The following is a 57,470-nucleotide window of genomic DNA, read 5'->3' as shown; positions in this document are numbered from 1 at the left end:
GAAACACCTGCAGCATCGCCAACGGCAGCAACACCCCGAAGAAACCAAACATCAGTCGTTCCGGAAACATGGCGGCCAGCACCAGCGCGGCGACACCCAGTAATCGCGACATGGGCGATGGATCCTGCCACCCCCGCGCCACTAACAACCCCAACGCCAGCGTCGGCATCACGTTCAGCGTGTCGGGGTCGGGAATGTACAGTCGATAAGGAATCTCGCTCACCGCACTGAACAGCAACAACCAGCCCAGATAGCGCCATTCCGTCTTCCGCGATCCATCGCGCGCCAGATTCGCCGCCATCGCCAGACAAAACCATGGAAACGCCAGCCGCCCCGGCACGTACAGCCAATCGGCGGAGAACCCGACATATCGCAGGTGATCGAGCAACATGCTCAGCAGCGCCAGCCACTTGAGCAGATCCAGCGCGCCGTCGCGTTTTCTCAGGTGCATAATCGGCCTGCGTCCATGTAATGTTCTGACAGCGACATCCCGTGTGCTCCCCGGAAGATCTTCGGTAAAGTGCGCACCATCATTGACCACGAGCCTTCACAAGAGTCTCGACCACGGAAGCCGGCCATGACCGACAAGAGCCAACAATTCGCCAGCGACAACTATTCCGGTATCTGCCCTGAAGCCTGGGCTGCCATGGAACAGGCCAACCACGGCCACCAGCGCGCTTACGGCGACGATGAATGGACCGCTCGCGCGTCCGATCATTTCCGCAAACTGTTCGAAACCGACTGCGAAGTGTTCTTCGCCTTCAACGGCACCGCCGCCAACTCGCTGGCGCTGTCGTCGTTGTGCCAGAGTTACCACAGCGTGATCTGCTCGGAAACCGCCCACGTCGAAACCGACGAATGCGGCGCTCCGGAATTCTTCTCCAACGGTTCGAAACTGCTGATCGCCGGCACTGAAAACGGCAAGATCACCCCGCAGTCGATCCGCGAAGTCGCGCTCAAGCGTCAGGATATTCACTACCCGAAACCGCGCGTGGTCACCCTGACCCAGGCCACCGAAGTCGGCAGCGTCTACACCCCGGAAGAAGTCCGCGCCATCAGCGCCACCTGCAAAGAGCTGGGCCTGCACCTGCACATGGACGGCGCGCGTTTCTCCAACGCCTGCGCGTTCCTCGGTTGCTCGCCAGCAGATTTGACCTGGAAGGCTGGCGTCGACGTGCTGTGTTTCGGCGGCACCAAAAACGGCATGGCCGTGGGTGAGGCGATCCTGTTCTTCAACCACAAACTGGCGGAAGATTTCGACTATCGCTGCAAACAGGCCGGGCAACTGGCGTCGAAAATGCGCTTCCTCTCGGCACCCTGGGTCGGCATCCTCGAAAACGACGCCTGGCTCAAATACGCCCGCCACGCCAACCACTGCGCGCAATTGCTGGCAGAACTGGTCAGCGACATTCCCGGCGTCGAACTGATGTTCCCGGTACAGGCCAACGGCGTGTTCCTGCAACTCTCGGAACCGGCCATCGCTGCGTTGACCGCGAAGAACTGGCGTTTCTACACCTTCATCGGCAAGGGTGGCGCGCGCTTCATGTGCTCGTGGGACACCGAAGAAGAACGCGTCCGCGAACTGGCCCGCGACATCCGCGAAGTCATGTCCGCCTGACCTGACGCCTGCGCACTGATCGTTCCCACGCTCTGCGTGGGAACGATTTTCGGTCGGGAATGATTTTTCCCACCAGCACTTCAGACTTCTCTGCTAGCGCAATCACTTCGTCCGCCTCACCCTGATCGTTCCCACGCTCTGCGTGGTAACGCCTCCCGGGACGCTCCGCGTTCCATTCCCGTCGCACCGCAAGATTCAAGGAAGAATCCCATGGGCCGCAGCCGCTACACCATTACCGAAACCGACAAACCGCATTTTCTGACCTGCACGATCATGGAATGGTTACCGCTGTTCATCCGCCCATACATCGTCGACCACCTGCTCAACTGCTGGCGATATCAACAGGCCCACAATGACTTGAAGCTGTACGGCTACGTGATTCTGGAAAACCATCTTCACTTCGTCGCCCAAGCACCCGACCTGAACAAATGTCTCAGCCAGTTCAAATCATTCACTGCTCGACAGATTATTGATGACTTGCAAAGCAAAGGAGCTGACAAGGCTCTGCAACGGCTGCGCTTCAGCAAACGTGCACACAAGCAGGATCGCGTGTATCAGCTGTGGCAGGAAGGCTCCCACGCAGAGATGGTTTATAGCGAATCGGTCATGCGCCAGAAGCTTGAATACATCCACAACAACCCGGTGAAACGCGGGTATGTGGATTTGCCAGAACAATGGCGTTATTCGAGTGCCAGGAACTACGCGGGAATGCCGGGGCTGATCGAGGTTCAGTGCTGGTATGGAAATGGGACGCAGAGCGTCCCGGGCTGCATTCCCACGCTGAGCGTGGGAACGATCAATGGCGGAGAAAGTGCTACCTGATCTGCTTGGTCTACATTGTCTGTCGAGCCCTTCGCTCACATAACAATAAGCAGGAGCATCGGCATGTCGTTACAAGGCAAAACCCTGTTCATCACTGGCGCCAGCCGTGGCATTGGCCGTGAGATTGCGCTGCGTGCCGCGAGGGACGGGGCCAATATCGTGATTGCGGCGAAGAGCGCCGAACCCCACGCCAAACTGCCCGGCACCATTCATAGCGTCGCCGCTGAAGTCCAGGCGGCGGGCGGCAAGGCGTTGGCGTTGCAGGTGGATGTGCGTGATGAGGACGGCGTACGCCGGGCTCTCGCCCAAGCCAACGAACATTTCGGCGCTATCGATGCGCTGGTAAACAACGCCGGGGCGATCAAGTTGACCGGTGTGCAGCACATCGAACTCAAGCGCTTTGACCTGATGCACCAGATCAACACCCGTGCGGTGCTGCTGTGCAGTCAGGCCGCCCTGCCCTATCTGAAGAAATCCGCCGGGCATATTCTCAATCTGTCGCCGCCGCTGAATCTGGCGAGCAAGTGGTTTGCGCAGTTCAGCCCGTACACGGTGACCAAGTACGGCATGAGCATGCTGACGTTGGGGATGAGCGAGGAATTTGCCAGTTACGGGATCAGCGTCAACTCACTGTGGCCGCAAACGATGATTGCCACGGCGGCGATTGAGTTTCAGTTGGGTAATCGCGAGTCGTTCAAGCAGGCTCGCACGCCTTCGATCATGGCGGATGCGGCGCATGTGATTCTGGATAGCAGCAACCGGCAGATCACCGGGCGGTTGTTGATTGATGAGGAGATTTTGCGGGAGAGCGGCGTTGGCGAGTTTGAGCATTACCGGTTTGATCGGGAAAGCGAGGCGGCGTTGATGCCGGATTTGTTTGTTGACTGAAATAGCCCCTCACCCTAGCCCTCTCCCAGAGGGAGAGGGGACTGACCGTGGTGTTTATCAGAGTTACGCCGACGTGAAATACCGAGCCGAACCCACATTTTGAAAAGCCCAAAAATCGGCTCCCTCTCCCTCGGGAGAGGGCTGGGGTGAGGGGCAAGCCGTACGCAAAAATTCGAACCACTCAAAAATCGATACGCACATCCCCTTTAGGCACACTGCAACAAGACAAGATAAACCCTTCGGCCTCATCGTCCTCGGTAATCCCGCCGTTGTGCTCCATCTCCACTTCACCACCCAGCTTCAATACCTTGCACGTCCCGCAAATCCCCATGCCGCAGGCTTTCGGAATCATCAGCCCCAGCTTGGCCGCCGCCGCATGCACGGTCTCACCCGGTGCCACACGAATGCTCTTGCCGGACGAGGTGAATTCGACCTGATGCAGGTCGGCGATATCGATCTCCGGCGCATCCGCTGCCTGTTCGGCTTGCTCCACCGCATCGGCACGCGCTTCTGGTGGCGTCGCACCGAAGGATTCTTCGTGATAACGCGACATGTCGTAACCCGCCACTTCCAGCAGGCGCTTGACCGCGTTCATGTACGGCGTCGGACCGCAGCAGAACACTTCGCGCTCAAGGAAGTCCGGCACCATCAGTTCCAGCATTTTGTGATTCAGGTAACCGCGATACCCGGCCCACGGTTCACCCAAGCCATGCTTCTCGCAAATCAGATGCAGGCTGAAGTTGTCGATCCGCGACGCCATGTGCTCCAGCTCGCGGTGATAAATGATGTCTTTGGGCGAGCGTGCACTGTGGATAAAGGTCATGTCGACGTTGGCGTTGGTGTCGTAGAACCAGCGCGCCATCGACATGCACGGCGTGATACCGACGCCGCCGCTGAGATAGAGCACTTTCGGGCTCGGAAAGTCGATGGCATTGAACAGCCCCACCGGCCCGTGCACCGCCAGCTCTTGCCCCTCGTGAAGCGTGTCGTGCAGCCAGTTGGAAACCTTGCCCCCCGGCACGCGTTTGATCGTCACCGAAAAGCTGTACGGCACCGACGGCGAACTGGAGATCGTGTACGAGCGCATGATCGGCTGGCCTTCGATTTCCAGCTCCAGGGTCACGAACTGCCCGGGCTTGAAGAAGAACAGGATCGGCTGGTCGGCCATGAAACAGAAGGTGCGCACGTCCCAGGTTTCCTGGATGACTTTGACGCAACGGACGATGTGTCGGCCATTGGCCCAGGTCTGGGTGGTGACCGGATTCAGGAAGCTGTTGGACATGCTGTTCTCCACGGCCGACTGTCGGCCTCATGTCGGCGATTCTGCGTATAGCGCGAACCGCCCGTTTACCTATCCGCGACATCGGCATACTTATCGCGACCAGCCCCCAACCACCGGGGGTTGCGCGTCGGGAACAGATTGCACCATGTCGCCCATGGATAAGGTTGCGCCCTGCGCCGGGCCCACACTCGCCCCAACACCAAGACAGCTTCTTTACACCTTGCGTAGCAACCGTTAGCAGCACACCTGATCAGCCACTTTTCGCCGGCCACGCAGATGGCCATGAGGATCACATCGATGGACGTCACCGCAAAAATCAGCCTGGGCGATCCGCTGGAACCCGCACGCAAGGCCACCGCGCAAATGCTCCAGGAGCGCGAGCGCACCTTTTCGCTGCCGCAACCTTTTTATAGCGATGAGCGGCTGTTCGATATCGACATGCAGGAGATCTTCCAGAAAGAATGGTTGATCGCCGGCATGACCTGCGAAATCCCGGCCAAGGGCAACTACCTGACCCTGCAGATCGGCAAGAACCCGATCATCGTAATCCGGGGTGCCGAAGGCGTGGTGCATGCGTTCCACAACGTCTGCCGTCACCGTGGCTCGCGTCTGTGCACCAGTGAAAAAGGCAAGGTCGCCAAACTGGTCTGCCATTACCACCAGTGGACGTACGAGCTGGACGGTCGCCTGCTGTTCGCCGGCACCGAAATGGGCGCCGACTTCGACATGAAGCAGTACGGCCTGAAACCGGTGAACGTGAAGACCGCCGGCGGCTACATCTTTATCAGTCTGGCCGAGAATCCGCCGGCCATCGATGACTTCCTGTCGACGCTGAACCATTACATGGAACCGTACGACATGGAGAACACCAAGGTGGCAATCACCACCACCTTGATGGAAAAAGCCAACTGGAAACTGGTGCTGGAAAACAACCGCGAGTGCTACCACTGCAACGCGTCGCACCCGGAACTGCTGAAAACCCTGCTGGAATGGGACGACGTCACCGACCCGCGCGCCGATCAGGCGTTCAAGGACCACGTCGCCGCGTCCGCCGCTGCCTGGGAAGCCGAGAAGATTCCTTACGCCCACGCCAGTTTCGGCCTGCGCAACCGCATCGTGCGCATGCCGCTGCTCAAGGGAACCGTGTCGATGACCCTGGATGGCAAACAGGGCTGCGCGAAACTGATGGGCCGGATCAAGAACCCGGATCTGGGCTCGATGCGCATCCTGCACCTGCCGCATTCGTGGAACCACTGCATGGGCGACCACATCATCGTCTTCACCGTGTGGCCGATCAGCGCACAGGAAACCATGGTCACCACCAAGTGGATCGTGCACAAGGATGCGGTTGAAGGCGTGGATTACGATGTGGAACGCATGCGCCAGGTGTGGGATGCGACCAACGATCAGGACCGGCGTCTGGCGGAAGAGAACCAGCGCGGGATCAACTCCACGGCGTATCAGCCTGGGCCTTACTCGAAGACGTATGAGTTTGGTGTGGTCAACTTCGTTGATTGGTACAGCGAGCGCCTGTTGAGCAACCTCGGCGCCGAGCCTGCGCCGTACCTCAAAGGCGTGCCTGTGCAGGGCTGATCAAGATCAAAAGATCGCAGCCTTCGGCAGCTCCTACAGGTGGAATGCGTTCCCCTTGTAGGAGTGAGCCTGCTCGCGATAGCTATCTCACCTTCACCACATCCCTGAACCTTGATTGCACAATTTCTGATCAATCACCCCACACCCCATACCCACCAAGCCTCCCAGCCTTTCGCAAACAAGTTATCCACATAGCCACCCACAGCAAATGGGGGTAACTGTGGATGAACGAAAAAATAACTGACTGATTTATGAAGAAAAATCGTGACTTATCCAGAAGTACGGTTTGCAAGACGCATTGGTTGTTTTTTGATCATATTCCTGTAAGCCACGTTCTGCATGGTCTGTAGAGGATGACGAACACGTTATCCACAGAAGCGCCAACAGAGTTCGGGGGTAACTTTGCCTTATCTGTGGAAAAGCCTTGGAGGCTGTGTGAAATCGGGATTTGCGCGGGAGTTTTTCGTCGAAACAGATTAATTGATTGTTTTTTGATCAACTCTTCACAGGCCACGTTTTATAAGGGTCTCAGCGGATAGCGAACATCTTATCCACAGAAGCGCCAACAGAGATTGGGGGCAACTTGCTGAGTTATCCTGGCGAAAAAGCCCTGAAAATCCGTGACTTAGGCTGGCTGTTTTTTGATCGGATAGCTGCAGGGCTTGAATGACGTGGGGTGTAGAGAGGGGCGAACATGTTATCCACAGATCGACCAACAGGGACTGTGGGTAAACCGCTACCCTCATCGGAACGCCGCCCGCCCAGCCCTCTCCCGGAGGGAGAGGGAGCCGACCGAATCGCCTATTTGAACTCCATCGACCTGAACGAACATTGTGATCTCAGGCTTGGCCAAACCAACGTCACCGCGCAATCGCAGGTCGATGTAATTAGCCAATACCACTCGGTCGGTCCCCTCTCCCTCTGGGAGAGGGCTAGGGTGAGGGGCTTTTCAGCGAACAACACCTTCTTCAATCAGCAACTTGAGAATCGCTTCAGCACCGGCCTGCGCGGTAACTCCTTTGAGCACTTGTCCACCGCCGCCACTGGCTTTGGCGGTCGCGGCTTTCATGCGGTCGGCGCCGCTTTTGGCTTTGATCACTTTCAGGCGCTTGGGCCTTGGTTTGGCCGGTTGCAGGGTGGCGGCAGCGAGGAGTTCATCGTCGATAACTTCAACGTCGTCCGCCTCCAGCACCCCACGACGCGCCGGGCCGTAGGCACTCTGCCGAGGCTTCGGCGCAGCGTTATCCACAGTCGCCATAAACGGCAGCTTCACCTTCAACCGCCGCCGCTGCCCACGCGGCAACGCTTGCAGCACTAGCGCCGAACCGTCATTGATCGACTCCACCTGAGCCAGCCCCACTACCAGCGGCCAGCCCAGACCTTCCGCCAGCAGGAACGGCAACATCCCCGAACCTTCACCGGTTTCTGCCTGGCTGCCGGTCAGCACCACCTGCGCACCGGCATCGCGCAGATACGCGGTCAGCGCCGGCAGCGCATCGGCGCCAGCCGGTTGCTCCAGCACGTGCATCTGTTCCAGCCCCATGCCCAGGTAGGCGCGCAACGCCGGTTCCGCAACGTCGCCGGCATGCAGCACTTGCAGGTTATCCCCAGCCAGTTGCAGACCCAGTTCCACGGCGCGCGCGTCCTGATCAGCACGGCGTGGCCGCCCGGAAGTCGGGTGAGCGCCGATTGAAACCAGACTGATTACTTTCGTGTTCATAGCGTTTCCTTAAGCCGCATCGCGCTTGGCTTCGTTGCGGTAAGCCGCGACCGCTTCGATCAACGCCTGAAGAATCTCCGCGCTCTCGCCGATCACCGACAAATCGGCACGCTTGATCATGTCGCAACCCGGATCAAGGTTGATTGCCACGACCTTGTCGCAGGCACCAATGCCTTGCAGGTGCTGGATCGCGCCTGAGATACCCACAGCCACATACACCCGCGCGGTCACCCAGGTGCCGGACGCGCCGACCTGGCGATCACGGGCCATGAAGCCATCGTCCACGGCGACCCGCGAAGCGCCTTCGGTAGCGCCGAGCACTGCGGCCGTTTCGTGGAACAGCGCCCAGTCTTTGACGCCGTTGCCGCCGGAGAAAATGAACTCCGCTTCGGCCATCGGAATCGCCGCCGGGTCCACTGCCACCGCACCGAGATCCTCAATCCGCGACAGGCTGCGCGCGACACTTGTGGATAACTCCACCGGTAATACTTCATGACGGGTTTCACTGACTGGCTCGGCGCATTCGGCCGCCGCCAGAATCAACCGCGCGACCGGACGGGCAAGGTCTTGCAAGCCCGCACCTGCACGGCCGATGCACTCCTGATCCTTGACCTGCCAGACCCGCGTCGCCGGGCGCTCGCCCAATGCTGCAGCAAAACGCCGACCGAGTTCACCACCACCGCTGCGACTGTCCGGCAGCAGCCAATGCCGTGGATTGAACTGGTTATCCACAGTGCGCAAACCTTGCACGCGTTGCTCCGGTGCATAACCGCTGAACTGTTCGCCTTCGAGCACCAGCAGGCGATCGACGCCAGCAGTGGCGAAAGCGTTTTCCTTGTGCTCGCCAAAAACCACGGCCAACACCGCGCCGTCATTACCGGCAAGCTGATGGGCGAGACCGAGCAAGTCACGGTCGTGGCTGCTCAAGCGACCGCCGACCATGTCCGGCACCACGCTGATGTAGAACGCCGGGGCAGGCACTTGATGCAGCGGCAATTGCACTTCCACAGCCGCCGAACGTTTGACCGCCCCGCCCTGTTGCGCACCGCTGCGGTCGATCCGTTTGATGCCGTTGGGGCCGATAAAACCGATGCCGTGCAGGTTCTTGCGGATGACGCCGTTGGGCCCCATCCAGCTGTGTTGCGCCGGTTGCATCGCCGCGTGCAGCGGATGCAGGCGGTTACGCGCAATCCATTCGGCGCGTGGGTCGCGGCGGATAATGTCGCTCATCAGTGGGCCTCCGCTGGTTCACGTTTGGCCGGGGTCGCAGGCTTGCTCGGCGCGGCGTCTTCGAGCAGCGCGTCGGCCACCAGTTCAGCGATGTCTTTAATCAGGGGACGCGGTTCGACCACGCCTTCGAGCATCGCCGTGCACTGTGGACAACCCACCGCCACCAGTTCGGCGCCGGTCTCGCGGATGTCTTCCATGCGCATATCAGGAATCCGTTGCTTACCCGGAATGTCGGTGATCGGCGCCCCGCCACCGCCGCCGCAGCAGCGCGAACGGAAGCCGGAACGTTGCATCTCTTTGACTTCAATACCGAGCGCACGCAGCACTTCACGCGGCGCTTCGTACTCGCCGTTGTAGCGGCCGAGATAGCACGGATCGTGATAGGTCACGCTATTGCCTTTGTGCTGACCGAGGTTCAGCGCACCGGCCTGAATGATTTCTGCCATGTAGGTACTGTGGTGCTGCACAAGGTAATTGCCGTCGAACGCGCCGTACTCGTTTTTCAGCACATGGAAACTGTGCGGATCGCAGGTGACGATGCGGTTGAAGCCGTATTTGGCCAGGGTCTGGATGTTGCGTTTGGCGAGCAACTGGAAGGTCGCTTCATCGCCGAGACGCCGGGCGACGTCACCGCTGTCACGCTCTTCGAGGCCGAGTACGGCAAAATCGATTTTCGCCGCTTTCAGCACTTTGACGAACGCGCGCAAGGTGCGCTGGTTACGCATGTCGAAGGCACCGTCGCCAACCCAGAACAGCACGTCGGTGGTTTTCTTTTCGCTGAGCAGATTGAGGTTCAGATCCGCCGCCCAGTTCATCCGACCGCCCGGAGCAAAACCGCCGGGGTTGTCGGTGGCGATAAGGTTTTCGAGAACTTCGGCCCCCTTGTTCGGGGTCGCGCCTTTTTCCAGGGTCAGATGGCGGCGCATGTCGACGATGGCGTCGACGTGCTCGATCATCATCGGGCATTCCTCGACGCAGGCGCGGCAGGTGGTGCACGACCAGAGGGTTTCGGCGTCGACCAGACCGTTGACGATCGGTTGATGCGGATTGCCTGAGTGTTCGCCGATGGGTTTGCCGGGATAAGGACTGCCGGCGAACTTGGCATCGGTGCCGCCAGCGAGGCCGACGACCATGTCCTGAATCAGTTTTTTCGGGTTCAGCGGCTGGCCGGCGGCGAAGGCCGGGCAGGCTGCTTCGCACTTGCCGCACTGCACGCAGGCGTCAAAACCGAGCAACTGGTTCCAGGTGAAATCCTTGGGTTTTTCCACCCCCAGTGGTGCGTTCGGATCGTTCAGATCCAGCGGCTTCAAACCGGTGGAACGACCGCCGCCAAAGCGTTCGGCGCGACGGTGCCAAGCCAGATGTAGCGCACCGGCGAAGGCGTGTTTCATCGGCCCGCCCCAGGTCATGCCGAAGAACAACTCCGACACGCCCCACAGCACACCAATCCCCAGAATCGCCGCAAGCACCCAGCCGCCGAAGTTCTCCGGCAGGATTCCAGCCACTGGCAAGGTCAGCAGAAAGAACGACGCCGAGAACGCCAGCAGGCTTTTCGGCAGGCGCATCCACGGACCTTTCGACAGCCGCGCGGGCGGGTTGCGCCGACGCAGATAAACGAAGATCGCGCCGACGAACATCACTGCCGTCATCAGCAGCAAGGCGTAACCGAGAATGCGGTTATGCAGGCCGAAACCGTGCACCAGCAGCGCCAGCACAATCGACGCCACCGCGCCGCCGGCCGTGGCCACGTGGGTGTTGGCGATGTATTTGTCCCGCGCCACCACATGGTGCAAATCGACCATGTAACGCTTGGGCATGGCCAACAGGCCGCCGAGCAGATCGACCTTCGAGGCCCGGCCCCGACGCCACATGGCCACCCGCCGCAACGCACCGAGGACACCAAGGCCGATAGCTGCGAACAACAGGATTGGAAGAAGGGTGTTCAACATGGTGAAGCTCCCACCAGTACAACCTGGAGAAACACGGCGTTCAATGATCGTTCCCACGCTCTGCGTGGGAATGCATCCCGGGACGCTCCGCGTCCCAAAGCGGACGCGGAGCGTCCATTGCGGCATTCCCACGCGGAGCGTGGGAACGATCGTTCGCGAGGCTTAGAAATCCTTGCAGAGCCGCAGGGCGTCATAGATCGCAGCGTGGGTGTTGCGCTGCGCCACGCAGTCGCCGATGCGGAACAGCAAGTAGCCGTCGCCCGCCTCGCTCAGCGAAGGTTGTGGCTGGATCGCGAACAACGCTTCGACGTCGATCTGGCCCTTGTTGCGCGAACCCTCTTTGAGCGCGTAGTAGATTTCCTCATCCGGACGCACACCGTTTTCCACCACCACCTGATCGACCACCCGCTCCTCTTTGGCGCCGGTGTATTCGTTCTCCAGTACCGCGACCAGTTTGTCGCCTTCGCGGTAGACCTTTTCCAGCATCATGTCGCCGGTCATGATCACTTCTTTCGGGTACATGCTGCGGTAGTAGGTCGGGAACGACGTACCGCCGATGGCCACGCCCGGCTTGATGTCGTCGGTGACGATCTCGACCTGGCTGCCCTTGTCGGCGAGGAAGTCGGCAACCGACATGCCGGTGAACTCGCAAATGGTGTCGTAGACCAGCACGTTCTTGCCCGGCGCGACCTTGCCGTCGAGCACGTCCCAGCTGCTGACCACCAGCCCTTCGGCAGCGCCCCAGTGTTCGTTTTGTTCCAGGTACGGATGCCCGCCGACCGCCAGCACCACGACATCCGGACGCAAGTCCATGATGGTGTCGGCATCAGCCGCCGTGCCCAGGCGCAGATCGACTTTCAGCCGTGCCAGTTCCAGCTGGAACCAGCGGGTGATGCCGGCGATCTGGTCGCGCTGCGGCGCTTTCGAGGCGGTGGTGATTTGCCCACCGATGAATTCTTTCTTCTCGAACAGGGTCACGTCGTGGCCACGCTCGGCGGCAACGCGTGCCGCTTCCATCCCGGCCGGGCCGGCACCGACGATGACCACTTTGCGTTTGACGCCGGTGGATTTCTCGATGATGTGCGGCACGCCCATGTATTCACGGGACGTCGCGGCGTTCTGGATGCACAGCACGTCGAGGCCTTGATACTGGCGGTCGATGCAATAGTTGGCGCCGACGCACTGCTTGATCTGGTCGATCTGGCCCATCTTGATCTTGGCGATCAGGTGCGGGTCGGCGATGTGCGCGCGGGTCATGCCGACCATATCGACGTAACCGCCTTCAAGGATGCGCGTGGCCTGGTTCGGGTCCTTGATGTTCTGGGCGTGTAGCACCGGCACCTTGACCACTTCCTTGATCCCGGCGGCCAGGTGGAGGAATGGCTCCGGTGGATAACTCATGTTCGGAATCACGTTGGCCAGGGTGTTGTGGGTGTCACAACCCGAGCCGACGACGCCGATGAAATCGAGCATGCCGGTGTCGTCGTAATACTTGGCGATCTGCTTCATGTCCTCGTGGGACAAGCCGTCCGGGTGGAACTCGTCACCGCACAGACGCATGCCCACGCAGAAGTCGTCACCGACCTCGGCGCGCACGGCTTTCAGCACTTCCAGACCGAACTTCATCCGGCCTTCAAAGGTGCCGCCCCATTCGTCGGTACGCTTGTTGACGCGCGGGCTCCAGAACTGGTCGATCATGTGCTGGTGCACCGCCGATAGTTCAACGCCGTCGAGGCCACCGGCCTTGGCACGGCGCGCGGCCTGGGCGTAGTTGCCGATCACCCGCCAGATTTCTTCCGGCTCGATGGTTTTGCAGGTGGCGCGGTGCACCGGTTCACGGATGCCCGACGGCGACATCAGGGTCGGCCAGTTGAAGCCGTCCCAGCGCGAGCGCCGGCCCATGTGGGTAATCTGAATCATGATCTTGGCGCCGTGCTTGTGCATGGCGTCCGCCAGATTCTGGAAATGCGGAATGATCCGGTCGGTGGACAAGTTCACCGAGCTCCACCACTCCTGCGGGCTGTCGATGGCGACCACGGAGGAACCGCCACAGATCGCCAGGCCGATGCCGCCCTTGGCTTTCTCTTCGTAATACTTGACGTACCGGTCGGTGGTCATGCCACCGTCAGTCGCGTAGACCTCGGCGTGCGCAGTGCTGAGCACGCGGTTGCGGATGGTCAGTTTGCCGATCTGGATCGGCTGGAACATTGCTTCGAAAGCCATGGCGGGTTCCTCGACTTACAACGGCTTGACGGTGAACAGGCCGTCGTCGTGGCCTTCTTCAGAGCCACCGTAAACTTGCTCGGCAACCGTGCGAATCTTGCTGCCGCGCGCCTCAAGAATCTGATCCATGGCACCGGCAAACCAACCGGTGAACATGTAGTCGACTTTGCGCCCGACCTTGCCGTAGACGTAGACGAATGCCGAGTGTTCGAGCTTGACGCTGGCGGTGCCTTTGTCGAGGTCGATGTCCTGGATCTTGAACAGGCCCCAGCCGCGTTGCGACAGACGCTTCATGTAGTGCTCGAACACCGCGACGCCTTCCAGGCCGTGACATTCAGCTTCTTTTTCGCACCAGTGCCAGGCGGATTTGTAGCCGGCCTTGTAGAGGATCTCGGCGTAGGCTTCAGCGCCCAGGACCTCTTCAATGCCCATGTGGTTGTTGACGAAAAAGTGGCGCGGTACGTAGAGCATCGGCAGGGCGTCGGAAGTCCAGACACCGGTCTCGCTGTCGACTTCGATTGGCAATTGCGGGGCGATCTTGGCCATGGAAACTTAACTCCAGAAAAATAGTGGATTCAGTGGTGACCGCTGCCCTCACCCCAGCCCTCTCCCACAGGAGAGGGGGCAGATCGGCGGCGGTCTTGAGTCAGCGTTACTCGCCCCAGACGTCTTTGAGGACGTTGACCCAGTTTTCGCCCATGATCTTGCGCACCACGCGCTCGGAGTGGCCGCGTTTGAGCAGGGTTTCAGTGAGGTTCGGGAACTCGCCGACGGTGCGGATGCCCAGCGGGTTGATGATCTTGCCGAAGCTGGTCAGACGGCGGGCGTAGCCCTTGTCGTGGGTCAGGTATTCGAAGAAGTCCTGCCCGTGGCCCTGGGTGAAGTCGGTGCCGATGCCAATGGCGTCTTCGCCAACGATGTTCATGGTGTATTCGATCGCTTCGGCGTAGTCGTCGATGGTCGAATCGATGCCCTTGGCGAGGAACGGCGCAAACATGGTCACGCCGACAAAACCGCCATGGTCGGCGATGAACTTCAGTTCTGCATCGGACTTGTTGCGCGGGTGTTCTTTCAGACCCGACGGCAGGCAGTGGGAATAGCACACCGGTTTTTTCGATTCGAGGATGACTTCTTCGGACGTCTTCGAACCGACGTGGGACAGGTCGCACATCACGCCAACACGGTTCATCTCGGCAACGATTTCGCGACCGAAGCCCGACAGGCCGCCGTCACGCTCGTAGCAACCGGTGCCGACCAGATTCTGGGTGTTGTAGCACATCTGCACAATGCCGACGCCGAGCTGCTTGAACACCTCGACATAGCCGATCTGGTCTTCAAAGGCGTGGGCATTCTGGAAGCCGAAGAGGATGCCGGTCTTGCCTTGTTCTTTGGCGCGACGGATGTCGGCGGTGGTACGCACCGGCATCACCAGATCGCTGTTTTCGCGGATCAGCTTCTGGCTGGCGGCGATATTGTTTACGGTCGCCTGAAAGCCTTCCCACACCGACACAGTGCAGTTGGCCGCCGTCAGACCGCCCTTGCGCATGTCTTCGAACAGCTCGCGGTTCCATTTGGCAATGATCAGACCGTCGATAACGATGCTGTCGGCGTGTAATTCGGCTGGGCTCATCAGGCGTCCCCTTATTGGCGATTCATGCGCCGAATCGTCTGCCGGCGCTTTGGGGCCAGCATATGCCTCGGTGCCGGGGCGACCGGGTGCAAAAACGACAGGGGAATTGCCGAAAGCGTCAATCCGCGACAAAGGGTCGCCAGACGCTCCGATCAGCTACCTGTTCAAGCCCGCCAGCTTGAGCCAGAATCTGGCGCATCTTGGAAACACCACTGGATTAGAGCGGCGACAACAATGAAATCGATCTTCCTGGCTTTGGCTTTGATTGCGACCGGCGTACAAGCCGCCGAAGAATCCGACAACAACCCCTGCGACGCCGTCGAAAACGACGTCCAGACCCTGGAATGCTCGACCTACAGCCGCACCACCGCTGAAGACCTGCTCAAGGACAACTACGCCAGCCTGACCGAACGCATGCAGACCGCGTACGGCAAAAACGCCACGCAACTGGCGGATATCACCGCCAAGCTCAAGACCGCCCAGCAACAATGGCTGAAGACGCGGGATGCCGATTGCGCGGTGGAAGCGTTCCCGGCTACCGCTGGCAGCAAGGCGTTCACAATTGCGCAGAATGATTGCGTGGCGCGGATGAGTGATGAACGGTCGGAGTTTTTGGAGTCGATTGGGCAGGAATAGTCCTCAAAATTTGAAGGAAAATTGGCACTGCTTTCTGCAATTGCCTCGTGAATCTCTTCTTCTTACGGCACATGCCGACTTCGCCTACACCTATTGCGTGAAAGCCCCGATCTACGGGCGCTTCACGCAATATCCTGACAACTGTTCTTGATTGGCCACTTTAAAAATATAAGTAAATATTCGCGAATCTTATAAAAGACTTATATTCTTCCATGAACAGCATCCACTGGACACGAAAGGCCGTTAAGCAACTCTTGAAATTGCACTCTGTGCATCAGGTACAGGTTCGAGATGCCGTTACGGCGCTTGCCGACATGCCTGATGTGGGCAATGTCAAAGCACTGATTGGCCATGACTACGCCTACCGCCTGCGTGTCGGTAATTATCGAGTCATGTTCGACTGGGATGGCGCAATCAAAGTGGTCAGTATTCAAGAGGTCAAGAAACGCGATGAACGAACCTACTGACATCCAAATCATCAACGACGCCGAGGGCAAACCGGCCTTCGTGGTCATTCCCTATGCGCAATATGTCGCGCAGAAAATGCAGCCCGATCTGATTCCCCATGAAGTGGTCAGTCGGATGGTCGACGGAGCGACACCGATCCGTGCCTGGCGCGAATACCTAAACCTGACTCAGGAAGAAGTCGCCAAACGCATGGGCATTTCGCAACCGGCGTTTGCTCAACAGGAAACGGTGTCCAAGCCACGAAAAGCAACTCGCGAAAAGATTGCGGCGGCCTTTGGAATCAGCTCTGAGCAGCTTGAGCTCTAGCCGGTAACGGCGTGTTTGCCTGCTGCAAAAGCCAGACATTCACACCGCCACCCGCTGCCAGCATCAGTCGTGAAATGGAGAACGAGGTTTCACATGATCGAGGATCAGACGTGGCGCCTCATATTCATACCCCAGGTCAGCGATGTCGCTCACGTCCCGAGCAGTCTGAGCAAACGGTTCGAGCACATCATCATAGTTATGTCCTTTCGGACCATTAACCAGCGGCGCGTAATGCGGCGCCCAACGTTCGTTGCTCTGGAGCATCAGTGACTGCCAGTCTGCCCACACCTTGTCGACAAAGCAGTGATGCAGGAAGAACACCGGATCATCTGGAGAGGTCATCGGCAACATATTGCCGCCCACCCAAAGGTGAACGCGATTATGCAGTTGTGAACCCGCAGTGGTTACCTGCGGATCACCGCGCTGGGTGATCCAGCCTTCCAGACGATTTCGGAAGCCGCGCACAGTCGGGCCGGAATCATAAGGCGGGGTGTCGTAAAGACTTTCGCGCAAAGCCATTTGCAGATCTTCCGGGGTCGGCAATGAGTTTACAACCAGCCCGAACTGGCGCTTCAAACCAGGACCTGGCAAATCGTCATCCGGATAGGAGGGAACCGGCCATTGACCGTGTTTATAGGCAAACCGACCGGTTGCTACACGCCAGTCATCGCCTTCAACACCATTGCCGCCCATAAAATCCTCAGCCCACACTGGAGAGTTGTGCGGATCGGCTGCATCTTCGGTCCAGTTCCAGTACGGGATCGTGATGGAGGGGTTGATCGCCTGAAGGTCATTTTCGAACTTCAGCAAAAACGCGCGGTGCCAAGGCAGGAACGAAGGCCCACGGTGGGCACCATTGCGGTAGTTCGGATCGTTTGGTTCATGTGGCAGCACGGTGGGCTTCATGACCTGGTGATGCAGATGCACATACTCATCGTATTGGCCTGACTGTTTGAGCTGGAGGCAGGCATCGACGAAGTTGTCTTTTTCGATTGGGGTCAGCGAGCGAATGTTCTTGCGCTGCTTCATGTCTTCAATCCCTTGAGCGAGGTTAGGTGTAGAAAGGGCGACAATCGTCCCAATCCTCCGACAACCAAGCTAGGCGCCAGTCGGAAGGCCGTCTACTGTCAGAAATTACAGGTCAGCGACGATTTCTGACCAGCGGTATTGCACCGTTGGGGCGCCGACGCGAAGTGACTTGACCGCCCGACTGCGTCAACATGACCGCCATCCAATTCGCTCATAAGGTCACTCGCCCATGAACATCTGCGGCATCGAAATCAAAGGCAGCGAAGCAGTCATCGCCGTGGCCGCTCTCGACGGTTCGGCTTTGAGCCATGTCCCCCTTGCCACCAAGAAGATCGCCCTCGAAGACGATGACGAGGCGGCCAACGTGAAGCTGTTCGCGGCGCAGGTGGCGTCGTTTGTGCGCGAGAACTCGGTTGACCGGATTGCGATCAAGAAGCGCAGCAAGAAGGGTGAGTTTGCCGGTGGGCCGACGACGTTCAAGATTGAGGGGATTTTGCAGCTGCTCGATGGTTGCGAGGTGACGCTGTTGTCGCCGCAGACGATCAATGCGCAGGCGAAGAAGCATAATTTCGAGCTGCCGGGGACGCTGAACAAGTATCAGCATGAGGCTTACAAGGCGGCGTGTTCGGCGTTGGTGAAGAAGTAACCCGATCAAACTGTAGGAGCGAGCCTGCTCGCGATAGCGGTGTATCAGTCAACAAAGATGTTGCATGTGATGCCGCTATCGCGAGCAGGCTCACTCCTACAAGGGTTCTGTGTGTTTCAGGCTTGAGCGGTGCGGCGATCTTCGCGGGGGCAGCGGGCAAATTTTGCGCGGTAGCTGCGGGTGAAGTACGACGGTGATTCGAAGCCGCAGGCGATGCTGACTTCGAGCACGCTCATGTCGGTCTGGCGCAGCAGCTGCCGGGCCTTTTCCAGGCGCAGGCGCAGATAGAAATTGCTCGGCGTATCGTTCAAGTGCAGCCGAAACAAGCGCTCCAATTGCCGCCGCGTCACCTTGATCGAATCCGCCAATTGCAGCGTGGTCAGCGGCGGTTCGCTGTGTTGCTCCATCTCGCCGATCACTTGCACCAGTTTCTTGTTGTTGATGCCGTAACGCGTGGCGACTTCCATGCGCTGGTGATCCTTGCGCGGACGAATACGCCCCAGCACAAACTGCTCGCTGACCTGAATCGCCAGCTGCGGGCCGTGGGCCTGGGCGATCAGATCGAGCATTAAGTCGATGGAAGCCGTGCCTCCCGCCGAGGTGATGCGCCGGCGGTCGATCTCGAACAGCTCTTGGGTCACGCTGAGCTGTGGATAAGATTCCTTGAACGCGTCGATGGCTTCCCAGTGCAGGGTCAGGCGATGGCCATCGAGCAGGCCCGCCTCGGCAAGGATGAAGCTGCCGGTGTCGATGGCGCCGAGTGTCACGCCGTCGTTATCCAGCCGCCGCAACCAGTGCTCCAGCGCTGGCGTGGCGAATTTCAGCGGTTCAAACCCAGCCACCACCAACAACGTCGCGCCTTTCTTCAACGGCTCCAGTGCCGCATCGGCATTGACCGACATGCCATTGCTCGCCAGCACCGCCCCGCCATCAGCGCTCAACACGTGCCAGCGATACAACTCGCCACGAAAACGGTTGGCCACGCGCAGCGGTTCGATCGCGGAAATAAAGCCGATGGCGGAGAACCCCGGCATCAGCAAAAAGTAGAAATCCTGGGACATTTGCGCACTCGGTTGGCGGGTAGCGTGGGATGTTGATACGCCAGTTGTCTTCGGCATTCAAGACCGCAGGTCGCTACAGTGCAAATGCCAGTCGCCGCAGTGCGCTTTCATGGGCGTATAGCTGCGTAACTTTGCATCACCGGCACGACAGATGCCGGAACTCACAATAACGACCTGCCGAGGAACCCGACATGAAACGACTGATCAGCAGCTGTGTTCTTGCACTCAGCGGTACCGCTTTCTTGAGCGCCAGCGTCATGGCAGCGGAACCCGCCTCGTGCCAGAACGTGCGCATGGGCGTGGTCAACTGGACCGACGTGATCGCCACCAGTGCCATGACCCAGGTCCTGCTCGACGGCCTCGGCTACAACACCAAACAAACCAGCGCCTCCCAGCAAATCATCTTCGCCGGGATCCGCGATCAGCGCCTGGACCTGTTCCTCGGTTACTGGAACCCGCTGATGACCCAGACCATCACCCCTTTCGTCGATGCCAATCAGGTCAAAGTGCTTGAAGCGCCGAGCCTGAAAGACGCTCGCGCGACCCTCGCGGTGCCGACCTATCTGGCCGACAAGGGCCTGAAAACCTTCGCCGACATCGCCAAGTTCGAAAAAGAGCTGGGCGGCAAGATTTACGGCATCGAGCCAGGCTCGGGCGCCAACACGCAGATCAAGGCAATGATCGCGAAGAACCAGTTTGGCCTCGGCAAGTTCCAGTTGGTCGAGTCCAGCGAAGCCGGGATGCTCGCCGCCGTCGATCGCGCCGTGCGCCGCAAAGAGGCCGTGGTGTTCTTCGGCTGGGCGCCGCACCCGATGAACGTCAACGTGCAGATGACCTATCTGACCGGCAGTGAAGATGCCCTTGGCCCGAATGAAGGCATGGCCACCGTGTGGACCGTCACCTCGCCGAAATACGCCGAGCAGTGCCCGAACATCGGTCGCCTGCTGACCAACCTGACGTTCACCGCCGAGGACGAGAGCCGGATGATGCAGCCGCTGCTCGACCACAAGGACGCCTTCGAATCGGCCAGGCAATGGCTCAAGGATCACCCCGAAGACAAGCAGCGCTGGCTCGAAGGTGTGACTACTTTCGATGGCAAACCGGCCGCTGAAAATCTCCAGCTGACCAGCAAATAACTCACCCCGAATCAACGCTTCGCAGCCCCGAAAAGGGCTGCGGACAGACCCATCACGCCTGAAGGAAACCGCACCATGAACCACGACGTCATCATCACCTGCGCACTCACCGGTGCTGGCGACACGACCGCCAAGAGCCCGCACGTGCCGGTCACCCCGAAACAGATCGCAGCGGCAGCCGTTGAAGCGGCCAAGGCCGGCGCCACCGTCGTGCACTGCCATGTGCGCGATCCGCAGACCGGCAAGTTCAGCCGCGACGTGGCGCTGTACCGCGAAGTGATGGAGCGCATCCGCGAGGCGGACGTCGACATCATCGTCAACCTCACCGCCGGCATGGGCGGCGACCTGGAGATCGGTGCTGGCGAGAACCCGATGGAGTTCGGCCCGAACACTGATCTGGTTGGCCCGCTGACCCGTCTCGCTCACGTTGAAGAGTTGCTGCCGGAAATCTGCACCCTCGACTGCGGCACGCTGAACTTCGGCGATGGCGACACCATTTACGTCTCCACCCCGGCGCAACTGCGTGCTGGCGCCAAGCGCATCACCGAGCTGGGCGTGAAGGCCGAGCTGGAGATTTTTGACACCGGTCACCTGTGGTTTGCCAAGCAGATGATCAAGGAAGGTTTGCTCGATAACCCGTTGTTCCAGCTGTGTCTGGGCATCCCGTGGGGCGCGCCGGCGGATACCACGACGATGAAAGCCATGGTCGACAACCTGCCCGCCGATGCGGTGTGGGCCGGGTTCGGGATTGGCCGGATGCAGATGCCGATGGCGGCGCAAGCGGTGCTGCTCGGCGGCAACGTGCGGGTCGGGCTGGAAGACAACCTGTGGCTGGACAAGGGTGTGCTGGCGACCAATGGCCAATTGGTTGAGCGCGCCACCGAGATCCTCAGCCGCCTCGGTGCGCGCGTGCTGACCCCGGCGGAAGGTCGCAAAAAAATGGGCCTGACCCAGCGCGGCTAACGAACTCACCTCAAAACCCTGTGGGAGCGAGCCTGCTCGCGAAGAGGCCGGTACATCCGAAGCATCTTCAGCAGCAGAGCCAGCGCATTCGCGAGCAGGCTCGCTCCCACAGTTGATCGCCGAACTATTCAGGAATGTCGCTATGAGCTTTATCACCGAAATCAAGACCTTCGCCGCGCTGGGCAGCGGTGTCATCGGCAGCGGCTGGGTCGCGCGCGCCCTCGCCCATGGCCTGGATGTGATCGCTTGGGATCCGGCCCCCGGCGCCGAAGCAGCACTGCGCAAACGTGTGGCCAATGCCTGGGGCGCGCTGGAGAAAAACGGTCTGGCGCCGGGCGCTTCGCAGGATCGCCTGCGCTTTGTCGCGACCATCGAAGAGTGCGTGCGCGATGCCGATTTCATTCAGGAAAGCGCCCCGGAACGTCTGGAGCTGAAACTCGATCTGCACAGCAAGATCAGCGCCGCGGCCAAGCCGAATGCGTTGATTGGTTCAAGTACGTCCGGCCTGTTGCCGAGCGAGTTTTACGAGAGCTCGACAAACCCGGAACGCTGCGTGGTCGGCCACCCGTTCAACCCGGTTTATCTACTGCCGCTGGTGGAAGTGGTCGGTGGCAAGAACACCGCGCCGGAAGCTGTGCAAGCAGCGATGAAAGTCTACGAATCCCTCGGCATGCGTCCGTTGCACGTGCGCAAGGAAGTGCCGGGGTTTATTGCCGACCGCTTGCTCGAAGCGCTGTGGCGTGAAGCGCTGCACCTGGTCAATGACGGCGTGGCGACCACTGGCGAAATCGACGATGCGATCCGTTTTGGCGCCGGGTTGCGCTGGTCGTTCATGGGCACGTTCCTGACTTACACGCTGGCCGGTGGCGATGCGGGCATGCGTCACTTCATGTCGCAATTCGGCCCGGCGTTGCAGTTGCCGTGGACCTATCTGCCGGCGCCGGAGCTGACTGACAAGTTGATTGATGATGTGGTGGATGGCACCAGCGATCAGCTTGGTCGTCACAGTATTTCGGCGCTGGAGCGTTATCGTGATGATTGTTTGCTGGCGGTGCTGGAGGCGGTGAAGACCACCAAGCAGAAGCATGGGATGAGTTTCAGCGAATAGGCCGTTTAATGATCGTTCCCACGCTCTGCGTGGGAATGCAGCCCGGGACGCTCCGCGTCCCAGAAGCGTGACGCAGAGCGTCACAAGAGGCGTTCCCACGCAGAGCGTGGGAACGCTCGCGCCAGGAGAAAAAATGCCCACCCTCACCACCTACCAAACCAAAATCATCCCCGACTGGGTCGACTACAACGGCCACCTGCGCGATGCCTTCTACCTGCTGATTTTCAGCTACGCCACCGACGCCCTGATGGATCGTCTCGGCATGGACAGCAACAGCCGCGAAGCCAGCGGCCACTCGCTGTTCACCCTCGAACTGCACCTCAACTATCTGCACGAAGTGAAGCTCGATACCGAGGTTGAAGTGCACACACAGATCATCGGCCACGACAGCAAACGCCTGCACCTCTATCACAGCCTGCACAAGGTCGGTGACGAACAGGAACTGGCCGGCAACGAACAGATGCTGTTGCACGTCGACCTCGCCGGCCCGCGCTCGGCGCTGTTCAGCCCGGATACCTTGAACCGCCTGCAAGACATCGTCGCCGAGCAGAAAGACTTGCCTGCTCCCGCTTACATCGGCCGCGTCATCGCGCTGCCACCTGCAAGGTAAATCCATCCATAGCAAGGAGCCGCCATGAACACCGCTGCCGCTGTTGCCGATTTCCGTACTTATCCGTTGATCAGCGCGCTCGGTGGCGTGCAGACCCTGGCGGATCGCGTTGCCATCGCATGGGCTGACGGCCGTATAAGCCCGTTTCACCATGTCTGGCTGCGGGACAACTGCCCATGTCAGCAGTGTGTCTACAACGTCACCCGCGAACAGGTTTTCGAGATCGTCGACGCGGCTGATGACCTGAAACCAGCGGCCGCGCACATCGATACCGATGGCTGCCTGCGCGTCGACTGGCAGGACGGTCACCTCAGCCGTTTCGATCCGGGCTGGTTGCGCGCGCATGCCTACGATGATGAATCCCGCGCCGAACGCTTGGCCGCCAAACCCAAGCCCTTTCTATGGCGTAGCGATCTGCAACTCCCGGTGTTCGAATACGCGGCGCTGATGAACGACAACGCCGCTCTGCTGCAATGGTTGCTCGCCGTGCGCGACATCGGCCTGACGCAAGTGCGCGGCGTACCCACCGAACCCGGATCGCTGAAGCTCATCGCGCAACGTATTTCCTTCATTCGTGAAAGCAACTTCGGCGTGCTGTTCAACGTGCAGTCCAAGGCCGATGCCGACAGCAATGCCTACACCGCTTTCAATTTACCGTTGCACACCGATCTGCCCACCCGCGAGCTGCAACCGGGCCTGCAGTTTCTGCATTGCCTGGTGAATGACGCCGAGGGTGGCGAGAGTATTTTTGTCGACGGGTTTGCGATTGCCGATGCGTTGCGCCAGGAAGATCCCGAGTCATTCAAGGCCCTGTGTGAAATCCCCGTGGAGTTTCGCAACAAGGATCGGCACAGCGACTATCGCTGCCTGGCGCCGATCATTGCCCTGGATGCGTTGGGGCGTGTCGCTGAAATCCGCATGGCGAACTTTCTGCGCGGGGCGTTTGATACCTCGGTGGAGCAGATGCCACGGTTGTATCAGGCTTATCGACGTTTCATTGCGATGACCCGTGAGCCACGGTTTCGGCTGATGCAGCGGCTCGTTCCCGGTGAGCTGTGGTGCTTCGATAACCGCCGCACGCTGCATGCGCGCAATGCGTTTGACCCGGGCACGGGGGCGCGGCATTTTCAGGGCTGCTATATCGATCGGGATGAGTTGTTGTCGCGGATTCTCGTGTTGCAAAGATAGACCGTTAAAAGATCGCAGCCTTCGGCAGCTCCTACATTGGAATACGTTCCCTGTAGGAGCTGCCGAAGGCTGCGATCTTTCGCTTTGCAGCAGGCAAAAAAAAGCCCCAATACCAGCCGTGACAGGATCGGGGCGCAAGCTACTGTTGAGGAGCTGCCGTGCGAGGGTGACCAAACCTTCGTGTTGCAAGCTGAGTTCAGTGTGCCCACTCCCTTGAGCGGCGAGTTAGCCGAAAACGACCTGTTCATAGCCGTCGCAGCCACTGCGACAAATCGCCCTTGCCGTACCCCGGCATGGCTACCAGAATCGAGCCACGACCTCCGTTACCGAAGAAGGATGCGCGTCATGATGTATGCCGATTTGATCGATCAGGAAGATTTGCTGGGCCAGCTCAAGGCGTTGGGTATTCAAGTACCCAGTGGCACGACCGCCGATCAGGCGTGCGAGTGTGCAGTGCGCGGCCTGGATAATGTGCGCGCGTTTGAACTGCGCAAGATGGTCAAGGACATGTACACCAGCGGCGCCAGTATCCAGCCGGCGGTGCGGCAGGCGATCGACAAGCAGTTGTTGCCGGCACTCGCCGATTTCCAGCAAAGCCATAGCGCCTGACGTTGCTCACCTGATCGTTCCCACGCTCTGCGTGGGAATGCCTCAACGGACGCTCCGCGTTCGGCCATTTGGGACGCAGAGCGTCCCGGGCTGCGTTCCCACGCAGAGCGTGGGAACGATCCTTATCAGAGCCTTACGCTGGCAAACGTCGATTCATTGCGCGCCTGACTCAACGCCGACATCGGCCCCGACAGCGGCGACATCACGATCGCCTGCGGCAGCGGCAGCATCGCCACTTGCTGGGTGGTGTTGGAGCCTACGCGCTCGTCACGCGGCGGAATGCCGAAGTATTCGCGGTAGCACTTGGAGAAGTGCGGCGTCGAAACGAAACCGCACACCGACGCCACTTCGATGATCGACATCGGCGTCTGCTTGAGCAACTGCCGAGCGCGAATCAGGCGCAGCTTCAGGTAGTAACGCGACGGCGAGCAGTGCAGGTATTTCTGGAACAGCCGCTCCAGCTGTCGACGCGACACGGCGACGTACACCGCCAGCTCGTCGAGGTCGATCGGCTCTTCCAGATTGGCTTCCATCAACGCGACGATTTCCTGCAGCTTTGGCTGGTTGGTGCCGAGCATGTGCTTGAGCGGCACGCGCTGGTGATCCTGCTCGTTGCGGATGCGTTCGTAGACGAACATTTCCGAGATCGCCGCAGACAGTTCACGGCCGTGATCGCGGCTGATCAGGTGCAGCATCATGTCCAGCGGCGCGGTGCCGCCGGAGCTGGTGAAACGGTTACGGTCGAGGGTGAACAAACGGGTGCTCATGGCCACGCGCGGAAAAGCTTCCTGCATCGCCGCCAGACATTCCCAGTGCACGCTGCAATCGAAACCGTCGAGCAGGCCGGCGCAAGCCAGTGCCCAACTGCCGGTGCACACGGCGCCGAGGCGCTTGGACTGACGCGCCTGGCTTTGCAGCCATGAAACGTGTTCACGGGTAACGGTGCGTTGAATGCCGATGCCGCCGCAGACGATCACGGTGTCCAGTGGCGGGGCTTTGTGCATGGAGGCGTCGGGAGTGATTTGCAGACCGTCACTGGCCCACACCTGACCGCCATCGACGGTGAGTGTGCTCCAGCGATACAGCTCGCGACCGGACAATTGGTTGGCCATGCGCAGGGGTTCTACTGCGGAGGCCAGAGAAATCAGCGTGAAATTGTCCAGCAGCAGAAAGCCGATGGATTGAGGCGCACGGTTCTGGGGTTGGGCCCCGGAGTTGAACGACGTCATCGCGGTATCTCCTCACACAAAGCGGGTGATGGCCTCAGGCGAGGCTCTTGTTATTGCCAGCGTTCTCGCGTGGGAGACGGGCTTTGTTATGACAGAGCAATTGCCATGCCTAAAATTGAATGGCTGTTCAATAACTCCTGAAAACGACGTCGCGACGTGTCTATACGAGCGGTCCGACGAGAGGTATTTCGAAGTGCCATTAGCGACTGAGGAAGCCCTGCCCCAAAGTGGGTGAGCAAATCGGTAGCACTTGTGGGAACTGGCCTGCGCGCGGTTTGCGGGGAGTGTCACCGCAAGCACGGGTGACGGACGGTAGGGAGGCTGGGCGCGTGTAACAGGTGGGAAAGACTCGTATCTGATTGCGACGCGCTAAAAGGTGGCGTGGTTTATTGTCTGTGTTCACTTGGTGAGCAGTTTTGACTGGTCTGACGCTATCGCGAGCAGGCTCACTCCTACATTTGGAATGCGTTCCCCTGTAGGAGTGAGCCTGCTCGCGATTGGGCCGATGCGGTCTCAGCACTCCACAGCGCTGACCGCCAGGCCACCGCGCGAAGTCTCTTTATATTTGTCATGCATATCGGCACCGGTATCGCGCATGGTGCGAATCACCCGATCCAGCGAAATAAAGTGCTGACCATCGCCGCGCAATGCCATCTGTGCCGCGTTGATCGCCTTCACCGCGGCAATCGCATTGCGTTCGATGCACGGCACCTGCACCAAACCGCCGACCGGATCGCAAGTCAGCCCAAGGTTATGCTCCAGGCCAATTTCCGCCGCGTTGCACAACTGCTCCGGCGTAGCGCCAAGAATCTCCGCCAGCCCCGCCGCTGCCATCGCGCACGCCGAACCCACTTCGCCCTGACAGCCAACCTCGGCACCGGAGATCGAAGCATTCTTCTTGCACAGAATCCCCACCGCCGCCGCACCCAGGAAGTAGTCGACCACGTTGGCGTCAGTCACCGCTTCGCTGAACTTCATAAAGTAGTGCAGCACCGCCGGAATGATCCCCGCGGCGCCATTGGTCGGCGCCGTGACCATGCGCCCACCCGCCGCGTTCTCTTCATTAACAGCCAGCGCAAACAGATTGACCCACTCCATCGCACTGAGCGTCGAGCCGATCACATTGGGCTTGCCCAATTCCTGAAGACTGCGATGCAACTTCGCCGCACGTCGACGTACATTCAAACCGCCGGGCAGGATGCCTTCGTGTTTCAGCCCCTGCTCGACGCAATCCTGCATCGCCCGCCACAACTTCATCAGCCCGGCGCGGATCTCTTCCTCACTGCGCCAGACCTTTTCGTTGGCCATCATCAGTTCGGCAACGCGCAGATTGTTGCTCTTGCACAGTTCCAGCAATTCAACCGCGCTGGAAAAATCGTAAGGCAGTTCAGTGCGATCCAGATCGACCACACCACTGGACGCCTGCGCTTCATCAACGACGAAGCCGCCACCGACCGAATAGTAGGTGTCGCGATGCAGCTCGCCGTGATCGCCCTCGGCAATAATGGTCATGGCATTGGGGTGGAACGGCAGGTTCTCATCGATCAGGCGCATGTCCCGTGTCCAGACAAACGGCACCGCCAAGCGGCCATCCAATAACAGTGTGTGAGTTTCACGCAGGGCCTGGATGCGCGGGCCGATCTGCGCCGGGTCGATTGCGTCCGGCCACTCGCCCATCAGGCCCATGATCACCGCGTTGTCGCTGCCGTGACCGATCCCCGTGGCCGACAACGAACCGTACAGCTGCACCTCGATTCGCCGCACCTGTTCCAGTTGATGCTTGCCCCTTAAGGACTCGACGAACAACGCCGCCGCGCGCATCGGCCCGACGGTGTGGGAACTGGAAGGGCCAATGCCGATTTTGAACAGGTCGAAAACGCTGATAGCCATTGCTGCAGAGCTCCTGAGGATACCGGTCCGGGGCGCAAAAGCGCCCGCTGGCGGAGCTGCTACGCTCAAGCTGCGATCCGCCGGAATGCCCGCATCATCAGGCTTTTGTCGGGACGCACGGCGTCTGACACCGACGCACTCATGTCCACCAGCGCCGCGCCGTTTTCACCCCGGTTTTCACCGTTTTCATGCGGTTCAGATGGCCAATCGGGGCGAAAAAAAGCTGTAAACGACGTCACTGACACTGGATACGACCATCCCTGTACTGGATACGACCCCCCCTGTAGGCGTCAGATTTTCACTGGTACATGATCGTTATGACTCGATTGCAAGGCGCCGTGACAGAGCTGTCTCCAGAACGCCATCCAACCGCAACCTATAAGTGCGGTGGTCCACAGTCGGAACACTGCCAAAAAAAACACCAAGGAGTCCATCCATGAAAGGTTCCCCGTCGTTGTTGTTGGCCGCCATGCTGAGTCTGCCGTTACTGGCGCAAGCTGCAGAACCGGCGCAGTGCAGTACCGTTAACTTCTCCGATGTCGGCTGGACCGACATTACCGCGACCACCGCCACCACCTCCGTCGTGCTCAACGCCCTCGGCTACAAGACCAAGACCACCATGATCTCCGTGCCCGTGACCTACAAGTCGCTGGCTGACGGCAAGAACATGGACGTGTTCCTCGGCAACTGGATGCCGACCATGGAAAACGACATCAAGGCCTACCGCGACGCCGGCACCGTGGAAACCGTGCGCACCAACCTCAAGGGCGCCAAGTACACCCTCGCCGTGCCGCAAGCCCTGTATGACAAAGGTCTGCATGACTTCGCCGACATCGCCAAATTCAAGAAGGAACTCGACGGTAAGATCTACGGCATCGAGCCTGGCAACGACGGCAACCGGCTGATCCAGAGCATGATCGACAAGGACGCCTTCGGCCTGAAGACCGCCGGTTTCAAAGTCGTCGAATCCTCCGAAGCAGGCATGCTCTCGCAAGTGGATCGCGCGCAAAAACGCGACACCGCCGTGGTCTTCCTCGGCTGGGCGCCACACCCGATGAACAAGCGCTTCAAGATTCAATACCTGACCGGTGGCGATGATTTCTTCGGCCCCGATTTCGGTGCGGCGACCGTGGCGACCAACACCCGCAAGGGTTACGCCGCGGAATGCAGCAACGTCGGTCAGTTGCTGAAGAACCTGGAGTTCACCGTCGACATGGAAAGTGAACTGATGGGCAACATCCTCGACGACAAGATGAAGCCTGACGCGGCCGCCAAGGCCTGGCTGAAAAAGAATCCACAAGTGCTCGATACCTGGCTCGCTGGCGTGACCACCATTGACGGTAAACCTGGCCTGGAGGCCGTGAAAGCCAAAATTAGTCAGTAATCGCTTATGCCGGGCGGTTAACGCCGTCCGGGCTGTTTATTTCCTTGCATGCGGACGTTCACTACCATGCTGATTGATCAGAAAATACCTTTAGGCCAGTACATCGCGGGCTTCGTCGAATGGTTGACGCAACACGGCGCCAACACTTTTGACGCAATCGCCGTGACCCTGGAAACGATGATCCACGGCGTGACGTTTGCGCTCACCTGGTTCAACCCTTTTGTCTTGATCGGCCTCATCGCCCTGCTCGCGCATTTCATCCAGCGCAAATGGGGATTGACCGTTTTCGTCATCGCTTCCTTTCTGCTGATCCTCAATCTGGGGTACTGGCAGGAAACCATGGAAACCCTCGCCCAGGTGCTGTTCGCGACCCTGGTCTGCGTGGTCATCGGCGTGCCGTTGGGCATCGTCGCCGCGCACAAACCGATGTTCTACACGTTAATGCGTCCGGTACTCGATCTGATGCAGACCGTACCGACCTTCGTTTACCTCATTCCTACCCTGACCCTCTTCGGGCTGGGTGTGGTACCGGGCCTGATCTCCACGGTGGTGTTCGCCATCGCTGCGCCGATCCGCCTGACCTACCTGGGCATCCGCGATGTCCCGCAAGAACTGATGGACGCTGGCAAGGCCTTCGGCTGCTCGCGTCGCCAATTGCTCTCACGGATCGAACTGCCTCTCGCCATGCCGAGCATCGCGGCCGGCATCACCCAGTGCATCATGCTGTCGTTGTCGATGGTGGGGATCGGGGCTCTGGTAGGCGCCGACGGTCTCGTCAAACCGGTGGTCAACGCACTGAACACTGCTGATATCGCCCTGGGCTTCGAAGCAGGCCTGGCGATCGTACTGCTGGCGATCATGCTCGACCGTATCTGCAAACAACCCGACGCCAAAGTAGGGGGTGACGCATGAGCATAATTCGCTTCGAAGACGTCGACGTAATCTTCTCCAAGGATCCACGCGAGGCACTCAAGCTGCTCGATCAGGGCATGACCCGCAACGAGATCCTGAAGAAAACCGGGCAGATCGTCGGCGTGGAAAAAGCCACGCTGGACATCAACAAAGGCGAAATCTGCGTGCTGATGGGCCTGTCCGGTTCGGGCAAGTCGAGCCTGCTGCGCTGCATCAACGGCCTCAACACCGTGAGCCGCGGCAAGCTGTTCGTCGAGCATGAAGGCAAGCAGATCGACATCGCCTCCTGCACCCCGGCCGAGCTGAAAATGATGCGCACCAAACGCATCGCCATGGTGTTCCAGAAGTTCGCTCTGATGCCGTGGCTGACGGTGCGCGAGAACATCAGTTTCGGTCTGGAAATGCAGGGCCGTCCGGAGAAGGAACGGCGCAAACTGGTCGATGAAAAACTCGAACTGGTTGGCCTGACCCAATGGCGCAACAAGAAGCCTGACGAACTCTCTGGCGGCATGCAGCAGCGTGTCGGTCTGGCACGGGCGCTGGCGATGGACGCCGACATTTTGCTCATGGACGAACCGTTCTCGGCACTCGACCCGCTGATCCGTCAGGGCTTGCAGGATGAACTGCTGGAACTGCAACGCAAGCTGAGCAAAACCATCGTGTTCGTGAGTCACGACCTCGACGAAGCGCTCAAACTGGGTAGCCGCATCGCGATCATGAAGGACGGCCGGATCATCCAGTACAGCGTGCCGGAAGAGATCGTGCTCAACCCGGCGGACGACTATGTGCGCACCTTCGTGGCGCACACCAATCCGCTAAACGTACTGTGCGGGCGCAGCCTGATGCGCACACTGGACAAGTGCAAACGCATCAACGGTTCGGTGTGTCTGGATCCGGGCGGTGATTCGTGGCTGGATCTGGCCGAAGGCAACACCATCAAGGGCGCGCGGCAGAACGGCTCGGTGCTGAATCTGCAGAACTGGGCGCCGGGGCAAGCGGTGGAAGGGCTGGAGCGTAAGCCGACGCTGGTGGATTCGAATATCGGTATGCGCGATGCGTTGCAGATTCGTTATCAGACCGGCAACAAACTGGTGCTGCACGATAACCATCATGTGGTGGGGATCCTGGGCGACAGCGAGTTGTATCACGCGCTATTAGGCAAGAACCTCGGTTAAGGCGGGATAAAAAAAGGGATCGCGGTGAGCGATCCCTGATCGTTCCCACGCTCCGCGTGGTAATGCAGCCCGGGACGCTCCGCGTCCCACAACAGCGGACGCGGAGCGTCCATTGAGACATTCCCACGCAGAGCGTGGGAACGATCATGCAAAAGGGGCTCAATCGAGCCCCTTTTGTTTTAGCGGTTTAGCTATACACCCGGCCAAGGAGCTGCCGATGGCTTTCAAACTGATCGAGCACATCCCGCGTGATCTGATCCTGCGTGAAGCCCATCAGGTCGTAATCCTGGCTGCCGTTGTGCAGATACACCTCGGCGCGGTAATAACGCTGGCGCGCTTCATCGGACTGCGCCGATTCGGTCGGGGTCGCCAGATAGCCGTCCAGGCTGACTTCGTAGACGAAAGGGTTGCCCTCTTCCATCTCGACGCGCACGCCCATGCAGCGCTTGGATTTACCCAACAGCGTCTGCACTGTCAGACCCTGCGCACGCATCTGCGCGGTGGCGTCTTCCAGCGCCGGGCTGACTTGCTTGTCCATGAAACGCTGCACCACCGATTGGCTCGGCTGCAGATCCAGTTGCGTCAGACGCTCGCTGAAACCGCGACGACCGCGCTCTGCCAGTTGCGCTTGCTCCTGTTCGATCTGCACGTCCTGGCGCATCGCCTTGTGCAGGCCGAACATGAAGAACACCAGCACCACCGAGAACGGCAGACCGGCGAGCACCACCATGGTTTGCATGGCTTCGAAGTTACCGGCAAACAGCAGACCGATGGTCACCAGGGTGATCACCACCGACCAGAAGATCCGCAGCCAGTGCGGCGCATCTTCATCGACGTTGCCGCCCTTGCAGGACAGATTCGCCATCATCACCGCGCCAGAGTCGGCCGGGGTCAGGAACAGCACGAAACCGACAAAGATCGACACACCGATGACCACTTTCGACGCCGGGTAGTGTTCAAGCAACTGATAGATCGCCATCGACGGCTGTTCCAGCGCCGTCTTGCCGAGTTCCACCGCACCATGGTTCATCACCAGGTCCAGCGCCGAGTTACCGAAGATCGACAGCCAGGCCAGGGTGAAGCCCAACGGAATCAGCAGCACGCCGGCGACCAGTTCACGCACGGTACGACCACGGGAAATACGCGCGATGAACATGCCGACGAATGGCGCCCAGGAAATCCACCACGCCCAGTAGAACAGGGTCCACAGGCCCATCCAGCGTTCGGACTTGGCGTTGTCGCCTTCGTACACATAAAGGTCGAAGGTTTTCAGCACGATGCCATTGAGGTAATCGCCGATGTTCTGCACGAAGCCGTTGAGCAGGTGCAAGGTCGGGCCAAACAACAGCACGAAAATCAACAGACCGCTGAACAGCACGATGTTCAGGTTGGACAGACGACGGATGCCGTTTTCCACGCCGGACACGGCAGCGATGGTCGCCACGGTGCTCATCACGATGATCACGATCAACAGGTTGGTGTTGCTGTGTTCCATGCCGAACAGGTTTTCCAGGCCCGACGACACTTGCAGCGAACCGATCCCCAGGTTCGTCACCAGACCCAGCAGCGTTACGAACATGCCGAAACCGTCCACCGCATGACCGGCCGCGCCTTTGACCCAACGCTCGCCGACCAGCGGATACAGCGCCGAACGCAGGGCCAGCGGCTGATTATGACGGTACGCAAAGTACGCCACGGCCAGACCGACCAGCGCATAGATCGCCCAGCCGTGCAGGCCCCAGTGCAGGAACGTCAGCTGTACAGCCTGACGTGCGGCCAGGTTGCTGGCCGATGCGCCTTCCGGCGGATTGAAGTAGTGATCCAGTGGCTCGGATGCGCCGAAGTACAGCAGCGAAATACCGATACCCGACGAGAACAGCATCCCCGCCCAGGCGCCGTAACTGAAATCCGGGGTGTCGTCCTTGCTGCCCAGTTTGAGTTTGCCGTACGAGGAAAACGCCAGGCCCACCACAAACACCAGGTAGGCGGCGATGACCACCATGTAGTACCAGCCGAAGCTGCGCGACAACCAGGCCTGAGCGATACCCAACAGTCTGCCGGCCTCTTGCGGGGCGATAATCAGAATGGCGGTCAACAACAGAATCAGCGCGGTAGAGGTGTAAAACACCCAACCGTTGACCGTCACCTTCTCGGGCGGGGTCTTTATAAGCGAGGCAGAACTCATGGCACAAATGCTCCAGGCAGTGCGAGAGAAGAACACAAGGCAACACGGAACCCGACCAATCGGTTAGTTGGCAGCCGACCGGCGGGTGATATAAAGACACCCCGAAAAAAGCCCGAACCTGCCGAAATGGCGCTGCGAATCGCTTTCGTGGCCGAAGGTGGACGGACGTTCATCCGAAACCTGGCCCTGAGCGTCTTGCCCTTTCAACACGTCCATCGAATCGCGAACCGCGCCATGCCCCACGCAGGTTTCGAGCATTTTCGGATGTCGGTTTTATCGCCACTTACACGTAGGAAAAATCTGTAGGCAGCGACGATTTGTCGCAGATCTTATTCTTTGTTGATTGAACGTTCAATCAAAACAAAATAGACTGGCCCTCAATCCGATAGGCGTGATTCGCCGCTCGGAAGGCCTAAGGAGATGTGCAAGATGCCCAAGGTCGGTATGCAACCCATCCGCCGCCAACAACTGATCGAAGCCACTTTGCAGGCGGTCGATCAGGTCGGAATGGGGGACGCCAGCATTGCGCTGATCGCCCGTTTGGCCGGTGTCTCGAATGGCATCATCAGTCATTACTTTCAGGACAAGAACGGCCTGATTGCCGCCACGATGCGGTATCTGATGACAGCCCTCAGCGAGAGCGTCACCGCGCGCCGTCAGGCGCTGGCAGATGACAGCCCACGGGCGCATCTGCAGGTGATCATCGAAGGCAACTTCGACGCCAGCCAGGTCAATGGCCCGGCAATGAAAACCTGGCTGGCCTTCTGGGCCACCAGCATGCACCAGCCGTCTTTGCACAGGTTGCAGCGGATCAACGATCACCGTCTGTATTCCAACCTGTGCTGCGAGTTCCGCCGCGTGTTGCCGCTCGAAGATGCGCGCACCGCAGCACGTGGCCTGGCCGCGTTGATTGACGGTTTGTGGTTGCGCGGCGCTTTGTCGGGAGACGCTTTCGACACGGCGCAGGCGCAACAGATCGCTTACGAATACATGGATTTCCAATTGGCCAAGAAGGTGAGCTAGAGCACACAGAAAACGCTCGGCCCCTCACTGCCACCGCAGCCTTATCGCGGTGGTCAACGCCAACCACCAATGCACTTGCGAGGACACTATGGCCCGTTTCGAACTGCAAAAACTTTACATCGATGGCGCGTACTCTGACGCCGGCAGCGATGCCACCTTCGAAGCCATCAACCCGGCTAACGGTGAAGTCCTCGCACTGGTGCAACGTGCGACCAAGGAAGACGTCGAGCGCGCCGTGGTCAGCGCTGAAAAGGGCCAGAAAATCTGGGCCGCGATGACCGCCATGGAGCGTTCGCGCATCCTGCGTCGCGCCGTCGACATCCTGCGCGAGCGCAACGATGAGCTGGCCGCCCTGGAAACCCTGGACACCGGTAAATCCTTCTCCGAAACCAAATACGTCGACATCGTTACCGGTGCTGACGTGCTGGAATACTACGCAGGCCTGGTGCCGGCCATCGAAGGCGAGCAGATTCCACTGCGCGACACTTCTTTCGTCTATACCCGTCGCGAGCCGCTGGGTGTTGTCGCCGGTATCGGCGCGTGGAACTACCCGATCCAGATCGCGCTGTGGAAATCCGCTCCAGCGCTGGCTGCCGGTAACGCGATGATCTTCAAGCCAAGCGAAGTCACTTCGCTGACCACCCTGAAACTGGCCGAGATCTACACCGAAGCCGGCGTTCCGAACGGTGTGTTCAACGTGCTGACCGGCAGCGGCCGTGAAGTCGGCACCTGGCTGACCGAGCACCCGCGCATCGAAAAAATCTCCTTCACCGGCGGCACCGACACTGGCAAGAAGGTAATGGCCAGCGCTTCGGCTTCGTCGCTGAAAGACGTGACCATGGAACTGGGCGGCAAGTCCCCGCTGATCATCTGCGACGACGCCGACCTCGATCGCGCTGCCGACACCGCAATGATGGCCAACTTCTACAGCTCCGGTCAGGTCTGCACCAACGGCACTCGCGTGTTCGTTCCGGCGCACCTGAAAGCCGCTTTCGAAGCCAAGATCGTTGAGCGCGTTGCACGCATCCGCGTTGGCAACCCGGAAGACGAAAACACCAACTTCGGCCCGCTGGTCAGCTTCGCGCACATGGAAAGCGTGCTCGGCTACATCGCCAAGGGTAAAGAGCAAGGCGCTCGCGTACTGTGCGGCGGCGATCGTCTGACCGACGGCGAATTCGCCAAAGGCGCGTTCGTCGCGCCAACCGTGTTCACCGACTGCACCGACGACATGACCATCGTCCGCGAAGAAATCTTTGGCCCAGTGATGGCGATCCTCTCCTACGAAACCGAAGAAGAAGTGATCCGCCGCGCCAACGACACCGACTTCGGCCTGGCCGCCGGTATCGTCACCAAAGACCTGAACCGCGCGCACCGCGTGATTCATCAACTGGAAGCCGGTATCTGCTGGATCAACGCCTGGGGCGAGTCCGACGCAAAAATGCCGGTGGGCGGTTACAAGCAGTCGGGCGTTGGCCGTGAAAACGGCATCAGCTCGCTGAACAACTTCACCCGCATCAAATCGGTACAGGTCGAGCTGGGCGATTACGTCTCGGTGTTCTAAGACCCGAGATTTTCGTTGCCCGCGAAGGCCTCTTCGCGGGCAAGCCCGCTCCCACAGGTTTGGAGTCGTCCATCCAATTTGTGGCAGCCCCCAACCCCTGTGGGAGCTGGCTTGCCAGCGATTCGAGTGCACAGCACTCGCCAAGGTCCGACCTGACCACTATCAAAGAGGGTGCATTCAATGTCCCAAGAATTCGATTACATCATCATCGGTGCCGGCTCGGCCGGTAACACCCTGGCGACCCGTCTGACTGAAGACGCCGGCGTCACCGTTCTGCTGCTCGAAGCAGGCGGCCCGGATTACCGTCTCGACTTCCGCACGCAAATGCCGGCCGCTCTGGCGTTCCCGCTGCAAGGTCGTCGCTACAACTGGGCTTACGAAACCGACGCCGAGCCACACATGGACGGTCGCCGGATGGAATGCGGTCGCGGCAAAGGCCTCGGCGGTTCCTCGCTGATCAACGGCATGTGCTACATCCGCGGTAACGCGATGGACTACGACGGCTGGGCGAAACTGCCGGGCCTGGAAAACTGGTCCTATCTCGACTGCCTGCCGTATTTCCGCAAAGCCGAAACCCGCGACATCGGCCCGAACGATTACCACGGTGGCGAAGGCCCGGTCAGCGTGACCACGCCGAAGGCTGGCAACAACCCGCTGTTCCACGCCATGGTTGAAGCTGGCGTGCAGGCCGGTTACCCGCGCACCGAAGACTTGAACGGTTATCAACAGGAAGGCTTCGGCCCGATGGACCGCACCGTGACGCCGAACGGCCGTCGTGCATCCACCGCCCGTGGCTACCTCGACGTCGCCAAGAAGCGTTCGACCCTGACCATCGTCACCCACGCCCTGACCGACAAGATTCTGTTCGAAGGCAAGCGTGCCGTTGGCGTGCGTTACCTGGTCGGCGACGCTGAAGAGCGCGTTGAAGCCAAAGCCCGTAAAGAAGTCCTGCTGTGCTCCGGCGCCATCGCTTCGCCGCAGATTCTGCAGCGCTCCGGTGTCGGCCCTGCCGAACTGCTGAAGTCCCTCGACATCCCGGTGGTTCACGATCTGCCGGGCGTTGGTGAAAACCTGCAGGATCACCTTGAGCTGTACCTGCAATACGCGTGCACCCAACCGGTGTCGCTGTACCCGTCGCTGCTCTGGTACAACCAGCCAGCCATCGGTGCCGAGTGGCTGTTCAACGGCACCGGTATCGGCGCCAGCAACCAGTTCGAAGCCGGCGGTTTCATCCGTTCGCGTCCGGAATTCGAATGGCCGAACATTCAGTACCACTTCCTGCCGGTGGCGATTAACTACAACGGCAGCAACGGTGTGAAAGAGCACGGTTTCCAGGCGCACATGGGTTCCATGCGCTCGCCAAGCCGTGGTCGCATCCAGGCCAAGTCGAAAGACCCGCGCCAGCACCCGAGCATCCTGTTCAACTACATGGCCACCGAGCAGGACTGGCAAGAATTCCGCGACGGCATCCGCCTGACCCGTGAAATCATGCAGCAGCCTGCGCTGGACGCTTTCCGTGGCCGCGAAATCAGCCCGGGCATCGAAGTGCAAACCGATGAGCAGCTGGACAAGTTCATCCGTGAGCACGCCGAAACCGCGTTCCACCCGTCCTGCTCGTGCAAGATGGGCACCGACGAAATGGCTGTGGTCGATGGCGAAGGTCGCGTGCACGGCATGCAGAGCCTGCGTGTGGTCGATGCCTCGATCATGCCGATCATCACCACCGGTAACCTGAACGCACCGACGATCATGATCGCCGAGAAAATCGCCGACAAGATCCGTGGTCGTCAGCCGCTGCCGCGCAGCACCGCGCCGTACTACGTTGCGGGCGATGCGCCGGTGAAGGGCAAGCCGATGCGTGATATCACGCCTGCTGCTCAGTAATTCAGTTACACCGTATCAAGGCTGATCGCGAGCAGGCTCACTCCTACAAGGATCTGTAGGAGTGAGCCTGCTCGCGATGAGGCCCTAGCATTCAGCACAAATTCCCTCGCTGCACAGTAAATCCCCCTACACCCCCTCTTCACTTGATCCTACCCCCACGCAGGCCTACTCTAGACCTCGCGCAACCGTTTCACCCCCTCCCCGCCGCTGCTCTACCGCTTCCCCCTGACAAGGAGGTTCCCGAATGTTCGATTTCCACCCCCAGCTCAAGCAGCGCTTCGCTGCCTTGCGCACGGGCGCTGAGTTCTTTTCCCTGCGGTATGTACGCGAGTCCGGGCAGTACCTGTCGGTGCGCAAGAACGTCGCCGAACCGCCGAGCCTGAGCCGTGACGAAGGCGCGATGCTCACCGTTCGCGTCAACGGTGTTGAGGCCTACGCGGCCACCAACGACCTGTCGCAACAAGGTCTGCAAGCCGCCCTCGAACGCGCTGAGATTCAGGCCCGCCGCCTGAAGCCGCACGCCTTGCTCGACCTGCGCGATCAGCCGGTGTCCAGCGATCGCGCTGATTACCTTTCGCCCAATCTCGAACAACCCTTTCCGTCCCTGAGCGAATGCTTCGAGCTGCTCGGCGCGGAATCCGCCTCGGTGCCAAAGGATGAGCGCCTGGTGAATTGGCAAGTGAGCATTGGCATTACCCAGGTCGAACAGATCTACCTGAGCAGCGCGGGGGCCGAATTGCGCCAGGCCCAGCGCTTCGTTTACCCAAGCCTCGACGTCACCGCCTACGACGGCAACGACAGCCAGACCCGTAGCCTCGGCCGCGAGAACTTCGGCCAACAGGGCGGCGCTGACGTGATCAGCCGTTGTGGCCTGATCGGCGCCGGCCCGCAAGTTGCTGATCAAGCGTTGCAACTGCTGCTCGCACCGAACACCCCGCAAGGCCCGCGCGACCTGCTGTTGATGCCGGATCAGATGATGCTGCAGATCCACGAATCCATCGGCCATCCGTTGGAACTCGACCGCATCCTCGGCGACGAGCGCAATTACGCCGGCACCAGTTTCGTCAAAGCGAGCGACTTCGGCAGCCTGCAATACGGCTCGAAACTGCTCAACGTGACGTTCGACCCGGGCATCCCCGAAGAACTCGCCAGCTATGGCCACGATGACGACGGCAGCAAAGCGAGCAAACAATTCCTGATCCGCGATGGCCTGTTGCTGCGTCCGCTGGGCGGTGCGCTGTCGCAATATCGTGCCGGGATGGAAGGCGTCGCCAACAGCCGCGCCTGCGGCTGGAACCGCGCGCCGATCGACCGCATGGCCAACCTCAATATCGAACCGGGCGATCAGCCACTGAACAAACTGATCGAAGGCATCGAGCACGGCATCCTGATGAGCACCAACCGTTCGTGGTCGATCGACGATGCGCGCAACAAATTCCAGTTCGGCTGTGAATGGGGCCAGTTGATCGAAAACGGCGAACTGAAAGGCGTGGTAAAAAACCCGAACTACCGGGCGATTTCCGCGCACTTCTGGAAAAGCCTGCGCGCCGTCGGCGACGCCAACACCGTCAAGGTGCTGGGCACGCCGAACTGCGGCAAGGGCGAACCGAACCAGGTGATCCGCGTCGGCCACGCTTCGCCGGCCTGCGTATTCAGCAACGTTGATGTGTTTGGGGGAGACGCCTGATGAGCATTTCGAAGAGTCAGTCCGACGCCTTCAAGGTCATGGTCAATTGGCTGCGCGACAGCGTGCGCGAGCCGGAACAGTTCACCCTCAGCTATGCCGCCGAGTCTTCGGCGTTCGTGCGTTTCAACCACGCCAAGGTGCGCCAGGCCGGGCAAGTGCAGCAGGCCAACATCGTTCTGAAACTGATCAACGACGGGCGTCACGCCGACCTGCAGGTCACCCTGTCCGGGGATCAGGAAGGCGATCTGCAACGCCTCGCCGAAGGCCTGCAGCAACTGCGCGAAACCCTGCCGCTGCTGCCACAGGATCCGTATCTGCTACTCAACCACAACGGCTGGCAAAGCCAGAACGTGCAGGAGCATCCGCTGCCGGACACTGAGCAGGTTGTCGATGAAATCTGCGCCGCCGCTGAAGGTCTGGATCTGGTCGGCTTTTATGCTGCGGGCCCGATCAGCCGTGGTTTCGCCAGCTCTTCGGGGGCGTTTGGCTGGCATCAGGCCAACAGCTTCAACTTCGATTTCAGCCTGTTCCACGACAACGGTGAAGCGGTTAAGGCCAGCTACGCCGGGCATGACTGGAGCAGCGAGGGTTTTGCCAAGCGCTTTGCTCAGGCACGTGAGCAACTGGAGTTTCTCGGCCGCCCGCTGCGCACGTTGGCACCGGGGCAATACCGCGCGTACCTGGCACCGGCGGCGCTGGAAGAAATCATGGGCATGTTGAGCTGGGGCGGTTTCTCGGCGCAGTCGATCGCCAGCAAGAGCAGCCCGTTGCAGAAGCTGTATGTCGGCGATCAGGCGTTCAGTCCGCTGCTGTCGCTGGACGAGAAAGTCAGCGAATCGCTGAGCCCGGCGTTTTCCGGCGAAGGTTATCCACGCAGCGATCTGCGGCTGATCGTCGAAGGCAAGGCTGGCGATCAACTGGTCGGCTCGCGCAGTGCTGCCGAATACGGCCTGACTGCCAACGGCGCCAGCGGCGGTGAATCGCCGAGTGCGTTGAACATGGCGGCCGGTGATCTGTCCCAAGCGGAGATCCTCAAGCAGTTGGGCACCGGGTTGTACATCAGCAACCTGTGGTACCTGAACTTCTCGGATCAACCGGCGGCGCGCATGACCGGCATGACCCGCTTCGCGACCTTCTGGGTCGAAAACGGCGAGATCCAGGCGCCGGTCAGCACCATGCGTTTTGACGACAGCGCTTACAGCCTGCTCGGTTCGCAGCTGGAAGCGTTGACCGCCGAGCGCGAGTTGCTGCTGTCGGCGAGTACGTATAGCCAGCGCAATACCTCGTCGGCGTTGCTGCCGGGGGCACTGGTCAGCCGTTTAACCCTGACCCTCTGACGGCGATCGTTCCCACGCTCTGCGTGGGAATGCAGCCGGGGGACGCTCTGCGTCCCAGCCAAAAGCGGACGCGGAGCGTCCGTTGAGGCATTCCCACGCAGAGCGTGGGAACGATCATCAAACAGACAACAAGAGGTTCCATGCCCAACCGCCCGCCTCTCGACGCCATCACCGCCCGCTGGTTGCCGTGGGTCGTCGCTATCGCTTTCTTCATGCAGTCCCTCGACGGGACCATCCTCAACACCGCGCTGCCAGCCATGGCTCGCGATCTCGCCGAAGACCCGCTGCGCATGCAGGGTGTGATCATCGCTTACATGCTCACCGTGGCCTTGCTGATTCCCGCCTCGGGCTGGATCGCCGACCGCTTCGGCACCAAGAAAATCTTCTTCGGCGCGATTCTGCTGTTCAGTTTCGGTTCACTGCTCTGCGCGCTGTCGAGCAGCCTGAGCATGCTGATCGGCGCCCGGGTCATTCAGGGTCTGGGCGGTGCGTTGATGCTGCCGGTCGGGCGACTGGTGGTACTGCGCGCTTATCCGCGCTCCGAACTGGTGCGGATCATGGGCTTCATCACTATCCCCGGTCTGCTCGGCCCGCTGATCGGTCCGACCATGGGCGGCTGGATGGTCGAATACCTGACGTGGCACTGGATCTTCCTGATCAACCTGCCGGTCGGCGTCATCGGTTGCTACGCGGTGTGGAAATTCATTCCCGACCTGCGCGGCACTGAGCGCACACGTTTCGATAGCCTCGGCTTCCTGCTGTTCGGCGCGGCGATGATCCTCATCACCATCGCCATGGAAGGCCTCGGCGAATTGCACTTGCCGCACCTGCGCGTGATGTTGCTGCTGTTCGGCGGCATGGCCTGTCTGGCGGCGTACTGGTTGCGCGCCGGGCACATTGAGAACCCGCTGTTCGCGCCCTCGCTGTTCAAGACCCGCACGTTTGCCGTTGGCATTCTGGGCAACCTGTTCGCGCGTCTGGGCAGCGGTGCACTGCCGTTTCTGGTGCCGTTGCTGCTGCAAGTGGCGCTGGGTTATTCGCCGTCGCAAGCGGGGATGAGCATGCTGCCGCTGGCGGCGGCGGCGATGATCGCCAAGTGGGTGGCACGGCCGCTGATCGAGCGTCTGGGCTATCGCATCGTCCTCACCGGCAACACCTTGGCACTGGGGATCATGCTGGCGAGCATGGGTCTGGTCAGTGAGCAGACGCCGTACTGGCTGCTGCTGTGCCTGCTGGCAGTGCTGGGCGCGATCAACTCGCTGCAGTTCACGGCGATGAACACCGTGACCCTGATCGACCTCGATGACGCGAGCGCCAGCAGTGGCAACAGTTTGCTCTCGGTGGTGGCGCAGTTGTCGTTGAGTCTGGGCGTGGCGTGCGCCGGTGCGTTGCTCGGCGGGTTTACAGCAGAGGTCGGTAACGATGGCGTGGAAACCGTGCTCGGCGCGTTCCAGCTGACTTTTGTCACCGTCGGCATCATGGCGATGCTCGCCGCGACGATCTTCTCGCAGCTATCGAAAGAAGACGGCCGCCGCGCCAAACGCCCGCAAGAACACATCGAACATTAACCACTGTTCGTCCAGAACTTTCGAAGAAAGTGGCACGGGGCTGCTACACTGCGCGACATTTTGTTTTGCAGGCCAGTCCCGTGACCACCATCGCCACCGCTTTTAATACTCTGCCGCTGTCCGCCGCCATGCTGGCTAACCTCGAATCCCTCGGTTATGCCCAGATGACGCCGATCCAGGCGCAGAGCTTGCCGGTGATCCTCAAGGGGATGGACCTGATCGCCCAGGCCAAGACCGGCAGCGGCAAGACCGCCGCCTTCGGCATCGGCCTGCTCAACCCGATCAACCCGCGCTACTTCGGTTGCCAGGCACTGGTAATCTGCCCGACGCGCGAGCTGGCCGACCAGGTCGCCAAGGAAATCCGTCGTCTGGCCCGTGCCGAAGACAACATCAAGGTCCTGACCCTGTGCGGCGGCGTGTCGTTTGGCCCGCAGATCGCTTCGCTGGAGCACGGCGCGCACATCATCGTCGGCACCCCGGGCCGCATTCAGCAGCACCTGCGCAAGGGTTCGCTGGTCCTCGATGGCCTGAACACGCTGATCCTCGACGAAGCCGACCGCATGCTCGACATGGGTTTCTACGACGCCATCGAAGACATCATCGTCAAAACCCCGGAGCGCCGTCAGACCCTGCTGTTCTCCGCCACTTACCCGGTGGGCATCAAGCAACTGGCGTCGAAATTCATGCGTGATCCGCAAACGGTGAAAGCCGAAGCGTTCCACGATGACACGCAGATCGAGCAGCGTTTCTACGAGATTTCCCCGGAAGATCGCATGAGCGCAGTGACCAAAGTCCTGCACCACTTCCGTCCGGCCTCCTGCGTGGCGTTCTGCTTCACCAAGCAGCAGGTTCAGGAAACCGTTGATCACCTGACCGCCAAGGGCATTTCCGCCGTCGGCCTGCACGGCGACCTGGAACAACGCGACCGCGATCAGGTACTGGCGATGTTCGCCAACCGCAGTACATCGGTACTGGTTGCCACCGACGTGGCCGCCCGTGGTCTGGACATCGATGCGCTAGACATGGTGATCAACGTCGAACTGGCCCGCGATTCGGAAATCCACATTCACCGCGTTGGCCGTACCGGTCGTGCTGGCGAGAAAGGCATCGCGATCAGCCTGGTTGCTCCGGGCGAAGCGCACCGTGCACAGGCCATCGAACAACTGCAGAAATCGCCGCTGAACTGGGATCAGGTCGATAACCTCAAGTCCCAGGGCCTCGCGCCGCTGCAGCCGCCGATGACCACGCTGTGCATCGGCGCTGGCCGTAAAGACAAGGTGCGTCCGGGCGACATTCTCGGTGCATTGACTGGCGATGCCGGCATTCCGGGTGCGCAGGTGGGCAAGATCGCGATCTTCGACTTCCAGGCTTATGTGGCCGTTGACCGCACCGTGGCCATGCAGGCCTTGCAGCGCTTGAACGACGGCAAGATCAAGGGCCGTTCGCTGCGCGTCCGCATCCTGTAAGAACAACGTAACTCCCCTGTAGGAGCTGCCGCAGGCTGCGATCTTTTGACTTTGTTTTTAAAGAGCAAGATCAAAAGATCGCAGCCTGCGGCAGCTCCTACAGTTCGTTTTGTGGTGACATTTCAGAGGACACCGTTTTGCGCTCTACCGAAGTCGTGATCATTGGCGCTGGCGCCGCTGGGTTGATGTGTGCACTGACCGCCGCCGGGCGTGGGCGTCAGGTGTTGCTGCTCGACCATGCGAACAAGGCCGGCAAGAAAATCCTGATGTCGGGCGGTGGCCGCTGCAATTTCACCAACATGTACACCGAGCCGAGCAATTTCCTCTCGCAGAACCCGCATTTCTGCAAATCCGCACTGGCGCGTTACACCCAGTGGGATTTCATCGGCATGGTCGGCAAGCACGCCGTGCCGTACCACGAGAAGAAACTCGGCCAGTTGTTCTGCGATAACAAATCCAGCGACATTCTTGAAATGCTCCTGACCGAGTGCGATCAGGCCGGCGTCGAGCTGCACCTGGATACCTCGATCCAGACCATCGAGAAAGTCGAGAACGGTTACCTGCTCGACACCACCCTCGGCCAGATCCAGTGCCAGTCGCTGGTGATTGCCACCGGTGGCCTGTCGATCCCGACGCTCGGAGCGACCGGTTTTGGTTATCAAGTCGCCAAGCAGTTCGGCCATGAATTGCTGCCGACCCGCGCCGGGCTGGTGCCGTTTACCATCACCGATCAGCTCAAGGAACTGTGCACCGAGCTGTCCGGGACGTCGGTGGATTGTCTGGTCAGCTGCAACGATCAGAGCTTTCGCGAGAACATCCTGTTCACTCACCGTGGCCTTAGCGGCCCGGCGATTTTGCAGATCTCGTCGTTCTGGGAATCCGGTGACACGGTGAAAATCAACCTGCTGCCGGATCACGACGCGGCGAGCTGGTTGCAACAGCAAGTGGCCGAACGCCCGAACAGCGAATTGAAAACCCTGCTGGGTGAGATCTTCACCAAGAAGATGGCCAATCTGCTGGCGGACAACTGGTTTGTGTCCAAGCCGATGAAGCAGTACACCCATGCCGAATTGGCTGAGATTGCCGACAAGCTCGGCAGCTGGAAAGTCGTGCCGGCGGGGACTGAAGGTTATCGCACAGCCGAGGTAACACTCGGTGGCGTCGATACCCGCGAAGTGTCATCGAAAACCATGGAATCGCTGAAAAGCCCTGGCCTGTACTTTATCGGCGAAGTGCTCGATGTCACCGGCCACTTGGGCGGTTTCAACTTCCAGTGGGCCTGGGCCTCCGGCTACGCGGCCGCGCAATACGCTTAATTCAAAGCTAAATACAAAAACCTGTGGGAGCTGGCTTGCCAGCGATGAGGCCGGCAGATCCAACATCATTGTTGACTGTCATGCAGCCATCGCTGGCAAGCCAGCTCCCACAGGGTTCCGTGCCCAATTCAAGATTTAGTTCTACACAAGATCTCAAAGGAACACTTTTTGCTGTCAGATGTGATCGGCGCCATTGCGTCGGCGTCATTACTGGCTCAATTTAGCGGCATCGCCTCGGAAGGCCTTCGCACTTCATGTCCTCGACCTCGTTTCGTCAGTCTTTGCGGCGCCTGTGGGCGCTGGATAAATTCAGCTACAGCGTGCGGGTGTTCATCGCCCTGACCGGCAGCATGGCGCTGTGTTGGTATCAGGATGAAATGGGCCTGCTGATCCCGTTGTTCCTGGGGATTATCGCCAGCGCCCTGGCCGAAACCGACGACAGTTGGCAGGGCCGCCTCAACGCCCTCGCCGTGACGCTGGTGTGCTTCAGCATCGCCGCGCTGTCGGTGGAATTGCTCTTCCCCTACCCCATCGTGTTTGCCATTGCCCTGGCGCTGGCCAGTTTCGGCCTGACCATGCTCGGCGCTCTCGGCGAGCGTTATGGCGCGATTGCTTCGGCGACGCTGATTCTGTCGGTGTACACGATGATCGGCGTTGATCAGCGCGGCGGCGCGGTCACCGATTTCTGGCACGAACCGATGCTGCTGGTCGCCGGTGCGGCGTGGTACGGCTTGCTCTCGGTGCTGTGGCAGGCGCTGTTTTCCAATCAGCCGGTGCAGCAAAGTCTGGCGCGATTATTCCGTGAGCTGGGTTTTTACCTGAAGCTGAAATCCTCGCTGTTCGAGCCGATCCGGCAGATGGACGTCGAAGCCCGGCGCCTGGAACTGGCTCAGCAAAACGGTCGCGTGGTCGCTGCGCTGAACAGTGCCAAGGAAATCATCCTGCACCGCGTCGGCAACGGCCGCCCCGGCTCGAAAGTCAGCCGTTACCTGAAGCTGTACTTCCTCGCTCAGGACATCCACGAACGCGCCAGTTCTTCGCACTATCCGTACAACGCGCTGGCCGACGCGTTCTTTCACAGTGACGTGCTGTTCCGCTGCCAGCGCCTGTTGCGCCAGCAAGGCAAGGCCTGCCGGGCGCTGGCCGAGTCGATCCAGATGCGCCAGCCGTTCATTTACGACGCGAGTTTCGCCGAAGCCCTGAGCGACCTCGATGCCTCCCTCGAACATCTGCGCATCCAGAGCAACCCGGCCTGGCGCGGGCTGCTGCGTTCGCTGCGCGCACTGGCGGCCAACCTCGGCACCCTCGACCGTTTGCTCAGCGACGCCAGCAACCCCGACGCCTTGGCCGATGCGACCGACAGCAGCCTGCTCGACCGCTCACCGCGCAACCTCAAGGACGTCTGGATTCGTCTGCGCACGCAACTGACGCCGACCTCACTGCTGTTCCGTCACGCCTTACGTCTGCCGCTGGCGCTGAGTATCGGCTACGGCATGGTGCACTTGATTCACCCATCGCAGGGTTACTGGATCATCCTCACCACCCTGTTCGTGTGCCAGCCAAACTACGGCGCGACACGACGCAAACTCGGTCAGCGGATTTTCGGTACTGCCATCGGCCTGACCGTGGCGTGGGCGCTGTTCGATCTGTTCCCGAGCCCGTTGGTGCAGTCGTGTTTCGCCATCGCTGCCGGCGTGGTGTTCTTTACCAACCGCACCACCCGCTACACCCTGGCGACGGCGGCGATCACCATCATGGTGCTGTTCTGCTTCAACCAGGTCGGCGACGGTTACGGACTGTTCCTGCCACGGTTGTTCGATACTTTGCTCGGCAGCCTGATTGCCGGGCTGACAGTGTTCCTGTTCCTGCCGGACTGGCAGGGCCGGCGCCTGAACAAAGTGCTGGCCAACACCCTGACCTGCAACAGCATCTACCTGCGCCAGATCATGCAGCAATACGCCGCCGGCAAGAGCGACGACCTCGCCTATCGCTTGGCCCGGCGCAATGCGCACAACGCCGATGCCGCGCTGTCGACGACACTGGCAAACATGCTGATGGAGCCGGGGCATTTCCGTAAGGAAGCGGATGTTGGATTCCGCTTTCTGGTGTTGTCGCACACGCTGTTGAGTTATCTGTCAGGGCTGGGTGCGCATCGCGAGACCCAATTGCCGGCTGAGGTGCGGGAGCAGTTGATTGACGGCGCCGGGGTGAAACTGGCAACGAGCATTGATGAAATCGCTCAGGGACTGGCGAGCAAAGAGCCGGTGGCGATTCAGAGTGATGAAGAAGAAGCGCTGGCCAATGAGCTGGAGCAGATGCCCGATGAGATTGATGAAGGGCAGCGGTTGGTGCAGACGCAATTGGCGTTGATCTGCCGGCAGTTGGGGCCATTGCGCACGTTGGCGGCGCATCTGATCAAGGACACCTCAGAAATCAGCGGCGGTTGACAGGGCGTCATCGCGAGCAGGCTCACTCCTACAGGGGAACGCATTCCAAATTGTAGGAGTGAGCCTGCTCGCGATAGCGACATCTGCCACACAGAAGATTCTGGATCACCCCTCACATCCCATGCTGGCGAAGCAACTTGTCATAACTCCCATCCGCCTTCATCGCCGCAATCGCCTTATCAAACCCCGCAACAATCTGCTCATGCTGAGGATTCTTCAGACTGACCAATATATGCAGGCTGTTCTCACTCAACGGCTTGGGCAAGAACTCCACCGAATTGCGCACCTTGGCGGATTCCCGCGCCAGGTAATACTTCGCAACGTACTCATCCTCCAGCGTCAACTTGACCCGATCCGCCGCGAGCATGCGCACAGCCATGGCAAAGTTATGCACAGGGACTTTCTGCAGCGCGGTATCGGCATCGAATGGCGCCGAGTAGGCATAACCGCGCACCACAGCAATCGGATAGGTGTGCAGTTGTTGCAAGCTGGAGTAATCGAGCGGAGTGTCTTTGCGCTTGAGAAAGCGAATGCGGTTGAGCAGGTATTCCCCGGAAAACTGGCCGAGCTTGGTCCGTTCATCGTTGTACCAAGCGTTGACCAACACATCGTAGCGGCCCTCGCCAACGCCAAGCAGCGCCCGCGCCCAAGGCACCTGCTCATAAGCGCTGGCATAACCGGCCCGGGCCAGCGCGGTGCTGACAATGTCGGTGGCCAGTCCGCCGTTGACCAGGGTGTCGTCGGTAAAGGGTGGCCAGATATCAAACACCAGCCGCAGCTTATCCGCTGCGGCGGTCTGAGCCAGCAAGAGCAATCCGATCAAAGCAAAGGCTCGATGCAATCGCGGCATGCTTGAAAATCCTTAGCGGGCGGGCTGCCCAGCGTGTTTTCAGTCAAAACCCCAAGGCCCCTTACCGGCGAAACCCAGGCACTAACATTAGCTCAAGGAAGCCAAGGCACTGCGCTCACCAGCAGATTACACAAAGAAGTCATCCGTGCGAGAAAGGAATGATGGCATTTTGACCTTTGTCACAGACTCTTACGCCATAAAGACATCTTTGCCGTAGACGCTTAGTATCGGGCGACACGTTCAAGGAATCGGCACATGACAATCGAATGGGTCTGCAAACATCACAGTGATCTGGGCAAGGAGCAGCTGTACGCGCTGTTGAAACTGCGCTCGGACGTGTTCGTCGTCGAACAGAAATGCGCCTATCCGGACCTCGACGGTCAGGATCTGGAAGGCGATACCTATCACCTGATGGGTTGGGAAGATGATCAGTTGATGGCCTACCTGCGCCTGCTGGATCCGCAATCCCAAGGCGGAGACGTGGTGATCGGCCGGGTGCTGACTGCACCTGCGGGTCGCGGCAAAGGGCTGGGGCACGAAATGATGGAGCAGGCGTTGAAACAGGCCGAGAAGCATTGGCCACAGGTGCCGATCTATCTGTCGGCGCAGGCGCATTTGCAGGGGTATTACGGCAGGTACGGGTTTGTTGTGGCGGGTGAGGAGTATCTGGAGGATGACATTCCGCACATCGGCATGCGTCGCGCCTGAAAAGCCCCTCACCCTAGCCCTCTCCCGGAGGGAGAGGGGACTGACCGAGTTGTGCCGCGCTATCCGCCGACCTGAAAAACCAAGTCGATTATGGATTCACAGCAACACTTTCAGGTCGGCGTACCTCTCCAATATCCCCCAATCAGTCCCCTCTCCCTCCGGGAGAGGGTTAGGGTGAGGGGCTCTTCAGGGATACTCAAGCACTGCCTTGATCTGCCGCAAATTCCTCTCGATCCATCCCCGATCAATCGCCCCCCACTCGCGAATCCGATAGCGCCCCGCATGATTGCGCGCGCCCTCTTCCTGCTCGAATTCACAGACGATGTCCAGATCGGCCAACGCGGCAATCGTGTCCTGCGCCGTGCGCCGGGGCATGCCGGTGACGTCAGTCAGGGTCGGCACACTCGGCGCCAGACCGCTGTCGATCAGGTACGCCACATACAAGCGGCGGTAGAAACTGCTTTTGGTCTTGCTGACGTCCATCCCCACCTTCCTGGTTGCGTACGGTTAAGCCTGCATATCCCGCCACGTCAGGTACACCCGCAGATCGAACTCGATCTGGTGATACCCCGGCAGCATGTGCTCGCACAATTTATAAAACGCCTTGTTGTGATCCGACTCTTTGAAGTGCGCCAGTTCATGCACGACGATCATTTTCAGAAAGTCCGGCGCAGCCTCCTTGAACAACGAAGCGATACGAATCTCTTTCTTGGCCTTGAGCTTGCCGCCCTGCACTCGCGACACCGTAGTGTGCAGGCCCAAAGCGCGATGGGTCAGGTCGAGGCGGTTGTCGAACAGCACCTTGTCGATGGCCGGCGCGTTACGCAGGTATTCCTGCTTCAGGTCCAGCGCGTAGCTGTACAGCGCCTTGTCGCTCTGCACATCGTGCCGCCCCGGATAACGCTGAGTCAGGTAATCGCCCAGGCGCCCTTCAGCGATCAGTTGGCGCACCTGATCCTGCAATTGCGCGGGATAGGCCTGGAGGTACTTCAACACTGTCATGGACTGGCGACACGGTTCAAAAAAGGTGCGCCAGTGTAGCGAATTCAACCGGGCAGCGCGCTCCAGTCAAACGGTTCGGCGAAGCTGGCTGCATCCTCGGCGACCAATGGCCGCGCCACGAGGAAGCCCTGCACGTACTCGCAGCCGTGGGCTTGCAGCCATTGGTATTGCTCGATGGTTTCCACCCCTTCGGCAATCACCAGCAAACCGTATTCCTTGCACAGACTGATGACCGTGCTGACCAGTGAGGCGTCGCGTTTCGAGTCCGGCAATCGCGCAATGAGATGGCGATCAATTTTCAGCGTATCGAGCTCCAGATCGCGCAGATGTGCCAGCGAACACGGCCCGGAACCGAAGTCATCCAGCGCCACGCGCACCCCGAGATTACGCAGCAGACGCAACTGTTTGCGCGTTTCATCGGGATTTTGCATCAGCGCTTCTTCGGTGACTTCGACCTCCAGCTGACGAGGCTGCAGCGCGTGTCGTTCCATGACCTGGCGCAACTCGCTGACCAGATTCGGCAGGCTGAACTGGGTGTTGCTCAAGCTCACGCCGAGCACCAGGTCCTCGGCAAACAAGGTTTCCCAGGCTTTGCGCTGGCCGGCGCCGCGATGATAGATCCAGCTACCGAGCCGACTGATCAACCGCGCTTCTTCCAGCAACGGCAGGAACAGGCCCGGTGGAACATCGCCGACACTCGGATGCTGCCAGCGCAACAACGCTTCAAACCCGCGTATCTGCCCCGTGTCGATCGCCACCTGTGGCTGATACACCAAGTTGAAATCGCGGTTTTCGATGGCCGTGCGCACGCTTTCTTCGAGCATCAGGCGCGAACGGGCGCGACCATTCATTTCATGATCGTAGAAGCGATATTGCTGACGCCCGGCGCGCTTGGCTTCGTACATGGCAATGTCCGACGCACGCAGCAAACCGTCGAGGTTCGAACCGCAATCCGGATACGTGGCAATGCCGATGCTCGCGCCCAGGGCGATATCCAGCCCTTCGATTTGCTGACAGATCGACACGCGTTCGATGAGTTTCTCGGCGATCTTCGCTGCCTGCTCCGGGAACTCCAGATCCAGCAACGCGGTGAATTCATCACCGCCCATGCGCGCGAGTATGTCGAACGGCCGCAGACACGCCTTCAATTGCTCGGAAACCCAACGCAACACACGGTCGCCGGCATCATGACCAAGGGAATCGTTAACCCGTTTGAAGCCGTCGAGATCCAGATACAACAGCACCCAACTGCTGTCACTGCGTTCACCGCGCAGCAGCAGGTTTTCCACGGTCTGGTAGAAGCCGCGGCGGTTGAGCAAACCGGTCAGCGGATCGGTCACGGCTTGAAACTCAAGCTGTTGGTGCAGGTGACGCACTACCGACATGTCGAGAACCGTGACCACCATCGCATGTTGTTCTGTGGGTAGCGCCGCGCAGGACAAAGCCACTGGCACCTGCTGGCCGGGCGCGGTGCGCAATAATGCGTCGTGCAGTCTTAACGTTTCGCCACGTTTGTAGCTGGCGTAAAAATCGGAATCGGCCCACAACGGAACATGCGGTTTCTGCAGGTAATCGAGAAACTCCTTACCCTCCAGCTCCTTTACCGGCGCATTGAGCAGACGCGAAATTGCCGGATTGGCAAAGCGGATCAGGCCGTCCTCACCGACCACCAGAATCCCCTCGGCGGCGTTATCCAATACCGAGGCATTGAAGGCTCGAGCGACTTCCAGATCATGACTCAAACGCTGCAAGGCCCGGCGGTTACGCTGGTGCTCCAGCAATGCCTGCACTTTCGGTTTGAGAATCTGCGGATCAAACGGTTTGAACAGGTAATCCACCGCCCCACTGGCATAGCCCTTGATCACGGCATCCTGGGACTGCTCGTTGGCGGTGAGGAAAATGATCGGGGTCAGACGTGTGCGCTGGCTGCCGCGCATCAATCGCGCGACTTCGAAGCCGTCCATGCCGGGCATCTGCACATCCAGCAGCACCAGGTCGACGTCGTGCTCCAGCAACAGGCTGAGCGCCTCGAAACCGGAGGCAGCGGTGATGACCTGCCAATCCTGACGCTGCAGCAACGCGCGCATGCTGATCAGATTTTCAGGGTAATCATCAACGATCAAAAGGACAGAGTTGCCTTCACCTGGCTGGGATTGCGCGCATTCCATGCTGCTTCTCTTGTCGGGACTTCAGGCCGGTTCCGGTCAAAACCGTACACATACTGAGCGTTCACTCTAGTCCGGGATCGGCGAAAGCAATAGCTGTCATCAGGCCATCATTTAACCAAAGTCTTGTTTAGCCGACTAACGGTCATCTCTGCAGCCCCCTGAAACCGGGAAAGATGGCATTTCGACAGGATGTTGACGTCAATCATCTGCCAAACGGGCGTTAACAAAAAATCCCTCAACGCTTATAAAGGCCGCCCCAAAACGTGCGGGCTAGAGCTTCTGGCACGTACGTGCAGTGAAACTTGAGTGGAAGAACCGACATGATCGATCTCGCAACCTGGAACCTCAGCGTTCCCGTTGGCAGCCCGCCATACACCGTCGAAACCTCCAAACTGGTGAACGGCTTCAAAGATCAATACTTCCATTCCGACACAGGTACCTTGTTCTTCTGGTCACCGGTTACCGGGTCAAAAACCGAAAACGCCATCTACCCGCGCACCGAACTGCGGGAGACCTATAGCAACGGCACGCTGCGCAACTGGTATTACCCGGATGCCGATAACCTGCTGCGCGCGACGGTTACAGTCAACAAAGTGCCCAGTTCCGGCAAAATCGTCATCGGCCAGATTCACGCTTATGAAAGCCAGAAACCGATGGTCAAACTCGAATATCAATACAAGACCAAAACCGAGACCGGCAACCTGGTGATCAAAGTCCGCATGCACCCGGATGATGACGAAAGCCGCGTCATCACCCTGGCTACCGGGATCAAACTGGATCGCGAATTCAACTACCTTATTCACCTGAGTCCTGGCGGTGCGTTGGGTGTCAGTGCGGCGGGTTATCAGTGGGATTCACAGATCAGCGCGACGTGGCGTAACAAGCCGTTGTACTTCAAGGCCGGGGTTTATGTGCAGGACAATACCGGGTACACCAGTGAAGGTGGCCAGGTAACCTTCTCCAAACTCGACATCGATCACGATAAATAACTTCGCCGAGCCCCCCCTGTGGGAGTTGGCTTGCCAACGATGACGGCCTCAAAGTCACCTAATTTCCTAAGGTTCACATCCGATCCAACTGTAGGAGTGAGCCTGCTCGCGATGACGGACCAACATCCAGCATCAGTGCTGACTGATCCACCGCAATCGCGAGCAGGCTCACTCCTACAGGGGGTCAGCTGGGTATTACAGACTGCGTCACTTTCACATTATCCAGCACCCGATTTACCGCCAGCTCAGCCAGCATGATGATCTGCTGAATCGCCAGAATCGTATGCCGCTGCGAGATATCGACATACGCCGCAATATCGCTGGTCATGATGCTCGCCGAAGCCAGTGATTCGCAGGCGTGGGCCAACAGGCTTTCGTTATCCATGTCAGGAGCAACCTGAAACATCGTGCTGGGCTTGTGGAACTTCAGGGCAGTGACGTTCGGTTCAAGGTAGTGATCGAGGCGCACGCTCGGCGGCGTCGTGGAGCTTTCTTGAATCGAGGGATTCGTACGGGGATGTGCAATCGCCTTCAGGCGGATTGGGTGTTGGTTTGATCATCGTGAAACTCCAAGTGATGCATTGAGCTGCCACTGATCGCTGCGACGCGACGGAGGGAGGTAGCTGTACGCGGGGTCGCAGACCGGATCACTTGGAAATCCGGCATACCCGAGGGTATTCCGCGCACAGCCACCATCGACCAAACACAAACACCGAGGCGTTGCGGTTTGGGGTGGCGATTATGCACCAAGTGAGCTGAACGGACTGCGACGTCCGATCGCTGAATTCAGCGATCCCCAGAGCCTATCTATCCCACTTCCGACGGACAACCGACGCGAGCTGTCGGAATAATCACTCCGAACGCCAATATCTGTAGGACAAGCACTTTGCCTACAACCCGCCCACAAAAAAACCCGCCTCTCGGCGGGTTTCTTGAATCAGCGGTCCAACACTCAGGCTTAGTTAACCTTGGCGTTCAACTCACCCTTCAGATAACGCTGATACATCGCTTCCAGCGAGATCGGTTTGATCTTCGATGCATTACCGGCAGTACCGAACGCTTCATAACGAGCGATACACACGTCACGCATTGCAGTAACAGTCGCGCCGAAGAATTTACGTGGGTCGAATTCGCTCGGGTTGGTGGCCATCAGGCGACGCATGGCGCCGGTGGATGCCAGACGCAGGTCGGTGTCGATGTTGACCTTGCGCACGCCGTGCTTGATGCCTTCGACGATTTCTTCAACCGGTACGCCGTAAGTTTCTTTGATGTCGCCGCCGTACTGGTTAATGATCGCCAGCCACTCTTGTGGCACCGAGGACGAACCGTGCATCACCAAGTGGGTGTTCGGGATGCGCTTGTGGATTTCCTTGATGCGGTCGATTGCCAGCACGTCACCGGTAGGTGGCTTGGTGAACTTGTAGGCGCCGTGGCTGGTGCCGATGGCGATGGCCAAGGCATCGACCTGGGTGCGTTTGACGAAGTCAGCGGCTTCTTCCGGGTCGGTCAGCATTTGGCTGTGATCCAGAACGCCTTCGGCGCCGATGCCGTCTTCTTCACCGGCCATGCCGGTTTCCAGCGAACCCAGGCAGCCCAGCTCGCCTTCTACCGAAACGCCGCAGGCGTGCGCCATGGCCACGGTTTGCTGGGTAACGCGGACGTTGTAGTCGTAGTCGGTCGGGGTCTTGCCGTCTTCGCCCAGCGAGCCGTCCATCATCACCGAGCTGAAGCCCAGTTGGATCGAGCGCTGGCAGACATCAGGGCTGGTGCCGTGGTCCTGGTGCATGCACACCGGGATGTGCGGGAATTCTTCGATCGCGGCCAGGATCAGGTGACGCAGGAAAGGCGCGCCGGCGTATTTGCGAGCGCCGGCCGAAGCCTGGACGATCACCGGGGAGTCAGTCTTGTCAGCGGCTTCCATGATGGCGCGCATCTGCTCAAGGTTGTTGACGTTGAAGGCTGGAACGCCGTAGCCGAATTCGGCTGCGTGGTCCAACATCTGGCGCATGCTGATAAGTGCCATTGTGTGTGTCTCTCCCGGTTGAGGGTCGTTAATCGTGCCAGCCTGCCGGAGCGGCGGCGGCTATTCAAGTGATTGCAGATCGGGGGTTGAGGCCCGGTCTGGTGATTCGATAAAGCCAATTCTTCAGAACTGCGCAGAACCCCTGTAGGAGTGAGCCTGCTCGCGATAGCCATCTTGCAGTCAATATTGCAGCGACTGTCATACCGCTATCGCGAGCAGGCTCACTCCTACAATGGGCCTGTGGTGTGTCAATTACTGCGCTTTGCAGCCGCGGCCGATCAGGTCATTGGTGGCGACCCAGTACACCAGGCCTTCCTCACCCTTGACGTGAAACGCCAGCATGCCGTCGCTGTACAGCGTGCCCGAGGCGCCCGGCTCTTCTTTCAGGCGATAGACCTGATCACCGCCGCCGAGGCGAACGTCGACTTCCTTCTGGCCGGCGTCGGCGTAACGCCAGAGCACTTTGGCCTGGCTGTCGCAGGTCCAGGTCGTCCAGCTATCCGCCGGGGCGGACGACTGAAACAGGTTCAACTGCGCGCAACCGCCCAACAATGCCAACGCCGCAATGGCGATCAAGCCTTTCATCCGTGTTCCTCGACTGACGGCACACGCCGCCAGCCTTGAGTTAAAGAGTCAGACCCGTCAAGGACAACCATGTTCCTTGGCCGGGGTTTGCGTCTCGTATTTCTCCAGGCCGTCCGGTCCCGAGCGCTTGTTCAGCACCGGGTTGGTTTCGGCCTGCCAGTCGGCTTGATAACAGCCCTTCTGCGACTCGCTCGGCGCCGGCGTGGCCTCGGCCTTCGGGTTACTCCCGCAGGCCGCCAGCGTACCGGTCAGCAACAACAGCGCTAACGACTTGACCATGTGAACACTCCTTTGCCTGGCCAAACGGGCGGCCTCAGGCCTTGGCCCGGCTTTCCAGGACTTCAACGGCTGGCAGCACTTTGCCCTCGACGAATTCGAGGAACGCGCCACCACCGGTGGAAATGTAGGAGATTTGCTCAGCCACACCATATTTATCGATAGCGGCCAGGGTGTCGCCACCGCCAGCGATGGAGAACGCCGAGCTTTCCGCGATGGCCTGGGCCAGCACTTTGGTGCCGTTGCCGAACTGGTCGAATTCGAACACGCCGACCGGACCGTTCCACAGAATGGTTTTCGACGATTTCAGCAGTTCGGCGAAGTTGGCTGCGGTTTGCGGGCCGATGTCCAGAATCATGTCGTCAGCCGCGACGTCAGCGATCAGCTTGACGGTAGCTTCGGCGGTTTCAGCGAATTCCTTGGCAACCACGACGTCAACCGGCAGCGGCACGCTGACTTTGGCAGCGATGGCGCGTGCGGTGTCGAGCAGGTCCGGTTCGTACAGCGACTTGCCAACCGGGTGACCGGCGGCCGCGAGGAAGGTGTTAGCGATGCCGCCGCCGACGATCAGTTGATCGCAGATCTGGCTCAGGCTGTTCAGCACGTCGAGTTTGGTCGATACCTTGGAGCCGGCAACGATGGCCGCCATTGGCTGAGCCGGCGCGCCGAGGGCTTTGCCCAGTGCGTCCAGTTCAGCGGCCAGCAGCGGGCCAGCCGCAGCAACTTTGGCGAACTTGGCCACGCCGTGAGTCGAACCTTCAGCGCGGTGAGCGGTGCCGAACGCGTCCATCACGAACACGTCGCACAGGGCGGCATATTGCTGGGCCAGTTCGTCAGCGTTCTTTTTCTCGCCTTTGTTGAAGCGCACGTTTTCGAACAGCACGATGTCGCCGGCCTTGACGTCAACGCCACCGAGGTAATCAGCCACGAGCGGCACTTCACGGCCCAGCGCTTTGCTCAGGTAGTCAGCGACAGGCTTGAGGCTGTTCTCGGCGGAGAACTCGCCTTCGGTCGGACGGCCAAGGTGCGAGCAGACCATCACGGCCGCGCCTTTTTCCAGGGCCAGCTTGATGGTCGGCAGCGAAGCCAG

48 protein-coding genes and 2 pseudogenes (1 of these 50 running past the window's edge) are annotated in these 57,470 nt (G+C 59.8%); 28 read left to right on the top strand and 22 right to left on the bottom strand.

The features are described 5' to 3' along the window. On the bottom strand, positions 1–451 hold the 5' portion of the coding sequence (locus ACIPIZ_RS12860; RefSeq protein ID WP_150647645.1) for a TraX family protein. It extends 260 nt beyond the left edge of the window; 451 of the gene's 711 nt are visible here — the first part of the coding sequence; the start codon lies at positions 449–451; its stop codon lies off the left edge, out of view. Positions 452–577: 126 nt separating this feature from the next. On the opposite strand from ACIPIZ_RS12860, the gene ACIPIZ_RS12855 reads away from it, so the two are divergent. The 3 genes and pseudogenes from ACIPIZ_RS12855 (at position 578) to ACIPIZ_RS12845 (ending at position 3,328) form a co-directional block, all read left to right on the top strand. Next, positions 578–1,618: a low specificity L-threonine aldolase gene (locus ACIPIZ_RS12855; RefSeq protein WP_236431625.1), complete on the top strand. Its 1,041-nt coding sequence runs from the start codon at positions 578–580 to the stop codon at positions 1,616–1,618. A gap of 210 nt (positions 1,619–1,828) precedes the next feature. Next, positions 1,829–2,359, top strand: a pseudogene (locus tag ACIPIZ_RS12850) (REP-associated tyrosine transposase); the annotation flags it as partial. A gap of 144 nt (positions 2,360–2,503) precedes the next feature. Then, positions 2,504–3,328 carry an NAD(P)-dependent oxidoreductase gene (locus ACIPIZ_RS12845; protein WP_122855215.1) on the top strand — a complete coding sequence of 275 codons (825 nt, stop codon included), beginning with the start codon at positions 2,504–2,506 and terminating at the stop codon, positions 3,326–3,328. 181 nt (positions 3,329–3,509) lie between these two features. Here the strand turns inward: ACIPIZ_RS12845 and gbcB are convergent, their stop codons facing one another. Further along, positions 3,510–4,610 carry a glycine-betaine demethylase subunit GbcB gene (gene gbcB, locus ACIPIZ_RS12840; protein ID WP_064388155.1) on the bottom strand — a complete coding sequence of 367 codons (1,101 nt, stop codon included), beginning with the start codon at positions 4,608–4,610 and terminating at the stop codon, positions 3,510–3,512. Positions 4,611–4,907: 297 nt separating this feature from the next. Here gbcB and gbcA point away from each other — a divergent pair, with 297 nt between their 5' ends. Next, positions 4,908–6,203, top strand: coding sequence for a glycine-betaine demethylase subunit GbcA (gene gbcA, locus ACIPIZ_RS12835; protein ID WP_064388154.1), 1,296 nt, complete (start codon positions 4,908–4,910; stop codon positions 6,201–6,203). A gap of 949 nt (positions 6,204–7,152) precedes the next feature. Here gbcA and ACIPIZ_RS12830 read toward each other — a convergent pair. The 6 genes from ACIPIZ_RS12830 to ACIPIZ_RS12805 form a co-directional block, all read right to left on the bottom strand. Then, positions 7,153–7,923 carry an electron transfer flavoprotein subunit beta gene (locus ACIPIZ_RS12830; protein WP_064388153.1) on the bottom strand — a complete coding sequence of 257 codons (771 nt, stop codon included), beginning with the start codon at positions 7,921–7,923 and terminating at the stop codon, positions 7,153–7,155. A 9-nt stretch (positions 7,924–7,932) separates the two neighbouring features. Beyond that, complete coding sequence (locus ACIPIZ_RS12825; RefSeq protein ID WP_401165568.1) at positions 7,933–9,153, bottom strand: electron transfer flavoprotein subunit alpha/FixB family protein; 1,221 nt, start codon at positions 9,151–9,153, stop codon at positions 7,933–7,935. After that, the gene (gene dgcB, locus ACIPIZ_RS12820; RefSeq protein WP_401165566.1) at positions 9,153–11,102 is read right to left on the bottom strand and encodes a dimethylglycine demethylation protein DgcB; all 1,950 of its coding nucleotides are present in this window, start codon (positions 11,100–11,102) and stop codon (positions 9,153–9,155) included. The genes ACIPIZ_RS12825 and dgcB overlap by 1 nt, the downstream gene beginning before the upstream one ends. A 162-nt stretch (positions 11,103–11,264) precedes the next feature. Further along, positions 11,265–13,325, bottom strand: a complete 2,061-nt coding sequence (gene dgcA, locus ACIPIZ_RS12815) for a dimethylglycine demethylation protein DgcA (RefSeq protein WP_401165564.1) — start codon at positions 13,323–13,325, stop codon at positions 11,265–11,267. Between the two features lie 15 nt (positions 13,326–13,340). Beyond that, positions 13,341–13,871, bottom strand: a complete 531-nt coding sequence (locus ACIPIZ_RS12810; RefSeq protein ID WP_008083165.1) for a DUF5943 domain-containing protein — start codon at positions 13,869–13,871, stop codon at positions 13,341–13,343. A gap of 106 nt (positions 13,872–13,977) precedes the next feature. Next, positions 13,978–14,955, bottom strand: coding sequence for a dipeptidase (locus tag ACIPIZ_RS12805; RefSeq protein WP_007962626.1), 978 nt, complete (start codon positions 14,953–14,955; stop codon positions 13,978–13,980). A gap of 234 nt (positions 14,956–15,189) precedes the next feature. Between ACIPIZ_RS12805 and ACIPIZ_RS12800 the strand changes: the two genes are divergently transcribed. The 3 genes from ACIPIZ_RS12800 to ACIPIZ_RS12790 all read left to right on the top strand — a co-directional run bounded on the left by ACIPIZ_RS12800 (position 15,190) and on the right by ACIPIZ_RS12790 (position 16,365). Next, positions 15,190–15,591 carry a lysozyme inhibitor LprI family protein gene (locus ACIPIZ_RS12800; RefSeq protein ID WP_105705767.1) on the top strand — a complete coding sequence of 134 codons (402 nt, stop codon included), beginning with the start codon at positions 15,190–15,192 and terminating at the stop codon, positions 15,589–15,591. A gap of 212 nt (positions 15,592–15,803) precedes the next feature. Beyond that, on the top strand, positions 15,804–16,058 hold the full coding sequence (locus tag ACIPIZ_RS12795) for a type II toxin-antitoxin system RelE/ParE family toxin (protein ID WP_064388148.1): 255 nt from the start codon (positions 15,804–15,806) through the stop codon (positions 16,056–16,058). Then, entirely contained in the window at positions 16,042–16,365 is a 324-nt protein-coding gene (locus ACIPIZ_RS12790) for a helix-turn-helix transcriptional regulator (RefSeq protein ID WP_122660136.1), read from the top strand. Before ACIPIZ_RS12795 ends, ACIPIZ_RS12790 begins: the two co-directional genes overlap by 17 nt. A gap of 63 nt (positions 16,366–16,428) precedes the next feature. Here the strand turns inward: ACIPIZ_RS12790 and ACIPIZ_RS12785 are convergent, their stop codons facing one another. Continuing rightward, positions 16,429–17,394 (bottom strand): tyrosinase family protein, encoded by a 966-nt coding sequence (locus tag ACIPIZ_RS12785; RefSeq protein WP_105705676.1) that lies wholly within the window; start codon positions 17,392–17,394, stop codon positions 16,429–16,431. A gap of 229 nt (positions 17,395–17,623) precedes the next feature. Between ACIPIZ_RS12785 and ACIPIZ_RS12780 the strand changes: the two genes are divergently transcribed. Beyond that, on the top strand, positions 17,624–18,040 hold the full coding sequence (locus ACIPIZ_RS12780) for a DUF3010 family protein (RefSeq protein WP_401165560.1): 417 nt from the start codon (positions 17,624–17,626) through the stop codon (positions 18,038–18,040). Between the two features lie 116 nt (positions 18,041–18,156). Here ACIPIZ_RS12780 and ACIPIZ_RS12775 read toward each other — a convergent pair whose 3' ends face one another. Next, positions 18,157–19,101: a GlxA family transcriptional regulator gene (locus ACIPIZ_RS12775; protein WP_401165558.1), complete on the bottom strand. Its 945-nt coding sequence runs from the start codon at positions 19,099–19,101 to the stop codon at positions 18,157–18,159. Between the two features lie 191 nt (positions 19,102–19,292). Between ACIPIZ_RS12775 and ACIPIZ_RS12770 the strand changes: the two genes are divergently transcribed. The 6 genes from ACIPIZ_RS12770 (at position 19,293) to ACIPIZ_RS12745 (ending at position 24,715) form a co-directional block, all read left to right on the top strand. Then, the gene (locus ACIPIZ_RS12770; protein ID WP_122594747.1) at positions 19,293–20,237 is read left to right on the top strand and encodes a choline ABC transporter substrate-binding protein; all 945 of its coding nucleotides are present in this window, start codon (positions 19,293–19,295) and stop codon (positions 20,235–20,237) included. Positions 20,238–20,312: 75 nt separating this feature from the next. Further along, positions 20,313–21,200: a 3-keto-5-aminohexanoate cleavage protein gene (locus ACIPIZ_RS12765; RefSeq protein WP_016983621.1), complete on the top strand. Its 888-nt coding sequence runs from the start codon at positions 20,313–20,315 to the stop codon at positions 21,198–21,200. 142 nt (positions 21,201–21,342) lie between these two features. Beyond that, complete coding sequence (locus tag ACIPIZ_RS12760) at positions 21,343–22,308, top strand: L-carnitine dehydrogenase (RefSeq protein WP_401165556.1); 966 nt, start codon at positions 21,343–21,345, stop codon at positions 22,306–22,308. A 133-nt stretch (positions 22,309–22,441) separates the two neighbouring features. Then, positions 22,442–22,918 (top strand): thioesterase family protein, encoded by a 477-nt coding sequence (locus ACIPIZ_RS12755; RefSeq protein ID WP_122660142.1) that lies wholly within the window; start codon positions 22,442–22,444, stop codon positions 22,916–22,918. Between the two features lie 24 nt (positions 22,919–22,942). Then, a complete protein-coding gene (locus ACIPIZ_RS12750; protein WP_401165553.1) occupies positions 22,943–24,106 on the top strand; it encodes a gamma-butyrobetaine dioxygenase in 1,164 nt (387 codons plus the stop codon). Between the two features lie 345 nt (positions 24,107–24,451). Further along, positions 24,452–24,715, top strand: a complete 264-nt coding sequence (locus tag ACIPIZ_RS12745) for a hypothetical protein (RefSeq protein WP_095112758.1) — start codon at positions 24,452–24,454, stop codon at positions 24,713–24,715. Between the two features lie 125 nt (positions 24,716–24,840). On the opposite strand, the gene ACIPIZ_RS12740 is transcribed toward ACIPIZ_RS12745, so the two are convergent. Together ACIPIZ_RS12740 and ACIPIZ_RS12735 are read right to left on the bottom strand one after the other, a co-directional pair. Next, positions 24,841–25,944, bottom strand: a complete 1,104-nt coding sequence (locus tag ACIPIZ_RS12740; RefSeq protein WP_007949927.1) for a GlxA family transcriptional regulator — start codon at positions 25,942–25,944, stop codon at positions 24,841–24,843. 513 nt (positions 25,945–26,457) lie between these two features. Then, positions 26,458–27,834, bottom strand: coding sequence for an L-serine ammonia-lyase (locus tag ACIPIZ_RS12735; protein WP_401165551.1), 1,377 nt, complete (start codon positions 27,832–27,834; stop codon positions 26,458–26,460). A 436-nt stretch (positions 27,835–28,270) separates the two neighbouring features. On the opposite strand from ACIPIZ_RS12735, the gene ACIPIZ_RS12730 reads away from it, so the two are divergent. From ACIPIZ_RS12730 to choV, 3 genes are all read left to right on the top strand, one after another. Beyond that, the gene (locus ACIPIZ_RS12730) at positions 28,271–29,218 is read left to right on the top strand and encodes a choline ABC transporter substrate-binding protein (protein ID WP_064388138.1); all 948 of its coding nucleotides are present in this window, start codon (positions 28,271–28,273) and stop codon (positions 29,216–29,218) included. A gap of 66 nt (positions 29,219–29,284) precedes the next feature. Beyond that, complete coding sequence (choW, locus tag ACIPIZ_RS12725; RefSeq protein ID WP_401165549.1) at positions 29,285–30,130, top strand: choline ABC transporter permease subunit; 846 nt, start codon at positions 29,285–29,287, stop codon at positions 30,128–30,130. Further along, positions 30,127–31,305 carry a choline ABC transporter ATP-binding protein gene (gene choV, locus ACIPIZ_RS12720; RefSeq protein WP_401165547.1) on the top strand — a complete coding sequence of 393 codons (1,179 nt, stop codon included), beginning with the start codon at positions 30,127–30,129 and terminating at the stop codon, positions 31,303–31,305. Before choW ends, choV begins: the two co-directional genes overlap by 4 nt. A 187-nt stretch (positions 31,306–31,492) precedes the next feature. Here choV and betT read toward each other — a convergent pair whose 3' ends face one another. Further along, on the bottom strand, positions 31,493–33,490 hold the full coding sequence (gene betT / locus ACIPIZ_RS12715) for a choline BCCT transporter BetT (protein ID WP_064388136.1): 1,998 nt from the start codon (positions 33,488–33,490) through the stop codon (positions 31,493–31,495). 429 nt (positions 33,491–33,919) lie between these two features. Here betT and betI point away from each other — a divergent pair, with 429 nt between their 5' ends. The 9 genes from betI (at position 33,920) to yccS (ending at position 47,779) form a co-directional block, all read left to right on the top strand. Beyond that, positions 33,920–34,513: a transcriptional regulator BetI gene (gene betI / locus ACIPIZ_RS12710; RefSeq protein WP_034153602.1), complete on the top strand. Its 594-nt coding sequence runs from the start codon at positions 33,920–33,922 to the stop codon at positions 34,511–34,513. Between the two features lie 88 nt (positions 34,514–34,601). Beyond that, the gene (betB, locus tag ACIPIZ_RS12705) at positions 34,602–36,074 is read left to right on the top strand and encodes a betaine-aldehyde dehydrogenase (RefSeq protein WP_077574839.1); all 1,473 of its coding nucleotides are present in this window, start codon (positions 34,602–34,604) and stop codon (positions 36,072–36,074) included. A gap of 180 nt (positions 36,075–36,254) precedes the next feature. Then, positions 36,255–37,958: a choline dehydrogenase gene (gene betA, locus ACIPIZ_RS12700; protein ID WP_064388133.1), complete on the top strand. Its 1,704-nt coding sequence runs from the start codon at positions 36,255–36,257 to the stop codon at positions 37,956–37,958. Positions 37,959–38,202: 244 nt separating this feature from the next. Beyond that, a complete protein-coding gene (locus tag ACIPIZ_RS12695) occupies positions 38,203–39,645 on the top strand; it encodes a TldD/PmbA family protein (protein WP_064388132.1) in 1,443 nt (480 codons plus the stop codon). Beyond that, on the top strand, positions 39,645–40,982 hold the full coding sequence (locus tag ACIPIZ_RS12690) for a TldD/PmbA family protein (RefSeq protein WP_064388131.1): 1,338 nt from the start codon (positions 39,645–39,647) through the stop codon (positions 40,980–40,982). Before ACIPIZ_RS12695 ends, ACIPIZ_RS12690 begins: the two co-directional genes overlap by 1 nt. Before the next feature lie 140 nt (positions 40,983–41,122). After that, positions 41,123–42,550, top strand: a complete 1,428-nt coding sequence (mdtD, locus tag ACIPIZ_RS12685; protein ID WP_105709358.1) for a multidrug transporter subunit MdtD — start codon at positions 41,123–41,125, stop codon at positions 42,548–42,550. 128 nt (positions 42,551–42,678) lie between these two features. Then, on the top strand, positions 42,679–44,016 hold the full coding sequence (gene dbpA / locus ACIPIZ_RS12680; RefSeq protein ID WP_230669476.1) for an ATP-dependent RNA helicase DbpA: 1,338 nt from the start codon (positions 42,679–42,681) through the stop codon (positions 44,014–44,016). 137 nt (positions 44,017–44,153) lie between these two features. Then, the gene (locus tag ACIPIZ_RS12675) at positions 44,154–45,332 is read left to right on the top strand and encodes an NAD(P)/FAD-dependent oxidoreductase (RefSeq protein ID WP_122855221.1); all 1,179 of its coding nucleotides are present in this window, start codon (positions 44,154–44,156) and stop codon (positions 45,330–45,332) included. Between the two features lie 254 nt (positions 45,333–45,586). Next, positions 45,587–47,779, top strand: coding sequence for a YccS family putative transporter (gene yccS, locus ACIPIZ_RS12670; RefSeq protein ID WP_064388127.1), 2,193 nt, complete (start codon positions 45,587–45,589; stop codon positions 47,777–47,779). A 112-nt stretch (positions 47,780–47,891) separates the two neighbouring features. Here yccS and ACIPIZ_RS12665 read toward each other — a convergent pair whose 3' ends face one another. Further along, positions 47,892–48,629 (bottom strand): ABC transporter substrate-binding protein, encoded by a 738-nt coding sequence (locus ACIPIZ_RS12665; protein ID WP_105709356.1) that lies wholly within the window; start codon positions 48,627–48,629, stop codon positions 47,892–47,894. Positions 48,630–48,884: 255 nt separating this feature from the next. On the opposite strand from ACIPIZ_RS12665, the gene ACIPIZ_RS12660 reads away from it, so the two are divergent. Beyond that, positions 48,885–49,337 (top strand): GNAT family N-acetyltransferase, encoded by a 453-nt coding sequence (locus tag ACIPIZ_RS12660; RefSeq protein ID WP_064388125.1) that lies wholly within the window; start codon positions 48,885–48,887, stop codon positions 49,335–49,337. Between the two features lie 186 nt (positions 49,338–49,523). On the opposite strand, the gene ACIPIZ_RS12655 is transcribed toward ACIPIZ_RS12660, so the two are convergent. The 3 genes from ACIPIZ_RS12655 to ACIPIZ_RS12645 are packed head-to-tail and all read right to left on the bottom strand — an operon-like array spanning position 49,524 to position 52,507. Further along, positions 49,524–49,820 (bottom strand): helix-turn-helix domain-containing protein, encoded by a 297-nt coding sequence (locus tag ACIPIZ_RS12655; protein ID WP_008081019.1) that lies wholly within the window; start codon positions 49,818–49,820, stop codon positions 49,524–49,526. A 24-nt stretch (positions 49,821–49,844) separates the two neighbouring features. Beyond that, positions 49,845–50,339 (bottom strand): M48 family metallopeptidase, encoded by a 495-nt coding sequence (locus ACIPIZ_RS12650; RefSeq protein ID WP_064388231.1) that lies wholly within the window; start codon positions 50,337–50,339, stop codon positions 49,845–49,847. Positions 50,340–50,383: 44 nt separating this feature from the next. Further along, positions 50,384–52,507: a bifunctional diguanylate cyclase/phosphodiesterase gene (locus ACIPIZ_RS12645; RefSeq protein WP_064388124.1), complete on the bottom strand. Its 2,124-nt coding sequence runs from the start codon at positions 52,505–52,507 to the stop codon at positions 50,384–50,386. A 320-nt stretch (positions 52,508–52,827) separates the two neighbouring features. Here ACIPIZ_RS12645 and ACIPIZ_RS12640 point away from each other — a divergent pair, with 320 nt between their 5' ends. Next, complete coding sequence (locus tag ACIPIZ_RS12640; protein WP_064388123.1) at positions 52,828–53,496, top strand: polysaccharide lyase family 7 protein; 669 nt, start codon at positions 52,828–52,830, stop codon at positions 53,494–53,496. A 184-nt stretch (positions 53,497–53,680) separates the two neighbouring features. Here ACIPIZ_RS12640 and ACIPIZ_RS12635 read toward each other — a convergent pair. The 5 genes and pseudogenes from ACIPIZ_RS12635 to ACIPIZ_RS12615 form a co-directional block, all read right to left on the bottom strand. Then, positions 53,681–54,056: pseudogene (locus tag ACIPIZ_RS12635) on the bottom strand (DUF6124 family protein). 398 nt (positions 54,057–54,454) lie between these two features. Beyond that, the gene (fba, locus tag ACIPIZ_RS12630; RefSeq protein ID WP_008081027.1) at positions 54,455–55,519 is read right to left on the bottom strand and encodes a class II fructose-bisphosphate aldolase; all 1,065 of its coding nucleotides are present in this window, start codon (positions 55,517–55,519) and stop codon (positions 54,455–54,457) included. Positions 55,520–55,771: 252 nt separating this feature from the next. Further along, a complete protein-coding gene (locus ACIPIZ_RS12625; RefSeq protein ID WP_105709354.1) occupies positions 55,772–56,104 on the bottom strand; it encodes an MliC family protein in 333 nt (110 codons plus the stop codon). 57 nt (positions 56,105–56,161) lie between these two features. Continuing rightward, a complete protein-coding gene (locus tag ACIPIZ_RS12620) occupies positions 56,162–56,383 on the bottom strand; it encodes a hypothetical protein (RefSeq protein ID WP_064119176.1) in 222 nt (73 codons plus the stop codon). Positions 56,384–56,417: 34 nt separating this feature from the next. Next, the coding region (locus ACIPIZ_RS12615; protein WP_401165540.1) for a phosphoglycerate kinase at positions 56,418–57,470 on the bottom strand (1,053 nt) is incomplete at its 5' end.

The organism is Pseudomonas sp. NPDC087690 (genome assembly GCF_044743175.1).
GTDB lineage: Bacteria > Pseudomonadota > Gammaproteobacteria > Pseudomonadales > Pseudomonadaceae > Aquipseudomonas.
Note: the sequence above shows the minus strand (reverse complement) of the source record. Positions and strands in the feature narration are given on the sequence as shown.

Excerpts from the sequence above, each read along its gene's own strand:
- ACIPIZ_RS12745 (WP_095112758.1), top strand. The coding sequence starts at position 24,452 with ATGATGTATGCCGATTTGATCGATCAGGAAGATTTGCTGGGCCAGCTC.
- ACIPIZ_RS12825 (WP_401165568.1), bottom strand. The coding sequence starts at position 9,153 with ATGAGCGACATTATCCGCCGCGACCCACGCGCCGAATGGATTGCGCGT.
- ACIPIZ_RS12625 (WP_105709354.1), bottom strand. The coding sequence starts at position 56,104 with ATGAAAGGCTTGATCGCCATTGCGGCGTTGGCATTGTTGGGCGGTTGC.
- ACIPIZ_RS12695 (WP_064388132.1), top strand. The coding sequence starts at position 38,203 with ATGTTCGATTTCCACCCCCAGCTCAAGCAGCGCTTCGCTGCCTTGCGC.
- ACIPIZ_RS12655 (WP_008081019.1), bottom strand. The coding sequence starts at position 49,820 with ATGGACGTCAGCAAGACCAAAAGCAGTTTCTACCGCCGCTTGTATGTG.
- ACIPIZ_RS12750 (WP_401165553.1), top strand. The coding sequence starts at position 22,943 with ATGAACACCGCTGCCGCTGTTGCCGATTTCCGTACTTATCCGTTGATC.
- ACIPIZ_RS12660 (WP_064388125.1), top strand. The coding sequence starts at position 48,885 with ATGACAATCGAATGGGTCTGCAAACATCACAGTGATCTGGGCAAGGAG.
- gbcA (WP_064388154.1), top strand. The coding sequence starts at position 4,908 with ATGGACGTCACCGCAAAAATCAGCCTGGGCGATCCGCTGGAACCCGCA.
- ACIPIZ_RS12790 (WP_122660136.1), top strand. The coding sequence starts at position 16,042 with ATGAACGAACCTACTGACATCCAAATCATCAACGACGCCGAGGGCAAA.
- mdtD (WP_105709358.1), top strand. The coding sequence starts at position 41,123 with ATGCCCAACCGCCCGCCTCTCGACGCCATCACCGCCCGCTGGTTGCCG.
- gbcB (WP_064388155.1), bottom strand. The coding sequence starts at position 4,610 with ATGTCCAACAGCTTCCTGAATCCGGTCACCACCCAGACCTGGGCCAAT.
- ACIPIZ_RS12645 (WP_064388124.1), bottom strand. The coding sequence starts at position 52,507 with ATGGAATGCGCGCAATCCCAGCCAGGTGAAGGCAACTCTGTCCTTTTG.
- ACIPIZ_RS12765 (WP_016983621.1), top strand. The coding sequence starts at position 20,313 with ATGAACCACGACGTCATCATCACCTGCGCACTCACCGGTGCTGGCGAC.
- ACIPIZ_RS12855 (WP_236431625.1), top strand. The coding sequence starts at position 578 with ATGACCGACAAGAGCCAACAATTCGCCAGCGACAACTATTCCGGTATC.
- ACIPIZ_RS12740 (WP_007949927.1), bottom strand. The coding sequence starts at position 25,944 with ATGACGTCGTTCAACTCCGGGGCCCAACCCCAGAACCGTGCGCCTCAA.
- ACIPIZ_RS12775 (WP_401165558.1), bottom strand. The coding sequence starts at position 19,101 with ATGTCCCAGGATTTCTACTTTTTGCTGATGCCGGGGTTCTCCGCCATC.
- betA (WP_064388133.1), top strand. The coding sequence starts at position 36,255 with ATGTCCCAAGAATTCGATTACATCATCATCGGTGCCGGCTCGGCCGGT.
- ACIPIZ_RS12730 (WP_064388138.1), top strand. The coding sequence starts at position 28,271 with ATGAAAGGTTCCCCGTCGTTGTTGTTGGCCGCCATGCTGAGTCTGCCG.
- ACIPIZ_RS12770 (WP_122594747.1), top strand. The coding sequence starts at position 19,293 with ATGAAACGACTGATCAGCAGCTGTGTTCTTGCACTCAGCGGTACCGCT.
- ACIPIZ_RS12650 (WP_064388231.1), bottom strand. The coding sequence starts at position 50,339 with ATGACAGTGTTGAAGTACCTCCAGGCCTATCCCGCGCAATTGCAGGAT.
- ACIPIZ_RS12690 (WP_064388131.1), top strand. The coding sequence starts at position 39,645 with ATGAGCATTTCGAAGAGTCAGTCCGACGCCTTCAAGGTCATGGTCAAT.
- ACIPIZ_RS12755 (WP_122660142.1), top strand. The coding sequence starts at position 22,442 with ATGCCCACCCTCACCACCTACCAAACCAAAATCATCCCCGACTGGGTC.
- ACIPIZ_RS12805 (WP_007962626.1), bottom strand. The coding sequence starts at position 14,955 with ATGAGCCCAGCCGAATTACACGCCGACAGCATCGTTATCGACGGTCTG.
- ACIPIZ_RS12665 (WP_105709356.1), bottom strand. The coding sequence starts at position 48,629 with ATGCCGCGATTGCATCGAGCCTTTGCTTTGATCGGATTGCTCTTGCTG.
- choW (WP_401165549.1), top strand. The coding sequence starts at position 29,285 with ATGCTGATTGATCAGAAAATACCTTTAGGCCAGTACATCGCGGGCTTC.
- choV (WP_401165547.1), top strand. The coding sequence starts at position 30,127 with ATGAGCATAATTCGCTTCGAAGACGTCGACGTAATCTTCTCCAAGGAT.
- dgcA (WP_401165564.1), bottom strand. The coding sequence starts at position 13,325 with ATGGCTTTCGAAGCAATGTTCCAGCCGATCCAGATCGGCAAACTGACC.
- fba (WP_008081027.1), bottom strand. The coding sequence starts at position 55,519 with ATGGCACTTATCAGCATGCGCCAGATGTTGGACCACGCAGCCGAATTC.
- ACIPIZ_RS12780 (WP_401165560.1), top strand. The coding sequence starts at position 17,624 with ATGAACATCTGCGGCATCGAAATCAAAGGCAGCGAAGCAGTCATCGCC.
- ACIPIZ_RS12735 (WP_401165551.1), bottom strand. The coding sequence starts at position 27,834 with ATGGCTATCAGCGTTTTCGACCTGTTCAAAATCGGCATTGGCCCTTCC.
- dbpA (WP_230669476.1), top strand. The coding sequence starts at position 42,679 with ATGCTGGCTAACCTCGAATCCCTCGGTTATGCCCAGATGACGCCGATC.
- ACIPIZ_RS12640 (WP_064388123.1), top strand. The coding sequence starts at position 52,828 with ATGATCGATCTCGCAACCTGGAACCTCAGCGTTCCCGTTGGCAGCCCG.
- betI (WP_034153602.1), top strand. The coding sequence starts at position 33,920 with ATGCCCAAGGTCGGTATGCAACCCATCCGCCGCCAACAACTGATCGAA.
- ACIPIZ_RS12795 (WP_064388148.1), top strand. The coding sequence starts at position 15,804 with ATGAACAGCATCCACTGGACACGAAAGGCCGTTAAGCAACTCTTGAAA.
- betT (WP_064388136.1), bottom strand. The coding sequence starts at position 33,490 with ATGAGTTCTGCCTCGCTTATAAAGACCCCGCCCGAGAAGGTGACGGTC.
- dgcB (WP_401165566.1), bottom strand. The coding sequence starts at position 11,102 with ATGTTGAACACCCTTCTTCCAATCCTGTTGTTCGCAGCTATCGGCCTT.
- ACIPIZ_RS12830 (WP_064388153.1), bottom strand. The coding sequence starts at position 7,923 with ATGAACACGAAAGTAATCAGTCTGGTTTCAATCGGCGCTCACCCGACT.
- yccS (WP_064388127.1), top strand. The coding sequence starts at position 45,587 with ATGTCCTCGACCTCGTTTCGTCAGTCTTTGCGGCGCCTGTGGGCGCTG.
- ACIPIZ_RS12760 (WP_401165556.1), top strand. The coding sequence starts at position 21,343 with ATGAGCTTTATCACCGAAATCAAGACCTTCGCCGCGCTGGGCAGCGGT.
- ACIPIZ_RS12620 (WP_064119176.1), bottom strand. The coding sequence starts at position 56,383 with ATGGTCAAGTCGTTAGCGCTGTTGTTGCTGACCGGTACGCTGGCGGCC.
- ACIPIZ_RS12845 (WP_122855215.1), top strand. The coding sequence starts at position 2,504 with ATGTCGTTACAAGGCAAAACCCTGTTCATCACTGGCGCCAGCCGTGGC.
- ACIPIZ_RS12810 (WP_008083165.1), bottom strand. The coding sequence starts at position 13,871 with ATGGCCAAGATCGCCCCGCAATTGCCAATCGAAGTCGACAGCGAGACC.
- ACIPIZ_RS12800 (WP_105705767.1), top strand. The coding sequence starts at position 15,190 with ATGAAATCGATCTTCCTGGCTTTGGCTTTGATTGCGACCGGCGTACAA.
- ACIPIZ_RS12785 (WP_105705676.1), bottom strand. The coding sequence starts at position 17,394 with ATGAAGCAGCGCAAGAACATTCGCTCGCTGACCCCAATCGAAAAAGAC.
- betB (WP_077574839.1), top strand. The coding sequence starts at position 34,602 with ATGGCCCGTTTCGAACTGCAAAAACTTTACATCGATGGCGCGTACTCT.